This window comes from Nonomuraea sp. NPDC003709, assembly GCF_040610775.1.
Taxonomy (GTDB): Bacteria; Actinomycetota; Actinomycetes; order Streptosporangiales; family Streptosporangiaceae; genus Nonomuraea; species Nonomuraea angiospora_A.
Genome location: NZ_JBEXMW010000001.1, coordinates 53659 through 109858, shown reverse-complemented (window position 1 = coordinate 109858; position 56200 = coordinate 53659). Strand labels below are relative to the sequence as shown.

Sequence of the window (56200 nt, the reverse complement as noted above, 5' to 3'; positions counted from 1 at the left end):
TGCGGCGGCTGATGCCCTCGATCTCCCGCTCCAGCTCCGTGAACCTCCTCGGCCCGCGAGCGGTCACCACGACGATCTGGATGGCCCACTTCCCGGCGATCTTGTCCAGGATCTCGCGCGGCGGGATGGGGCAGAAGCCCTGCTCGATCATCGCCTGCGCGTCGTCCAACGTCCTGAGCTGCTCTGGTACAGCGGTGTTCCTCTGGGACATGAAAGTGCCTTCTTCCGGTTGACCTCGATGGTCACACATCATGGCCACTGTTACAAATCGTTCCCCTAGGAAGACTTGGTCATGAAGAACAAATGGGCCTCATTCTCACTACTGGCCACCACCCAGTTCGTACTGATCCTGGATTCTACGATCGTGGGCATCGCGATGCCGCACATGGGTCGTGAGCTGGGCATGAACGCCCAGGACCTGTCGTGGACGACGACGGCGTACTCGCTGGTGTTCGGCGGGTTGCTGCTGCTCGGCGGGCGGCTGTCCGACTACGTGGGCAGGCGCCGGATCTTTATCGCCGGGATGCTGCTGTTCGGCGCGGTGTCCCTGATCGGCGGCGTGGCCGCGTCCGGCGTGCTGCTGATCGCCGTACGGGCGGTGCAGGGGCTGGCCAGCGCGCTGGTGGCGCCCGCCGGGATGTCACTGGTGATGACGATCTTCAAGGGCGACCCGGCGCTCAACAAGGCGATGGGGCTGTGGGGCGCCGTCGGCGGCATGGGCGCCTCGGCCGGGCTGGTGCTCGGCGGACTGCTCACCGACTGGTTCGGCTGGCGTTCCGTGTTCCTGGTGAACGCGCCCATCGGGCTGGGCGTCGCCGCGCTGGCGCTCGTACTGCTGCCCGCCGCACGCTCCGCCGAACGGACCCGCGGCTTCGACGTGGCCGGTGCCGTCACCTCGACCGCCGGGCTGGGCCTGCTCATCTACGCCCTGGTGGACGCGGCGGAGGCGGGCTGGACCTCGGCCAGGACGCTCGGCGTCGGCGCCGTCGCGATCGCCCTCATCGTCGCCTTCCTCGCCATCGAGCACCGCTCGGCCAACCCGCTCGTCCCCCTGAACGTCTTCCGCAGGCGCACGCTCCGCGCGGGCAACGTGATCATGTTCCTGGTGGCCATGGCGATGCAGCCGGTCGCCTTCCTGCTCAGCCTCTACACCCAGCTCGTGCTCGGCTACAGCGCCACCCTGTCGGGCCTGTCGACGCTGGCGATCCCCGCGACGATCGCGCTGACCGCCTCGTTCCTCGGCGGACGCGTGCTGACCAGGTACGGCCTGCGCACGACGACGGCCGCCGGCATGGCCTTCATCCTGGTGGGCGCGGCGCTCTACCTGCGAGTGGGGGTGCAGGTCGACTACCTGCTGGTCCTGCTTCCCGCCGAGCTGCTGACCGGCTTCGGCTTCGGCCTCCTGGTCGGCGCGGTGACCGTCGCCGCCACCTCGGACGCCTCGCCGGAGGAGTCGGGGATGGTGTCGGGCCTGTTCAACGTGACGACGCAGGTGGGCATCTCGGTCGGCATCGCGGTGCTGGTGGCCATCGCTGCCGGGGTCACGGGCGGCTCCCCCGCGCCGGAGGCGCTGGTCTCGGGCTACCGGATGGCGTTCCTGGGCTCGACCTTGCTGGCCGCGGTCGGTCTGGCGGCGGCGCTCACGATGCTCCCCAAGCTCGCCAGGGACCGGGAGCCGGTGGCGGTGTCCGCCTGACCGCCCCGCCTCAGACAGGCCGGTTCCCACACGGAACCGGCCTGTCTGTTTCTCAGGCTGCCATCGGGGTGAATGCCTCGAAGGAGTCGACTTCGGCTTCGGCGAATGCCGGGAGTTCGAACCAGATGGCCTTGCCGCGGGGAGTGGGCGTACCGCCCCAGGAGCCGGAGAGCGTGTCGACCAGGAAGAGCCCGCGTCCGCGCTCGGCGTCGAGGTCGACGGTGCGCATGGTGGGCAGCTGGGGGTTCTCGTCTTCGACTTCGCAGCGCAGCAGGCCGTTCTCGGCGGAGAAGCCGAGGTGGACCTGTCCGTGGGCGTGGTCCAGCGCGTTGGCGACCAGTTCGCTGACGAGGAGCTCCGCGACTTCGATCTGGTCGTCGAAGCCCCAGTCGGTCAGCTTGTCGCGGGTCAGCCGGCGGGCGGTACGCACCGAGCCGAGGTCAGGCGTCAGCCACCACGAAGCCGTGCGGCGTGTTGCCGGGCTGTGGCTGGTGGCCGTCGTGTGGCTGCTGGTCCGCGTAACGCTGTTCATTGCCCTGCACCCCGTATAGCAGCTGAGGTGGCTGCCGTCCGGTTCCCTCCGGTCCTCTCTTCAGGTGAGCGTGAATTGCTCACACCACGAGAATGCCTCGGCGGGCCCCCTGGAGAAGAGGTGAAAAATCCCCATAAAGGCACCTATTCCGGACTACGTAGGTACCTACGTAGTCCGGACGTCAGGGGTTCCAGCGCACGGTGGGGCTCCGGGTGCCGGTGTGGCATGGCCCCATTTGCCATAGGGCCCAGGCTCCGCCGAGCGGGATGTCGCTGATATGTGACGGCGGGGCCGTGACAGCGCGCGGTCAGCCCGGGAGCAGCGGTGGTCGGCATCGTCTTCCTCATCGAGAAGCACCCCCGATGAGGAGCCCCCGCCATGATGACCTTCGCCGCCGTTCTGCAGTTGCTCGTCGCTCTCGGATTCGTGAGCATCCCCCTCGTACGCCACCGCTACGGCCGCGAGGCAGGGGTCGCCGCGGTGCGGGAGCTGGAGCGTCAGGGCGTCCCCGCCCGCATCCTGAAAGAGAACAACATCAGCTTCGACGCCAGTGGCCACGAGACCATCGTGCCCGGCACGGTCGCGCTGATCATGACGGCCCTGGCCGTGCTCAACCTGATGGGAAACCACTGGGGGCAGGTCCTGTCCTGGGTCTTCCAGCCGCTCGTGCTCGTCGGCAACGTCCTCATCCTCTACAGCCAGCTGACCGCCGCCACGTCCGTGCGGAAGGCCTTCGAGCGCAAGGGCGACCCGATGCTCCGGCGCGTCGACGTGCCGGCGCTGCTGAAGGCGGCCGAGAGCGGCTTCCCGAGCTGGGTGATGCCGGGTCTGCAGAACGTCCGGCACACGGTGGTGATGGGCGGTTCGATCCTCGTCCTGGTGGCGTTGATCAGCGCCTGAGCCGGGACACGCGAACGCGCCGCGCGGGCAGGATCCCGCGCGGCGCGTTCGCGTGTGCCGCTACCAGCCGCCGTTGTGGAGCTGGCCGCGCACCGCGCCGCCGGGGAACTCCGCGGTGTGCAGGTTGACGTACCAGCCCTTGGGGTTGTGCTTGATGCCGTCGGCGACCTTGGCCGAGGCGGTGCCGGTGCCGGCGATGCCGTTGACCCCGGCCGGCAGGCCGTTGGCGGCGGCGAAGAAGTCCACGACCACCGGGCCGTTCTTGCCCTTCACGCCGCGGTGGACGTGGCCGTTCGTGGGCGGGGCGACGCGTTTCCAGGCGGTGGCGAAGTGCACCTTGGTGCCCTTCACCCAGACGAGCCACGCGGCGCGCCCGTCCTGGTCGCCGACCTTGGTGCCGGGCGCGGGCACTTCCTGGCGGCCGTCGGCCGGCGCGGTGAGCGTGTGGTGGGACGAGCCGGCGGCCAGCACCGATTCGAGCGAAACGGGGCGTACCCGGTGCAGCTGGGCGCGGACGGCGCCGCCGGGGAACTCGCCCGTGTGCAGGTTGGCGTACCAGCCCTTGGGGTTGTTCGCGATCCTGGCGAGCAGGCCCGAGTCCTTGACCATGACGGTGCCCTTGACAGCGCTGAGCGAGGCGGGCAGGGCCGCGCCGAAGAACGGGATCTTGACGTCGCCGTTCTTGCCGGACTTGCCCTGGTGGATGTGGAACGCGGTCGGCGCGGCCACCTTCTGCCACCGGATCGCATAGTCGACCTGCTGTCCGTGGATGCGGAACACGGCGATCGCGCTGCCGTTCCGGTCACCCACCTTCGCGCCGGGGGCGGGTACTTCGTTCTTGCCCAGCAGCGTCGCCGCCAGATAGACGTCGGTGCTCGACTGCGTGTCCGCCTGTGCCATGGCCGGGCTGACGGAGGCGGCGATCAGCGCGGTGGCGAGCGCGAGGCCGGAGGCGGTGAGGATGCGCTTCGTCATGATTGACCCTTTCAGTTGCCTCAGGGGTGAGGCCCGTAGCGGTGTTCGACGCCCGGTTGTACGACCCGCACCTCGCGCCGGGTTCAATCCGCAAATGTGTATAAATACGCATTCGCGCTGGTGGGAGGCGGTCTGGTGGCCCCTCCCTGATGCATGCGGGTGAACCCTCCCGGAAGAACCCCCGTACCTGTCGAAGATCGGACTTTCCTTGCCCACGACGAAACCGGAGGGAGTGGTCGCATGTGGAGTCCATCGGGGGAAAGACGATTCAGGCCGTGGTTGGGGGCGGTTTGCCTGAGCGGAAGCGTCGCGCTCGTCCTGTCAGGCTCTCCGCCGTACGCGCAGACCGGGGCGGTGGATGTCTATCTGAGCACGGTCGCGACTGAGGGCATCGCCTGCCCGAACGTGGCGGACAAGCTGCCCGACGTCCCGGCCGCCGCCAAAGCCGAGGTCGACCGCAACCTCGCCCAACTCGACAAACAACTCCAAGAAGCCAACAACCGACTCGCCACCTCAGCAGGAGAAGGAGGCTCCAACTTCGTCCAGAACGCCATCCTCGGCCCACTCGCCGACAAACGCGCCGCCGCCATCGACCGCATCTCCATAGCCATCGGACGCGTCGCAGAACGCCCCACCGGCCTCAACGAGCTCGCCACCTGCTCGCTCGGCGACGCCGCCGCCCCATCCCAGATGGCCACTCCATCCCAGGAGGCCACCCCGACCGACCAGGCGACCTCATCCGACCAAGCCACCCCACCGGAACAAACCACCGCGCCCCCGGCGACCGGCTCCGCCACATCTGATCCCAGCGGCAGCCAGACCGCGGACCCGGCCGCGCAGACCATCGTCTGCCCGAACGTGGCGGACAAGCTGCCCGACGTCCCGGCCGCCGCCAAAGCCGAGGTTGACCGCAACCTCGCCCAACTCGACAAACAACTCCAAGAAGCCAACGACCGACTCGCCACCTCAGCAGGAGAAGGAGGCTCCAACTTCGTCCAGAACGCCATCCTCGGCCCACTCGCCGACAAACGCGCCGCCGCCATCGACCGCATCTCCATAGCCATCGGACGCGTCGCAGAACGCCCCACCGGCCTCGACGAACTCGCCACCTGCTCACTCGACGACGCCCAGAACTCGGCGGACGCCGGGCCCACGGCCGACGACTACGTCGACATCCGTGACGTCCCCAAGGCGGAGCAGCCAGAGGCCGGCGAGAACGCCTCAACGGGCACGTACGCCTCCCGATGCGGTACGAACCGCGACGGTCACTCCAACACCGACAACCTCATCCTCGCCCCGGGCATGTCGGACGGGGCCCAGCTCAGGCAGGACTACGTGGGCAACATGTCCACGGACGCGTTCTCGACCAACGAGAGCCTGGCCGCCGCGGACACCACCTGCCGCACCAGCGACGACCGGTCCGCCTACTTCTGGCCGACCCTGCGCGTACGCGGATCCGACGACGAATCCACGGCCGGGGACGACACGAACAACGTCGGCACCCCCGTACAGCCGACGTCTGTGAAGCTCGAGTACCGCGGGAACCTCACCTCGGAGGTGACGGCGGCGCCGCGGTTCCTCAGGATGATCTCCGGCGACGCCAGGGCGGCCAGCAACGGCGCTGAGAACGCCCGCCCGACGTTCACCTGCACGGGCTTCACCGACCGGCTGACCGACAAGTATCCGATCTGCCCCTCCGGCAGCGACCTGGTCCGCGTCTTCGACATGCCCAGCTGCTGGGACGGTCAGAACCTCGACAGCGCCGACCACCGCACGCACCTCGTCTTCCCTGACGAGACCGGCGCCTGCCCCGGCGGCACCGAGGCCGTGCCGCAGCTCCGGATGACGCTCACCTACGACGACGTGCCCACCTCAGGAGACGTCCCCTTCGCGGTGGACGGACCCGCGAGCGAGCAGAACAACCCGAGCACCGACCACGCCGGCGCCATCGGCGTGATGTCGCACAGGCTCATGAACACCATCGTCCGCTGCGTCAACAGCGGCAAGAACTGCTGACACCGACAGCATCGAGCCCGGCCTGTGGGGAAGCAGGTGGGCATGGCTCGGAGCAGCGCGTCGGCGGGTGACCGCCGATGGAGTTCGAGACGCTGGTGAAGGCCGCCCAGTGGGCCGGGGTGGAAGATCCCCGGCTGCTGGCGGCCCTCGCCACCACACCGCGCGACCGGTTCGTACCGCCGCGTTACGCCGACCGCGCCCCTTTCGACGAACCGATCCCGATCGGCCACGGCCAGCCCACCTCGCAGCCGTCCCTGATCGCGCAGATGATCGACGCCCTGCGGCTGTCGGGCACGGAGACGGTCCTGGAGATCGGCACCGGGTACGGCTACCAGACCGCCCTGCTCGCCCGCCTGGCCCGCCGGGTGTACTCGATGGAACGCCACGCCGACCTGGCCCGGCACGCGCGGGCCAACCTCGCCTGGGCCGGGGTGACCGGCGCCGAGGTACTGGTGGGCGACGGCACCGCCGGACTGCCCGAGCACGCGCCCTTCGACGCCGTCGTCGTGTCCGCCACGGCCCGGACGGTGCCCGCCCCGCTCGCCGAGCAGCTCGCCGAGGGCGGACGGCTGGTCATGCCGATCCACGCGGAGCTGGACGAGACCGTCGTGCTCTTCGGCAAGCGGCACGACCGCCTGGTCCAGGAGCGCCTGCTGACACCCGCCCGGTTCGTCCCCCTGATCGGCGAACACGCGGACGACACACCCGGCCGGTGAATACGTGATGACACGAATGACTCCGACTGACCACAGGACCGGTCAGGTAAATGTGCGAGTCAGTGAAAACGCCGCGCACTTGTGGCAGCTTCGGACGGCTTACAGCCACATATCGGCATCAAGGGGGTTCTGTCGCGGCTGTGCCGCCTCGACCGCTACGGTATGGGGCTGAGCGCCGCCGCCGAGGCGGCGGCCTCGGACGATCAGCGAAGATCAGGGGAACATTTCGAGGAAGTTGAAGTGACGACTGCGGCGTCGCCGCGTCCCTCTACTCTTGCCGAGATCCTGGCCCGCCCGCTTTGAGGGCTTTGTGCTGGATCGCCATTAGGGCGATCGGGATGGGGTCAATCCGCACCGCCCTCAAGCGGCCAATGATCTTGCAATTGCTCCCGTACTCCGTCAAACAGGCATGGATTCCGATTTATCATGACTTATCAGTCTTACCCGTTAGATCAGCCGCTTCCGGCTCAGCCGGCGACGCCGGACGCTCCCCCGGCCGAGGCCGTCAAGACGACGGCAGAGGGCGAAGAGGACAGCGGCGGCGTCCTCGACGTACTCGAGAAGATCGGCTCGGTGGTGGTCCCGGCCGGTGTCACGCTGTACGCGCTGCTGTACATGGGCTTCAAGGAGATGTACAGCGTCTTCGGCATCACGCCCGAGCAGGCCGGCATAGACCAGTCCGTGCTCTTCGGACGGCTCCTGGGCTCCCTGCTGCCGCTGACGCTGATCATCGCCTCCTGTATCGGCCTGCTCATCAGCCTGGGCTGGCTGCTCAACCTCATCACCCGCGGCTGGGCCGGCCGCCTGTTCCAGGCCGTCCGGAAACGCCCGTGGATCGTCGCCGTGATCGCCGCGGTCTGGGCCGGTCTGTCCTACCTGGGCTTCCTCTATTACGTGTACACCGCGGTGGAAGAGCACCTGGGGGGTGGTGAGGTCGTCCTCGCGATCCTGCTGGGCTTCCTGGCCTACGTGGTGCCCTTCCGCCTGCTGCGCCGCAAGTCGATCGGCCGCGCCGGGATGAAGGTCCTGATCGGGGCCTTCACGGGGGTCGGGCTGGGATACGCGCTCATCATCCAGATGGTCTTCGGCGCCGTGCAGGTGCAGGAGACCGGGCAGGCCAACGCACTGCTCGACAGCCTCGGCTTCCAGGACCAGTGGGCCAGGCTCCAGGACAGCAGCGGCAAGACGCTCTACGACGGGCGCTGGATGATGCTGCTGGGCGAGTTCGAGGGCGGATACGCCTTCTACGACTGCGACAAGCTGATGACCTTCCGCAAGTTCTCGGAGAGCACGATCCTGATCGACATCCAGCTCGATCCCGACCGGGAAAAGGGCTTCACCTGCGGCACGCTCGCCGACAAGGACAAGAAAGCCAACTGACCCCGCATGACCCTCGTCCTGTACGGCGAGCGCCGCCGTACAGGACCTCAGCATTTCCCCAAATCCAGTTACGACGTGGTCACGACCGGTTAAAGTCCAACCCACTCGCTGGCGCAGGGATGACGACGATGGGGGCCGAGGTGGCTCAGCACCTGAACGCGGCGCTGGCGGAGCTGGTGATCCTCCGCCGGTTCCGCCGAAGGAAGGTCCGTTTCGGCCGCCGGACCGGGCCTTTGGTCCTTCAGTGCGAGCCCTCGGACTACCACGCGGCCGACCTCGAGGCGATTCGATCGTGGCCCGCGGAGTACTACGAAGAGTATTCGAGCGTCCTGCCGATCAACGAGCCGTGCACAACCCCGCCGAACGCCGACCTGTCGCAGTTCGCGGCGGAATTGCGGGCCGTCGCGCACAGGTTCTCGCGTCCCGCCTACCGGCTCCCCCTCGTCTTCCCCCGCTTCGAGGCCGCGTACGCGCTGGCGAGCTGGAACCTCCGCGACCCGGAGCAGAAGCGCCTCGCCGAGCTGGGCGAACTGGACGCCGAGCTGGAGGAGAAGGTCAAGGAGGCGATCGACAAGGCGCGGCAGAAGAACCTGCGGGAGGTCCGCAAGGCGATCAAAAAGGTCGTCACCAACTCCTACCTCGGAAACCTGGCGAGCGGCATTGTCGGCCTGGTGATCGGTATATTCGGCGCTTTCCAGGTCCGTGCCCACTGGACCCTGCGCTGGTACCGGAAGCAAGCGTTCAGACGGCCGCTGGGGACCACCGAGGAGCTCGTCAGGGAACTGCGCCGGCTGCTGATCGAGCCGTCCAAGAACAACATCGACGAGAAAGAGCTCCTGCTCGTCAAGGCCCTGCTGGCGGATATCAACGCACACCACGGGCTTTTCCGCCGGCTCAACCGGGTGCGCCGTCCCGTCATTCTCCTGCCCGACGTCGACCTCGTCCCGGCGCGGCGGAAGATCAGAGACACGCTCCTCGCCGCGTACGATCACGGATCCCGCGGCCTGCGCGCCTATCCCGTCGTCGTGGCGACCTCGGCGCGGGGCGAGGCACCGGTCGCGAGAGGGGCCAATCCGCCCGTCTCTCCGGGCGAACTCGCCAAGGAGATTCCGGCGCTGTTCGCACGGCGGAAAGAGGCCATCGAGAACATCATCGCCGGCGGCGCCGAGCCGGTGCCCAGCCGGCTGCTGCCGGTCACCCTGGGATCGGGTCCGGCGCCGAAACCTCCCCGCAGGGGGCCGGGACCGCTGACCCTCGCCACCGAGATGTTCGCTCTCGCGGGCGTCCTGGGTTTCGTCACGTACGCGGTGATCCTCCCGCCGCCGGAGCCGGCGAGCTGCGGGGAAGGGCTCGTCGTGATGGGCCGCGACTGCATCGGCGTGTCGGACGGCACAGGCGTGCTCATGCCGGATCTCGACGGCATGCCGGAGGTCTTCGCGCGCATCGAGGCGGAGAACAATCGGATCGCGGCGAAACCGTACGCCACCGTGGCGTTGATGATCCCCATGCAGTCGGACATCCCGGCCGTGCGCAAGCAGATCCTGAGCGAGGTGCAGGGCGCCTATCTGGCCCAGCTGCAGGCCAACACCCCCGACGCCGCGAAGCCCCCGATCCGCCTCGTCCTCGCCAACCCCGGCCGCGACTACGGGTACTGGCAGAAGACCGTGGATTACCTCACCGAGAGGGAACCGCAGCTCCGCGTCGTCGCCGGGTTCAACCTCAGCCTGACCAACACGTGGAACGCGATGCACCACCTGACGAAGGACCTGGGGATCCCCGTCGTCGCAAGCCTGGTCACCTCATCCGATTTCGCCAACCCGGAGACCCAGGACCTGAGCCGGGATCCGTTCCCCGGCCTGGCCCGCGTGGTCTCGACCACCAAAGAGCAGGCCGAGGCGCTGCTCAAGTCCGACCCGAAGCTGGCGGGCGCCGAGAGCGCGCTCGTCGCGGACACCCGGCCCCTGGACAACTACGACAAGTCGCTGCGCGACGCCTTCACCGAGGCCAGAAAGGGCAAGAAGGGCACCGGGGTCCAGGACATGACGTACGAGTCACCCGGCCTTGAGGAGCCCGGCCGCACGCCGAACCGGTTCCAGGACTTCGCCTTGAACATCTGTCAGTCGAACGCCCGTTTCATCTATTTCGCCGGCCGGGCCTTCCATCTGAAGCTCTTCGTCAAGACGCTGGCGAACACCTACTGCGCCGGCAAGAAGTCCTACACCGTGATCACCGGCTCCGACGCGACGACGCTCGACAGCCGCCTGGACGCCGAGGATCTCGAACTCATCCGGGGCGACCCGGGCGGCGGCAGACCGTCCGTGTCCGTCGAGTACGCCGCCCCGGCCCACCCCGCCGCCTGGAACATCGAGGTGGCGAAGTGGTGGCGGGAGAACACCCGCAAAGACTCCAAGCCGAAGCGGGAAGACCTCCCGCGCTATCTCGCCGAGCCGCAGGAGTCCCTGGCCCGGCTCCAGCACCTCATCGCCACCGCCAAGATCGGCCCTGTGGCGCTCGAGGACGGGCGTACGATCATCACCCACGACGTGGTCCTGACCGCCCACCGGGCCCTGGCGAAGGCCGTCGCGATCAGCCCCACGGAGGTCCCTTCCCGACAGGACGTCAAGGACGTTCTCGCCGACCTGCACGCCGCCTACCGGATCCAGGGCGCGAGCGGCTTGATCTGCCTGACCGGCGCGGGCAACCCGTACGACAAGGCCCTGCCGGTCGTCCGGCTGGACCCGGCCTCGGGAAAGCTGACGTTCAAGGGCGTCGCCTGGCCGGAGGGGAAGCCCCCGAACAACAACTGCGTCGTGCCCCAGACCACCTCATAGGGCACCCTCGCCTCAAAAGCATCCCCAGTCCCTGCCGTGGGCTGCCTACGTACGTGGAATAGGTACCTATACGGGGAGTTCTCACCTCTTCCTGCGGCACCTCACTGAGGCATTCTCGATGGTGTGAGCAGACCCAGGCTCACTGAACGAGAGGCAAGGAAGAGGACCCCCTTGGGGGTAGGACATGAACAGGCTTCTGATGAGCAGCATCCTGACCGCGGTCACCGGCCGCCGCCAGATCACGTGCCGCACGGCCTCGTGGTGGCTCTCGCCTGACCTCGGCTCGGTGTGCGATGCCCGCCGTCTGACCCGTGACAAGCTCGCCGCCTGGGGCCTCGACGACCAGGTGGAGGCCGCGGAACTGCTCGTCAGCGAGCTGGTCGGCAACGCGCTGGAGCACGCGTACGGGCCGGTCCGCCTCAGCTTCTCCGCCGAGGACGGCCTGCTGCGCTGCGAGGTCGAGGACGAGAACCCCGTCCTGCCGCACATGCGGGTCGTCGACGCGGACGCGGAGAGCGGACGCGGGCTGTTCCTCGTCGACGTGCTGTCCTGCTGCTGGGGCGGCGAGCGTACGGCGCGCGGCAAGGCCATCTGGTTCGAGCTGCCGGTGTTCGCCCGCGCCGAGACCGACGCCCCCATCGGCGCCCTCGCCCCGGTCGCCGCCTGAGCCCGGAAACCACCCGAGCCCGGCCGCCCCTGAGCCCCGAAAAGCCCCGATCGCCCCCTGAGCCCCGGAAAACCTCCTGAGCCCCGAGCTCTCCCGCCCCGGCTAGCGGACTACTCCCACTCGATGGTGCCCGGAGGCTTGCTCGTCACGTCGAGCACCACCCGGTTGACCTCCCGAACCTCGTTGGTGATCCGGGTCGAGATGCGCGATAGCACGTCGTAAGGCACCCGCGCCCAGTCGGCCGTCATCGCGTCCTCGGACGTCACCGGTCGCAGCACCACCGGGTGCCCGTACGTGCGCCCGTCCCCCTGCACCCCCACCGACCGCACGTCGGCCAGCAGCACCACGGGGCACTGCCAGATCTGCCGGTCGAGGCCGGCCCGGGACAGCTCCTCGCGGGCGATCGCGTCGGCCTCGCGCAGCAGGTCCAGGCGCTCGCGGGTGACCTCGCCCACGATGCGGATCCCGAGGCCGGGTCCCGGGAAGGGCTGGCGCCAGACCATGGCGGACGGGAGCCCCAGCTCCTCGCCGGCCCGGCGCACCTCGTCCTTGAAGAGCGCGCGCAGCGGCTCGACCAGCTTGAACTGGAGGTCGTCGGGCAGGCCGCCGACATTGTGGTGGGACTTGATGTTGGCGGTGCCGGTGCCGCCGCCCGACTCCACCACGTCGGGGTAGAGCGTGCCCTGCACCAGGAACTCCACCGGACCGTCGGCCATGATGGCGCGCTGCTCGTCCTCGAAGACGCGGATGAACTCGCGGCCGATGATCTTCCGCTTCTCCTCCGGGTCGGAGACGCCCTCCAGCGCCTTCAGGAAGCGGTCGGCGGCGTCCACCACGCGCAGCTTCACGCCCGTGACGGCCACGAAGTCGCGCTCCACCTGCTCGGCCTCGCCCTTGCGCAGCAGGCCGTGGTCGACGAAGACGCAGGTCAACCGATCGCCGATGGCGCGCTGGACGATCGCGGCGGCCACCGCGGAGTCGACACCGCCGGACAGGGCGCAGATCGCGCGGCCGTCGCCGACCTGGCGGCGCACGGCGTCAATGGAGTCTTCGACGATGTTGAGCATGGTCCACGACGGGCGGCAGCCTGCGGCGTCGAGGAAGTGCTTGAGGACCACCTGGCCGTGCTCGGAGTGGAGCACCTCCGGGTGGAACTGCACGCCGTAGAGGCCGCGCTCAGGGTGCTCGAAGGCGGCGACCGGGGTCTCGCTCGTCGAGGCGGTCACCGTGAAGCCCTCGGGGGCTGCGGCGACGCTGTCACCGTGTGACATCCAGACCGTCTGGGCGTCCGGCAGCCCGGCGAAGATCACGCCCTCGTTGAGCACCTCCAGCGCGGTGCCGCCGTACTCGGCCACGCCCGTGCGGGCCACCTCGCCGCCCAGCGCCTGCGCCATGGCCTGGAAGCCGTAGCAGATGCCGAACGTGGGCACACCCGTCTCGAACAGCCCGTGCGGCACCGGCGGAGCGCCTTCGGCATAGACCGAGGAAGGGCCGCCGGACAGGATGATCGCCTTGGGGTTCTTGGCCATCATCTCCTCGACCGGCATGGTCGAAGGCACGATCTCGGAGTAGACGTGGCACTCGCGCACACGCCTGGCGATGAGCTGCGCGTACTGTGCGCCGAAGTCGACCACCAGCACTGTGTCGAATTCAGACACCGTGAGAACCCCCCAAAGGCGAAATGCGGTGACTACAGTCTATCGGCCTTGTGCATTACGCCTGGCCTGCCACCGGCACTCGTGCTAACACAGAACAATGGATCTTGTCTGGCCGGTGACCGCGTGGGCTCTGTGGGCCGCCACGCTGGCCGCCGCCTTCAAGGTGTCCAGCCGCGACCGCCCGCGACGGGCGCCGCGACACGAGACGCCACCGGCCGTGGTCGAGCTGTTACGCGGCATGCGGGCCCAGGAGGTGTTCCACTCGGCGCTGTTCGAGCTGGCCGGGCGCGGGTGGCTGACGATCGAGGACGATCGTCTCTCGCTGGCGCCCCTGAGGCAGGAGCCGCTTCTCCCGTACGAGCGATGGGTCCTGGAACGGGTGGTCGCCCACCTGGCGGGCCGGCCGTACGCGCCCGTGATGGCGGTCATGCCCGAAGGGGCCGAGCTGGACGGCGGCCTGGTCCCGCTGGCCCGGCAGACCGCGATCGACCTGGGCCTGGCGCGGCGGCGCTGGCCGACCATGATCGTTCCGGTGCTCCTGGCCGCCGGGCTGTTCATCCCCTGGTACGCCACCATCTCGGCGGCCGGGCTGTCGTGGCCGGGGATGATCGCGACGATGGTGTCGTTCGTGGCCGGGGTGGGGCTGCTCATGGCGGGCCGGGGGTTCCTGCTGACCCAGGCCGGGCGGGAGATCGCCGGGCCGGACGCCGAGCCGACGGATCCCGGGCAGGAGTGGATCTTCACGGGCAGCGGCTGGCACGGCGACGAGATCGAGCCGCCCGGATCAGCCGCGTCCGGCGCCAAACGGCAGGAGGTCTCCGGTTACGTCGTCAAGCACTGGGCCGTCGCCGACCCGGATCACGAGACGACGAGCGGCAGGTGCGCCTACTACGTGGCCGTGCACGACGGCAGCTCGGAGAAGGCCAGGTCGTTCCTGGTCACGCAGGGCCTCTACCAGGACGTGCTGCCCGGCGACCACGTCCGGCTGCTGGTCAGGCCGCACAGCGGCACGGTGGTGCGGGTGCTGGCGCACGAACGTCACTGGTAGGGCGGCAGGTTCCCGGTGAGCAGGGTCTCGGTCTGCAGGCGCAGCCGGGCGGCGTACCGGGGATCGGTCAGCACCAGGAACCGCTCCTCGCGGATGGCCGCCACGACCAGGCCGGCCACCTCGGCCGGCTCGATGCCGCGCTCGGCCGCCCGGCCGACCCATTCCTGCGCGTCCGCCTCGTCCTGGGTGGGGGTGGCGACCAAAGCGGCCGGGCGTACGCGCTCGGAGTCGGCGATGCGGGTCCTGACCGCGCCGGGGCAGAGCGCGGTCACCCGGAGTTTGGCGCCCGTGGCGGCCAGGTCTTCGGCGAGGGCCTGGGACGCGGCCATGGCGGCGTACTTGGTGACCGCGTACCCGCCCGATCCCGGCGTGGTGAACAGCCCGGCCACCGACACCGTGTTGACGATGTGCCCCTCGGTGTCCTGCTCGATCATGCGCGGGACGAACTCGTGGATGCCGTGGAGCACGCCCCACAGGTTCACGCCCAGCAGCCAGGCGAAGTCCTCCTCGCCGCGGGTCCACATGCGGCCGCCCTGGAAGACGCCGGCGTTGTTGCAGAGGACGTGCACGGCGCCGAACTCGCCGAAGCAGCGGTTGGCCAGGTGCCGTACGGCCGCCGCGTCGGAGACGTCGGTGACCTGTGTGCGCACCTTGCCGTCGCCTGCCTGGTAGGCCGTCTCGGCGAGGCCGCCGGGATCGACGTCGGCGAGCATCAGCGCCATGCCCTCGGCCGCGAACCTGAGCGCCAACGCCCGCCCGATGCCGCTGGCCGCGCCGGTCACCACGGCGACCTTGCCGGAGAGCTCCCGCACAGGATCATCCTCCCCTCGCTCGCGACCGACGCTACCTCCTCCCTTCTTGAGAAGGGAGGGGGCGATCTAGAGGATGCGGTCGATCAGGCCCAGGGGCGGCGAGCCGAGGTCGAACAGGGCCTTGTGGTAGCGCTGCAGGCTGAAGTCCGCGCCCCACTCGGCCCGCGCCCGCTCCCGCAGGTCGAGGATGAGCAGCTTGCCCCAGGTGTAACGCCCGTACGTCGGGTCGAAGGTCGCCCGCCTGGCCTCCGACAGCGCGGCCGGCCCGGCCAGGTGCGTGTCGGACTCGAAGCGCCTGGCGCCCTCCTCGACCGTCATCTGCCCGGTGTGCACGCCGATCGCGCAGGCCAGCCGGGTGACGCGGAGCAGCGCCTCCACCCAGACGCCGATCTCGAACCGCGGGTCGTCCGGCTCGAAGCCCTCCTCCACGCACAGTTCCTCGGCGTAGTGCGCCCACCCCTCGATGAACGCGAGGGACTGCAGGAGCCGGCGCACGTCCGACTTGGCCCGCCGCAGCGCGCGGGCGTGCGAGAAGTGCCCGGGCGCGACCTCGTGCACGTTGATCGCCGGCAGCGTCGCGTTGCTGAAGACCTCCAGCCACTCCTCCTGGTCCTGCTCCGGCCAGGACGGCTCCGGCGGCGTGATGTAGTACCAGGACGGGCCCTCGGGCTCGCCGGGCGAGTTCCACGCCATCATGGCCATCGCCCAGCGCCGCGACTCGGGCGCCAGCCCCACCAGGCACTCGCCGTCGTGGTAGGGCACGAGGTCCTTCTCGCGGGTGAACGCGATGGCCTTCTCGGTGCCGATCCGCGCCGCCTCGATGACCCCGTCGGGGTCGGGGTGGTCCTTGACCAGCTCCCGTACGACGTCCAGCGGCGCCCGGTCCCGCTCCCCCAGCTTGGCGCAGGACTCGGCGAGCAGGCCCATCAGCCGGTCCCGCTCGGCGTCGGCGCGCTCGGCGAGCCTGCCCAGGTCGACGGGCAGCCCTTCGGCCGTGCCCATGAGCCTGGCCAGCGCCTCGCCGCCGAGCGCCGCGTCGGGGTCGCCCTCCGCCGCGGCCCGCTCGACGTGGGCCACGAGCAGGCTGTGCGCCTTGAGCGCGGCCTCGTCGGTGACCCCGGCGGACAGTCCCCTGGTCGCGGCGAGCAGGGACTGCGCGACGGGGGCCGGGACCTGGTCGAGCGAGGCGAGCGCCTGGTCCACCGCCTCGGGCCAGAGCGCGAGGTGGGCCGCCTTGGCCGCCTCGCGCTCCTCCTCGGGGGCGTAGTCGCGGTCGTAGCAGGCGAGGTCGAGGTTCGAGAGGTGGACCAGCGGGTTCTTGCGATGCAGCTCCAGCTCGCCGAACTGAGTGCGCAGGCTCTCCTCGAACACCTGTAGGTGCTCGGCGTCATGCGCGTCCGCGGGCAGCGGCCCCTCGCCGAGTCGCGCCAGACCGGACCGCACGCCCGCGGGCGAGAGGTCCTGGATCCGGCCGTCGTACTCGTGCCTGCCACCGCCCTCGCGCGCCTCGGCCACGAACAGGTCGGTGATGGCTCGCAGCCTGGCGTCAAGTTCTGTCATGCGGCCGACGCTAGCGCACACCTTTCGCCCTGTTTTATACAAGCGCGTACCGGTCGGCCGTAATGTGAGAATGTTTCCCATGGCCCTCAAGATCACGACGCTCGCGGAGCGTCCCGAGTTCGCGTCGTCGCTGTTCGAGATGGACCATACGTGGCACGATTTCGTGCTCGAGGACCCGATGGCGGACCTGTTCTATCCGTTCGCCACCACGACCTACGCCGACTACGTGCTGGTGGCCGACTCCGACGAGGAGCCGGGACGGCTGGCGGCGCGGGCGTGCATGATCCCGTTCCTCTCCGGGGGCTCCGAACTGCCGGACGACGGCTGGGACGGCGTGATCAGGTACGGCTGGCTGGCCCGCGAGCGCGGCGAGCGGCCCGACAGCATCTCCGCCCTGGAGATCTCCGTCCGCCGCGACCTCCAGGGGACGGGGCTCTCCTACCTGATGCTCGCGGCCATGCGCGAGCGCGCCGCCGACCTCGGCTACCGCGAGCTGGTGGCGCCGGTCAGGCCCAACGGGAAGCACCTCGAACCGCGCACCCCCATGGCCGAGTACGCCTTCAGGACCCGCGCCGACGGCCTGCCCCATGACGCCTGGTTACGGGTGCACGTGCGGGTGGGCGGGAAGATCGTCAAGGTGGCGCCGCGCTCGATGGTCGTGTCGGGCACGCTGGCGGAGTGGCGGCGGTGGACGGACCTGCCGTTCGACCGGCCGGGCCCGGTGGAGGTGCCCGGCGCGCTCACCCCGGTGCACTGCGACGTGGAGCAGGACCACGCCGTGTACGTCGAGCCGAACGTCTGGGTCAGCCACCCCCTGGCCTGAGCGCGACCCGGCGCCGCAGCTCATCGGCGAACTGTCCGGCGTCCAGCCCCTTGGCGGCGGCCCAGGCGTCATCGTGACAGGTCGCCAGATGCCGGTCGGCAGCATCTCCGACCAGCGACACCACAGTGCCGGTCTCGCCCCTGGCCCGCATGCGCTCGACCAGCTCCAGCGCCGCCCAGAGCGCCGTGCCCGACGAGCCGCCCACCGCGAGCCCCGTGACCGCCCTGAGGTGCCGGGCCGCCGCCACGCTCGCGGCGTCGGGCACCGGGATGACGAGGTCGACGAGATCGGGCCGGAACCCCGGCTCGACGCGGGGTCGCCCGATGCCTTCGATCCGCGACGGCATCCCGGTCGCGTAGTCGGACACGTCGAGCGTCCATCCCGGGAAATATGCCGAATTATCGGGATCGGCCACCGCGACCGGCAGGGCAGGTCGTGCTCGCGTACCCACCGCCCGAGCGTGGCGGAGGTGGCACCCGTGCTCGCGCCCGTCACCACCCAGTCGGGCCGCACCTGGGCGAACAGCTCCTCCCCCAGGTCGTGCTCGGCCGCCCGGCCGAACTGGTCGAGGAAATGGCCCGGGATCCCGCGCGCCGCGTCGTAGATCGCCAGTGGCGGCGTCACGAACCTGCACTCCCCGCCCAGCGCCTCCACCGCCCTGGCCCGCGCCTGGCTGCGCTCGCCCGGCATGACCACGATGTACGGCAGCCCGAGCCGCCGGGCGAACCAGGCCTGCGCGACGGCCGCGTTGCCGCCCGTGGCCTCCACCACGGTCGTGCCCTCGCCGACCAGCCCGTCGAGGACGGCCCGCCGGAACAGCGCCCTGGCGTGCCGGTGCCGCAGGCTCCCGGTCGGCTGCGCGGACTCGTCCTTCAGCAGCAGCCTGATCCCGGGCGCCTGGACCGGGAAGTCGATCAGCGGGGTGGGCTCCCCCGCCGCCAGCACGTCGAGGGCCCGCGCGTTCCAGCTCACGGCTCCACCCTGCCAGGCCGGGGCGGGCCGGGCGGCGCCGTTCGCCACGAGCCGACCGATCGGGCGGGCGGGCGGCCGGCGGATCCGGGTGCCGTGATCAGGGGATCTCGGTGGTTTCGCCCGGAGCGAGCAGCCGGAGCCGTTCGCCGAACCCGGCGAACGCCTTCTCCACGGTGTCCCGCCCCTGCGTGAAATGCGCCCAGTGCTCGAAGTGCAGCGGCACCACGTGCCTGGCCCCCAGGATCTCGGCCGCCGTCACGGCGTCCTCGCTGGTCAGCGTCAAGTAGCCATCGACCAGCGGCGTGCGTGCCCCGCCCGCGAACAGCAGCGCCACGTCCACGGAGCCGAACCGCCCGGCGATCTCCCGTACGACGTCCAGCGAGGCGTTGTCGCCGCTCACGTAGACGGTCGGCAGCCCGTCACCGCTGAGCACGAACCCGGTCACCTCGCCCACCAGGTGCTCGGTCCCGTCGGGCCCGTGCTGGGCGGGGACGCCGGTCACCCGCAGCCCGTCGCCCACCGTGACGGACGTCCAGTTGGGCAGCGCCCGCACGGAGGATCCCAGCCGCCCGGCCGCCGACCCGGTGGAGAGCACCAGCGGAACGGACGCCAGGTAGTCCCGCCCGGCCCTGTCGAGGTTGTCCGGGTGCTGGTCGTGGGAGAGCAGCACCGCGTCCACGGCCCCGAGCTCGGCCGCGCCGGAGGCGGGCCCCGCGGTCTTCGTGAGCGCCCTGTTCCCGATCGGGTAGTCGCCGGGCGCGTCGAACGTGGGGTCGGTCAGCAGGCGCACCCCGCCGATCTCCAGGACCGCCGTCGGCCCTCCGAGGTAACGAATCTCCATGGACGTCAACGACACCGGCCCAGGACGGGTTATTCCACGACGAGCCCGTTGATGATCCGCACGGTCGACCGGTGGCAGAGCGCGCGAAAGTCGGCCTCGGCCATCCCGATCCGCCCGCTCAGGTACTGCTGGACCAGCCCCTGCGCGCTCGACGTGATCGTCATCGCCGTCTCCAGGGGATCGTCCTCGCGCAGCCGCCCCGTGCGCATGCCCTCCTCCACGAGCTCGGCGACGACGCTGAACGGCGGCCCCTGCCCGTCGCGGAAGTCCTCCGGGAAGCGCCGCGCCCCCGCCCAGGCGTCCAGGATCAGGAACCGGTACAAATGCGGGCTCCCGAGCGCGAAGTCGAGGAAGTCGTCCAGCGCGGCCATGCATCGCTCGTCCCACGTCCCCGAAGGAGAGCGCTGCCGCCATGACTCGGCCAGCTCGCGGGCGCTGCGGTCGGCGACCGCGCGCAGCAGGGCGTCCCGGTTGGGATAGTGGCGGTAGATGGCCATGGCGGTGATGCCCACGGCGTCGCCCACGCGCCGCATGCTGACCGCGTCGGCGCCGTCCTCCAGGAGGATCCGCCGCGCGACGGCCACGATGCGCCCGGCCGTGCCCTGATCGTTCACGTTTACAGCGTAGACGTCACTTCAAGCGCAGCCGCCGCATCGTCTTGAGCGTGGCGGCCAGGGTGGCGGCCCACTTCTCGTACGGCAGCCCGAACGGCGGCTCGAACCCCAGCCAGCCCGCCTGCGAGGCCACGGTCTTGGACTCGGTGTAGCGCAGCAGGCCCTCGGAACCGTGCCGGCGGCCCAGCCCGGACGCCTTCATACCGCCCATGGGGGCGTCGTAGGAGGCGTAGGCCGAGGCGTACCCCTCGTTGATGTTGACCGTGCCGGCCTTGACCCGGGCTGCGAGCGCGCGGCCGCGCGGGAGGCTGGAGGTCCAGATGGAGGCGTTCAGGCCGTAGATGGTGTCGTTGGCCAGCTCGACCACCTCGTCCTCGGAGGTGAACGGGTAGAGCGCGACCACCGGCCCGAAGGTCTCGTTGCGGCACAGCTCCATGTCCTCGGCGACGCCGGTGAGCACGGTCGGCTCGTAGAACAGCGGGCCCAGGTCGGGCCTGGCCCTGCCGCCGGTCAGCAGCCTCGCGCCCTTGGCCAGGGCGTCGTCCACGTGCGCGCTGACCGTGTCGAGCTGGCGCCGCGAGGTGAGCGAGCCCATCTGCACCGACCAGTCGTGGCCCGCGCCCAGCTTCATGCCCTGGACCTGCTCGACGAAGCGCGCGGCGAAGGCGTCGAACACGGACGCGTGCACGTACAGGCGCTCGATCGACAGGCAGAGCTGCCCGGCGTTCGTGAAGCAGGCCCGGATGGCCCCCTGGACGGCCACGTCGAGGTCGGCGTCGTCGAGCACCACCATCGGGTTCTTGCCGCCGAGCTCCAGCGAGCAGCCGATGAGCCGCTTGGCCGCCTCCTCGGCGATCTTCCTGCCGCCGCGCGTCGATCCCGTGAACGCCACGTAGTCGGCGTCGTCCAGCAGCGCGTCGCCGATCTCGGCCGGCTCGCCGAGCACGACCTGCCAGATCTCGCGCGGCATGCCCAGCTCGGCCAGCAGGTCGATGGTCCACAGCGTGGACTGGGCGGTCTGCGTGTCCGGCTTGTGCACGATCGCGTTGCCGGCCAGCAGCGCGGGCACCGCGTCGGTGACACCCAGCGCGAGCGGGTAGTTCCACGGGGAGATCAGCGCGACCACGCCCTTGGGCCGGCGCAGCTCCACGACGCGGGTGGCGCCGGGGAAGACGCCCTTGCGGGCGCGCGGCGCGAGCAGGCCGGGCGCCCGGCGGGCGTAGTGGAGAGCGCAGCCCGCGACGTCGAGCACCTCCTCGAAGGCGTGCTTGCGGGCCTTGCCCGTCTCGTCCTGGACGATGTCGAGGATCTCGGCGCGCCGGTCGAGGATCGCGTCGTGCAGCCGCAGGAACGGTCTCGCCCGCTCCGCCACGGGCCTGCGCGCCCACTCCTCCTGGGCGGCCCTGGCCTTCTCGTACGCCCTGCGGACGTCGTCGACGTCCGAGACGGGCAGCTCAGCGAGGGTTTCGCCGGTGAAGGGGGCGATGATGTGCCGTGTCCTACCGCTGGACGTCACGTGCATGCCAGAAGGATATTCCGCCCGGCTACCCACGGGTAGTTTTTGCGGATTCGCGCCGTAGCGACAGAATCCCTACATGGCAACCTTCGCTCCGCTACGCCCCGGAGATCCACAGCGGCTGGGGGGCCTGGATCTCCTCGGCCGGCTCGGTGAGGGCGGTCAGGGCGTCGTCTACCTCGCCCAAGGCCACAATGACTCCCGCGTGGCCGTCAAATGGCTGCGCCCCGACCTGTCGGGCGACCAGGTGAGCGCCGAGAGGTTCATGCGCGAGGTCCAGGTGGCCCAGCAGGTGGCGCCGTTCTGCACCGCCGCCGTCCTCGGCACCGGGATGGAAGAGGATCGGCCGTACATCGTCAGCGAGTTCATCGAGGGGCCCTCCCTGCACCGGGTCGTGCAGGAGGAGGGGCCGCGCACGGGCACCGTGCTGCACCGCCTGGCCATCGGCACCGCCACCGCGCTGGCCGCCATCCACCAGGCCGGCATCGTCCACCGTGACTTCAAGCCGGCCAACGTGATCATCGGCGCCGACGGGCCCCGGGTGATCGACTTCGGCATCGCCAGGGCGCTGAACGCCACCTCCACGATCAGCAGCATGGTCGTGGGCACGCCGGCGTACATGTCGCCCGAGCAGATCATGGGGCACACGGTCGGCCCGGCCGCCGACATGTTCTCGTGGGCGAGCGCGATGGTCTTCGCCGCCTCCGGGCAGGCGCCGTTCGGCAGCGACACGATGCCCGCGGTGATCAACCGCGTCCTCAACCAGCATCCCGACCTGGGCATGCTCGACGGGCAGCTGCGTGACGTGGTGGCCGCTTGCCTGTCCAAGGACCCGGCGCAGCGGCCGACGGCCGAGCAGGTCATCATGCAGCTGCTGCGGCACCCGGCGCCGGGTGCCGCGCCCGTCTCCGGGCCGCAGCCCGCGCCCGGCTCCGGCTTCCTCGCGCAGGCCGCCGCCGAGGCAGCCCCCGCACCGCCGTCGCCGTTCGCGTCGCCGTCAGGGCCGCCGGGCCCGCACTCCGGCCAGCACTCGGGCCCACACTCCGGGCCGCCGTCGGGGCCCATGTCCGGTCCCCTGCCAGGTCCGCCGTCAGGGCCCGCGTCGGGTCCGCACCCGGCCCCGCACCCGGTCCCGCACCCGGTCCCGCCGTCGGGCCCCGTCCCGTACGGGCCCGGCGGGCACTCCGGCCCGATCCCGCACACCGGCTCCGTCGCCCCGTCCCCCCAGCCGCCGTGGCAGCCTCCCGGAGGCTACGGCCAGCCCACGCACCCGAGCTGGGGCGAGCAGCGGCCGAGGAAGAGCAGGGCGCCGCTGGTCGCCGGCATCACGGTGGCGGTCGCGCTGCTGATCCTCGCCGGCGTGGTCGTCTACATCCAGGTCGACAAGTCGTCGACGCTGGCCGGCCCGGCCAAAACCCCGACGACGACCTCGACGAGGAGCAGGACGACCACCAGCCCGGCCCCCACCGAGCAGGCCGTGCCGAGGCCGGGCATCAAGAAGACGCTCCCCGGCGCGAACATCTCCCTCTACGAGGACCCGGGCGACGCGATCGTGCTGACCTCCTACGAGATCTACGACAAGAAGAAGGACGACTGGATCGACTACGCCAGGGGGTCGCTGCGCGGCTCGTTCACGAAGTACGCCGCCAACTGGGAATCGTTGGTCTCCCCCGACGGCCGCTACCTCGCCGAAAGGGGCAGGAGCTACAGCTCCGACGACTTCGACTTCATCGTCCTCACCGACCGGCGGACGGGCGACCGTTCGACGATCAAGACCGTCAAGGAGCCGCTGATCAGCAGCATCAGGGCGTGGTCGAGGGACGGCTCGAAGATCCTGCTCAACACCGAGCGCAAGGTCGGGAGCAAGTGGCTCTACCTGGGCTTCGTCATGGTGGACGTGGCCGCCAAGAAGGCCACCCAGGTCGACGTCAGCGACACCTCCGTGCGCCAGACGGCCTTCGGCTTCGACGGCACCGAGGACGGCGCGGTGAACGTCTATGGCGACGAGAAGAACCGCAGCCTGCGCTTCTTCAACGCCCTGGGCAAGGCCACGAACTCGACGAGCGAGATCGGCACGCTGTCCGCCGGCACGCAGGACCTCTTCTCGCCCTCGGGCAAGACGTTCGTCACGAACTGCCCCAACGGCGGAGACGGCGACCACTGCATCTGGGACACCAGGTCGGGCGAGCGCCTGCGTAAGTTCTCCTCCCAGTGCGACAAGGTCCTCGGCTTCTACGACGAGAGCCATCTCTACTGCTGGGAGCAGGACAACGGCGCCGACGACGAGGTCCAGGTGGTCGACTTCACCGGGAAACTCGTGCGCAAGCTGCTCGAGGTGCCGGACGACATCGACTTCAGCCCGGTCTTCACCGCCAACCCGAACAAGGGCTCCTGAACCATCCGCCCGGGGCAGCCGTCATGAGGGCATGAAGACGCTGATCCGCACGGCCGCGACCGTCGCGGCGCTGGCGACCGCCGCGGTCGCCTGCACCTCCACGACCGCGGGCGCGCCGCCGAAGCCCAGGGTGAGCTCGCTCGGCGCGATCCGCCTGGTGGCCTACACCGGCTGCGACGACCTGCTGTCCGGGCTGCGCGAGCACGCCGCCCAGCGCGTCACCCCGTACGGGTTCGACAACGTGCTGCCCTTCGCCGCCATGGAGGACTCCGCCCGCTCGGTCACCGCGAACGCCAAGACGAGCACCCCCGAGCACTCCACGACGAACGTGCACGAGACCGGCGTGGACGAGCCCGACGTGGTCAAGACGGACGGCAACCGGGTCATCACGGTCAAGGACGGCGTCCTGCGGATCATCGACACCGCCACCAGGAAGGTCACCGGCTCGCTCAAGCTGACAGAGGGCGAGAACGGGCCCGGCGTGCCCGCCGACCTGCTCGTCTCGGGCGACCGGGCGCTGGTGCTGATGCGCGGCGGCGACATCATGTACAAGCGGATGGCCGGCTTCGCCCCGCCGGGCGACACCAGGTACGTGCTGGTCGACCTGTCGGGCAAGCCCAAGGTGCTGAGCACGATCAAGCCGCAGGGCTCGTACGTGGACGCCAGGATGGTCGGCTCCACGGTCAGGCTGGTCACCCGCAGCCAGCCGGACATCGCCTTCCCCGAGTTCAAGGACGACGTCTCCGAGACCGAGCGCGTCAAGCGCAACCAGGCCGCGGTCCGGCAGGCCCCGGCGGACGCCTGGCTCCCCAAGATCGAGATCACCGACGCGTCCGGCACCGTCAAGAAGGACTCGGTGAAGTGCGAGCGGATCAGCCACCCGGCCGACTACACCGGCACCTCGCTGCTGACCGTGCACACCATCGACCTGGCGCAGGACGTGACCGCCGCGGGCACCGACCCGATCAGCCTGGCGGCCGACGGCGACATCGTGTACGGCACCGGCAGCAGCCTCTACGTGGCCAGCAACCCGCGCTGGTGGATGCCGGTGGTGATCAGCGAACCGGCGGTGGAGACCCCGACGACCGCACCGTCCTCCGGGGACGCCGCCCCGGCCGTGGAGCCCACGCCCACGAGCCCTCCGGTGCCGGACACCCCGACGCCCAGCCCGGAGCCGACGATCCCGCCTGAGGAGACCGAGGTCCACCGGTTCGACATCGGCTCGCCCGGCGCGCCCTCCTACGTGGCCTCGGGCAAGGTCCCGGGCCGGCTGCTGAACCAGTACTCGCTGTCGGAGTACGACGGTCACCTGCGCGTCGCCACCACGCTCACCTCCCCGGACGGCAAGACCAGCTCCAGCGCCGTGTACGTGCTCAAGGCCGACACCATGGCCAAGACCGGCGAGGTCGGCGGCCTCGGCGAGGGCGAGCGGATCTACTCGGTCAGGTTCATCGGCCCGGTCGGCTACTGCGTCACGTTCAAGCAGGTCGACCCGCTCTACACGCTCGACCTGCGCGACGCGGCGGCGCCCAAGGTGACGGGCGAGCTGAAGATCACCGGCTACTCCGCGTACCTGCACCCCGGCGCCGAGGGCCGGCTGATCGGCATCGGCCAGGAGGCCAGCGAGAAGGGCAGGACGCTGGGCACCCAGGTGTCGCTGTTCGACGTGAGCGATCCGGCCGGCCCGCGCAGGCTGTCGCAGCTGTTCCAGAAGGACTCGGGCTCGGCGGCCGAGTGGGATCCGCACGCGTTCCTGTACTGGCCCAAGACCGGCCTGGCGGTGATCCCGCTGACCCAGCAGAACGAGTCGGGCGGGCTCGTCCTGAAGATCGACGACTCGGGCGTGACGAAGCTCGGCATGATCAAGCACCCGGCCATGGACGAATACCAGGCCGGGATCGAGCGGGCGCTGGTCATCGGCGACTCGATCTGGACGCTCTCGTACGACGGCATGCAGGTCAACGACGCCGCCACGCTGGCGCAACAGGCCTGGATCCCGCTCCGCTGAGCACAAAAATCCCCCCAAGAAAAGGTGCTGATTTCGTATGAAATTGGCACCTTTTTCGATGGACAGGACCCGACAACTGATGAAAACTTTACTAACCATGTAATGTCGGACTCAGTGGATTTGTCATGACATGGGTCTCCTGGGTCCGCGACACAGGAAGGGCTCACGCCGATGCGAACACGCACCCCCCTGCTCGCATTGCTCGTCAGCGCCATGGCGTTAGCCATGGCGCCGCCGCCCGCCTCCGCCGCCACGCAGGACGCGCAGGCCGCGGACGGGACGTACATCGTCGAACTCAAGCCGACCATGCGGGCGGCGCCCCGCAGCGCGGCCCAGGACCAGGTGTCCCAGGCCGGCGGCCAGCTCGTCGGCGTCTACGAGCACGCGTTCAAGGGCTACACCGCCCGCCTGAGCGCGAGCGCGGCCGAGCAGCTCAAGCGGAACCCGAACGTCCTCAGCGTCGAGCCCGACGCCGAGGTGACCGCCTTCGCGCAGACCACGCCCACCGGCGTACGGCGCATCTTCGGCCCAAGCAACCCGAACCTCGACATCGACGGCACCGATGACGTGCGCATCGACACGGACGTCGCCGTCATCGACACCGGCGTCGACTACACCCACCCCGACCTGAACGTGGTCGCCCGCGCCAACTGCGTGTCCGGCGTCTGCACGAACAACGCCGGCGTGGACGACAACGGCCACGGCTCGCACGTCGCGGGCATCGTCGGCGCGATCGACAACTCCATCGGCTCGGTCGGCGTCGCCCCCGGCGCCCGCATCCACGCCGTGAAGGTGCTCAACTCCGCCGGCTCCGGCACCCTGGCCGGGATCGCCGCCGGCATCGACTGGGTGGTGGCCCGCGCCTCCACCATCGAGGTCATCAACCTGAGCCTGGGCTGCAACGGCTGCACGAGCAGCGCGATCACCAACGCGATCACCAGGGCCGTCAACGCCGGCATCGTGGTCGTGGTGGCCGCGGGCAACAACCACGCGAACACGTCCTCGTTCTTCCCCGCCAACCACCCCGACGTGGTCACCGTCTCGGCGCTGACCGACAACGACGGCCTGGCCGGCGGCGCGGGCGGCAGCACGCTCGCGTGCCGCAGCGAGACCGACCAGGACGACACCTCGGCGTTCTACTCCAACTTCGGCGCCACCGTCGAGATCACCGCACCCGGCACCTGCATCTACTCGACGTGGATGAACGGCGGCTACAACACGATCAGCGGCACCTCGATGGCCAGCCCCCACGTGGCGGGCGCGGCCGGCATCCTCACCGCGGGCGCCCGCAAGCCGACGACCAGGGCGGGCTCGCTGGCCGTACGGACCAAGCTGATCTCCACCGGTAACTCCAACTGGACCGACGACTCCGGCGACGGCGTCAAGGAGCCCCTGCTCGACGTGCACGACGCCACGCAGTACTGACAGACCATCCTGGAAAGGGGCGGTGCGCGGATCCCGCAGCGCCGCGTGCCGCCCCCTCCCCCTTACGACTCGGCCAGCTCGCGGGCGATGTCCAGGTGGCCGGCGTGCCGCATGTACTCCTCCAGGACGTGGAACATGATCCACGCCAGCGTCGGCGGCTCCTCGGGCGGCTGGAACCGGCCGATCCGCGAGGCCACGTCGGACAGGCCCGCCCCCGCCACCGCCCGCCTGGACCGCTCGCACTGCGCCAGGTAGAAGTCCTTGATCTCCTCGAACGACTCGGCCGCGACGAGCATGTCATCCTCGTCGCGGTCGCTCCACGGGTCCTCGACCTGCTCGCCCGCGAAGTCCCAGACGAACCAGCGCCGCTCCATGTACGCCAGGTGCTTGAGCATCGACACGGGCGTCCACCCCGACGGCACCCGGCTCACCTCGGGTTCGGGGAACCCGTCCAGCTTGCGCAGGATCTCCTCGCGATAGTGGTCGAGGTAGCCCTCCAGCAGCGCGCGGGGGTCGGAGAGCTGGTTGGACGGCTCGCTCATGCGCCCTCCTTCGTCGGTCGCACGAGCGAGTCGCTCGCGTGTCCAATTGTTCGCTCGCTACGCTCGCTCATGAGGGCTGCTCCGGGGCGACGACGGGGACGATCTCCGGCGCGCCGAGCCTGATCGCGTCGGCCTCCTGGTCGGAGACCTGCTCCTGCGAGCGGCGCTCCGCCTCGACACGCTTTGTGTAGTATTCCACCTCCCTTTTCACCTGCTCGCTGTCCCAGCCGAGCGGCCCCGCCATCAGCTCGGCGGCCTCCTGCGCCACGGCCAGGCCGCGGTGGAAGGTCTCGATCGAGATGCGCGTACGCCGGGTCAGCACGTCGTTGAGATGCCTGGCCCCCTCGTGGGTGGCGGCGTAGACGATCTCGGCGCGCAGATAGTCGTCGGCTCCCGACAGCGGCCTGCCCAGCGACGGCTCGTGCTCGATCAGCTCCAGCACCTCGTCGATCATCGAGCCGTAGCGCTGCAGCAGGTGCTCGATCCTGGCCACGTGCAGCCCGGAGGTGAGGGCGATGCGGTGCCTGGAGTTCCACAGCGCCTGGAAGCCCTCGGCGCCCGCGAGCGGGATGCGGTCGGTGCACGAGCGCGGCACCCGCTGGTCGAGCCCGTGCGCCACGGCGTCCACCGCGTCCTTGGCCATGACCCGGTAGGTCGTGTACTTCCCGCCCGCGATCATGACCAGGCCCGGCACCGGGTGCGCCACCACGTGCTCCCTGGACAGCTTGGAGGTCTCCTCCGACTCGCCCGACAGCAGCGGGCGCAGCCCCGCGTAGACGCCTTCGACGTCGTCGTGGTTCAGGGGCACGGACAGGACGGAGTTGACGTGGTCGAGCAGGTAGTCGATGTCCGCGCGGGAGGCGGCGGGGTGGCTCTTGTCGAGCGTCCACTCGGTGTCGGTGGTGCCGATGATCCAGTGGCGGCCCCAGGGGATCACGAAGAGCACGGACTTCTCCGTGCGCAGGATGATCCCGGTCAGCGAGTGGATCCGGTCCCGCGGGACCACGAGGTGGATGCCCTTGGACGCGCGTACGTGGATCTGGCCCCGGCCTCCGACCAGCTCCTGGATGTCGTCGGTCCAGACGCCGGTGGCGTTCACCACCTGCTGGGCGCGTACGTCCAGCTCGTCGCCCAGCTCCAGGTCGCGCACGCGTACGCCGGTGACCCGCTCGCCCTCCCGCAGGAACCCCAGCACCTGCGCCCGCGGCGCGATCTGCGCGCCGTAGGTGGCGGCGGTGCGCAGCAGGCTCACCACATAGCGGGCGTCGTCCATCTGCGCGTCCCAGTACTGGACGGCGCCCGTGAGGGCGGACTTCTTGAGCGCCGGGGCCAGCCGCAGCGCCCGCGACCTGGACAGATGCCGGTGGCCCGGCACGCCACGGGTGGTCCCGGCCGCGGCGCCGAGCGTGTCGTAGAGCGCCACGCCCGCGCCGACGTAGACCCGCTCCCACACGTAGTGGGTCAGCGGGAAGAGGAACGGCACCGGCTTGACCAGGTGCGGGGCGATCCGCTGCAGCAGCAGCGCCCGCTCCCGCAGGGCCTCGCGCACCAGCTCGAAGTTGAGCTGCTCCAGGTATCGCAGGCCCCCGTGGATGAGCTTCGAGGAGCGCGAGGAGGTGCCGGAGGCGAAGTCCCTGGCCTCCACCAGGGCCACGTCGAGCCCCCTGGTCGCGGCGTCGAGCGCGATCCCGGCGCCCACGATGCCGCCGCCGACCACGACCACGTCGAAGTTCTCCCCGGCCATGCGCTCCAAGGCCGCGGTCCGCTCCGCCGGCCCGAGCTGAGCCACGCACCTTCCCGGCGTCATATCTCCCCCTGATACGGCTTTGTCGCCTGCGCCTCGATACCTACCCTCAGGGCGGTCACGCTGTAACGCGGCGGACGACGACGCGGGGGTCAGGCGCGGATGACCTTCACGCCCGCCTCCGTCAGCTCCGCGGCCAGCGCGTCGGAGAGCTGGGCGTCGGTGACCAGCGTGTCGATCTGCCCGATCGGGCAGATCCGGGAGAAGGCCCGCTTCCCGATCTTGGAGGAGTCGGCCACCACGACCACGTGCGCGGCCCGGCTGATCAGCAGGTGGTTGACGCTCGCCTCCCCCTCGTGGTGGGCCGACGCGCCGAGCTCGACGTCGAGCGCGTCCACCCCGAGGAACGCCACGTCCAGCGTCACCTGCTCCAGCACCCCGGTGGCCAGCGGCCCGATGAGCTCGTACGACTGCTGCCTGGCCACCCCGCCGGTCACCACGATCTTGACGTGCTGGCGGACGGTCAGCTCGGCCGCGATGTTCAGCGCGTTCGTGACGATCGTGAACCCGCTCTCCAGCGTGGACAGCGTGGCGAGCGTGCGCGCCAGCTCCGAGGTGGTCGTGCCGCCGTTGAGCCCCACCACGGCGCCGGGCGTCACCAGCTCGGCCGCCGCGGTCGCGATGCGGTGCTTCTCGTCGGCGTGCCTGGCCGTCTTGTAGCGCAGCGGCAGGTCGTAGCTCACGCTCTGCGCGACCGCCCCGCCCCGCGTGCGCATGAGCATCTGCTGCTGGGCCAGCTGGTCGAAGTCCCGCCGGATCGTCGCCGTGGAGACGCCGAGCGCCTGGCTGGCCTCCTCCACCGACAGTCTGCCTTCCTGGGCCACCAGCTCGAGGATGGCGTTCCAGCGGTCGTACCGGGACACAAGGCCTCCTAGGCGATGGGGACAAGGGCAAGCGTGGCACAACCAGCCAGGGCAGGGCCAACAGTGTCCATTAATGCACTTTCCTGGTATAAAACCAGCAGAAACAATCAATCGCCGGGGAGGCAAGTGGTGACCACCCACACCGAGGCCGAGATCGCGTCCCAGCCGTCGTGCTGGCGCCGCGCCATCGCGAGCGTTCCCGCCGACGCGCTGCCGCGCCACGGCGAGCGGGTCGCCGTGGTCGGGTGCGGCACGTCGTGGTTCATCGCGATGGCGTACGCCGCCCTGCGCGAGCGGGCCGGGCACGGCGAGACCGACGCCTTCGCCGCCTCCGAGGCCCCGATCGGGCGCTCGTACGACCGCGTGCTCGCGCTGACCCGGTCCGGCACCACGACCGAGGTGCTGGAGCTGCTGGCCAGGACGACCACGAAGACCACGGCCATCACCGCCGACCCCGGCACGCCGATCATGACGGCCGCCGACGAGGTCGTCGTGCTCGACTACGCCGACGAGCAGTCGGTCGTGCAGACCAGGTTCGCGACCACGCAGCTGGCCCTGCTGCGCGCCAGCCTCGGCGAGGACCTCACCAAGGCCGTCGAGGACGCCGAGGCCGCCGTGGCCGCGCCGCTGCCCGACGAGCTGGTGCGGGCCGAGCAGTTCAGCTTCCTCGGCGCCGGCTGGTCGGTCGGCCTGGCGCAGGAGGCGGCGCTGAAGATGCGCGAGGCGTCCCGCTCGTGGACGGAGGCGTACCCGGCGATGGAGTACCGGCACGGCCCGATCAGCATCGCCGCTCCCGGACGCGTGACGTGGATGCTCGGCGCCGCCCCCGAGGGCCTGCGCGCGCAGGTCGAGGAGACCGGCGGGACGTTCTTCGAGACCGCGCTCGACCCCATGGCCGAGCTGATCCGCGCGCAGCGGGTGGCCGTCGCCCGGGCCTTCGCCCAAGGGCTGAACCCGGACGAGCCCATGCACCTCACGCGATCTGTGATTCTTTCTTCATGAGCCTTACTCTTGCCGACGCCAGGATCGTGACCCCCGAGGGGATCCACGAGGGGTGGCTGACCATCGAAGACGGCCGCATCACGCATGTTGGCCGCGGATCCGCCCCAGGTCAGGGTCTGAGCGTGGGTGGGCGGCACGTCATCCCCGGGTTCGTGGACATCCACAACCACGGGGGCGCGGGTGGCTCGTTCCCGACCGGCGAGCAGGACAAGGCGCGTGAGGCCGTCGAGCTGCACCGCCGCCACGGCACCACCACGACCATGGCCAGCCTGGTCACCGACTCGATCGACGGGCTGACCAGGGCCGTGGCGGCGCTGGCCGAGCTGTGCGAGGAAGGGCTGCTGACCGGCATCCACCTCGAAGGCCCCTACATCGCCAAGGCCCGCTGCGGCGCGCACGACCCGACGCTGCTGCGGGAGCCGTCCCGGCAGGAGCTCTCGGAGCTGCTGAAGGCCGGGCGCGGGCACGTCCGCATGGTGACCATCGCGGCCGAGCTGCCCGGCGCGCTCGACTTCATCCGCATGGCCGCCGCCGAAGGCGTGATCGCGGCCGTGGGGCACAGCGACGCCGACTACGAGACGACGATCGAGGGCATCGAGGCGGGCGCGAGCGTGGCGACCCACCTCTACAACGCGATGCCGCCGCTGGGCCACCGCGCGCCCGGCCCGGTGGCCGCGCTGCTCGACGACGAGCGGGTGACGGTCGAGCTGATCAACGACGGTGTGCACGTGCATCCGGCCATGCTGCGCCTGGCGTACGAGGTGGCGGGTCCCGGCCGGACGGCGCTGATCACCGACGCGATGTCGGCCACCGGGCTCGGCGACGGCGACTACGTGCTCGGCCCCATGCGGGTGCGGGTGGAGGACGGCGTGGCCAGGCTGGTCGAGGGCGGCTCGATCGCGGGATCCACGCTGACCATGGACGTCGCGTTCCGGCGCAGCGTCCAGGAGGTCGGGATGTCGCTGCCCGACGCGGTCCAGGTGGCCTCCCTGACGCCCGCGCGGGTGCTGGGCCTGGCCGACCGCATCGGCTCGATCGCCGTGGGCAAGGCGGCCGACCTGGTGGTGCTGTCCGACTCGCTGGAGGTGGCCGGGGTGATGAAGGACGGCGTCTGGATCACGGAGCCCTGATGATCCTCACCGTGACGCTCAACGCCGCCCTCGACGTGACCTACCAGGTCCCCGACGTCGACTGGGACGGGGTCAACCGGGTCAGCGCGGTGCACCGGCGCGCCGGCGGCAAGGGCGTCAACGTCGCCCGCGTCCTGGCCGCGCTGGGCCAGGACGTGCTGGTCACGGGGCTCGCGGGTGGCCCCACCGGGCGGGCGATCGAGGACGACCTGCGGGCGGCCGGCCTGCCCGCCGCCCTGCACCCCGTCGCCGCCGACTCCCGCACGACGCTGGTCGTCTCGGAGCAGGCGGGCACGCGTACGGCGCTGTTCAACGAGCCCGGCCCGGAGGTCACCCCCGCCGAGCTGGCGGGCTTCGTCCGGCGTTTCGAATCGCTCCTCGACGCCGCCGGCGCGGTCGTCATCTCGGGCAGCCTCCCGCGTGGCGTCCCCGCCGACACCTACGCCACGCTGGCGGCCGTCGCCGCCGGCAAGGGGGTCCCGGCCATCGTGGACGCCGACGGCGATCCCCTCCGCCACGCTCCCAAGGGCCGCCCCTCCGTGGTCAAGCCCAACCGGGAGGAGCTGGCCAGGGCCGTCCCCGGCGGCAGCCCGGCCGAGGGCGCGCAGGCGCTGCGCAGCCAGGGCGCCGGGGCCGTGGTGGTGTCCATGGGCGCCGACGGGCTGCTGGCGGTCACCGGGGAGGGCACCTTCACCGCGCGCATGCCGTACACCGTGCGGGGTAATCCGACGGGGGCGGGCGACTCGCTGGTCGCCGGGCTCGCGCTGGGTCTGGTGGAGTCGGCGTCGTGGCCCGACAGCCTCAGGCGGGCCGCGGCGCTCGGCGCGGCCGCCGTGGCCGCGCCCGTGGCCGGCGACTTCGACCCCGACGTCTACGCCGACATACACCCCCAGATCATCATCACGTAAGGAGCACGTCATGCCCCTTGTTGCCATCGGCGACATCGTCCGCCAGTCGCCCGCCGGGGTGGGCGCCTTCAACGTGATCCAGCTCGAGCACGCCACCGCCATCGTGGCCGGCGCCGAGGCCCTGGGCCTGCCGGTGGTGCTGCAGATCAGCGAAAACTGCGTGCGCTACCACGGCGCGCTGGAGCCCGTCGCGCTGGCCTCGCTGGCGGTGGCCAGGCGGGCCGAGGTGCCGGTCGCGGTCCACCTCGACCACGCCACCGACCGCGCGCTCGTGGAGGAGGCGGTGAAGCTGGGGCTGGGCTCGGTGATGTTCGACGCCTCGGCCCTGCCCGACGACGACAACGTCCGCACGACCGCCGAGGTGGTGGCGTGGTGCCACGAGCGCGGCGTGTGGGTGGAGGCCGAGCTGGGCGAGGTCGGGGGCAAGGACGGCGTGCACGCGCCCGGCGCGCGCACCAAGCCGCACGAGGCGGTCGACTACGTCGCCAAGACCGGGGTCGACGCCCTGGCCGTGGCCGTGGGCACCTCGCACGCCATGACGACCAAGGACGCGGTGCTGGACCTGGCGCTCATCGCCGAGCTGCGGGCCGCGGTTCCGGTGCCGCTGGTGCTGCACGGCTCGTCGGGGGTGCCGGACGACGTGCTGCGCGAGGCCGTGCGGACCGGCATGAAGAAGATCAACATCGCGACCCACCTGAACAAGGCGTTCACCGGTGCGGTGCGCGACTACCTGGCCCACGACGAGCGCGTGGTCGACTCCCGCAAATATCTCAAGGCCGGGCGGGACGCGGTGGCCAGGGAGGTCAGCCACCTCCTGGGCGTCCTCACGGGGTGAGCTGTTTGCGCATCATGACCGCGGAGCGGCCTTCGACGCCCATGCGGCCGGTCTCGACATAGCCGAGCGACTCGTACAGCGCGATGTTGGTGGTCATCTTGACGTTGGTGTAGAGGCGCAGCGCGGGCAGCCCCAGCCGGCGCGCCTCCTCCTCGGCGTACGCCATCAGCGCCCGCCCGAGGCCCCTGCCCTGGCGGCCGGGCCGCACGGCGACGTTCTCCACCAGCAGGACGCCGTCCTCGGGGACGAGCACGATGAGCGCGTCGAGGAGCCCGTCGAGCGCGTCGGTGACGTGCACCCGGCCGGCCGCGATGAGCGCGCCGTAGTCGGCCTCCATCGGCAGCGGCCGCATGCCGACGACCTCGATCCAGGGCGAGTACGCGTCGTGGACCAGCCGCTCCACGGCCGCCTTGTCGGTGTGATCCGCCAGTCTCATGCCGCCAATGTTGCCAGCACGCGTTCGACCTGTCGTTCGAAGGTGCCCGGCGGATTGCGCGGATGCTCGTGCGAGAGCAGGAACAGCCAGACGAGCGCGTGCAGCTTGCGGCAGTCGCGCATCCGCCGCTCCTCCGCCGGGCTCAGCTCGAACCGGTGCGCGATCTCCACCTCGCCGTCCACCCACATCGACACGTGCTCGGCCGCCTCGGCCAACTCGAACGCCACGTCGCTGCGCCCCGAGTCCTCGTAGTCGACGATGCGGACGCGGGTGCCGTCCCACAGGAAGTTCGCCAGGTTGCCGTCGCCCGCCCCGAACGCCGGCGTGACCCCCGACTCGCCCGGCGACCAGCTCCGCAGCCACCGCGTGCCCTCCTTGACCGCCCGGTCCGCCAGCGGGTCCCTGGGCTGCCAGCGCTCGCCGCGCCGCCCGGCCCAGTCGGCGAGCGCCTCCAGCTGCCACGGGCGCAGCGGGACGGCCCGGAGCACGTGCGGCGGCACCGCGGTGTGCAGCTCGGTCAGCGCCTCGACCAAGGCCGCCACGTGCACCGCCGTCGCGAGCAGCCCGCGCAGCGACACCCCGTCGATCCGGGACATCGTCACCACGCCGTCCTCGTAGCCGATCGGCTCGGGGGCCAGGCCGGGGGCGTGCTCGGCCAGCAGGTTCAGCGCGCGCCACTCGCGCTCGGCCGCGCCGGGCTTGCTGTCCATGTAGCGCTTGATGACGACGTCGCCGGCGAAGGCCAGCTCGTGCGTGTGGCGTAGGTCGGCCATGCCCGCATGCTAGGGCACCAACCGCTCAACGGCGCTGGTCACGAGCTTGTGGATCTCCTCCTCGCCGAACACGTCGGGCAGCGTGAGCCGCTCGACGACCAGCCAGTTCATGGCGAGGTAGAGCAGCACCACGCTCGTCGTGTCGCCGGGGAGGCCCGATTCGAGATGGTTGCGCACGTTCGCGTCCACGTCAGCGCGGATCCGCTCGGTCAGCACGGCCCGCAGCTCCGGCCGCCGGGTGGCCTCCAGGCGCAGCTCCAGCAGCGCCAGGTAGCCCGACCTGTACGCCGCCACGCGATCGACCACCTCGTGCATCAGCGCGACCACCCGGTCGCGGTCACGCGGCCCGCTCATGTGGGCGGCGGTCATGGCGGCCTCCGGCTGCAGGAGCTCGTAGATCCGGCCGCCCGCCTGGGTGAACAGCTCGTCGCGACTGGGGAAGTAGTTGGACGCGGTGCCCGGCGGCACCTCCGCCTGCTGGTCCACCGCCCTGAACGTCAGCCCGCGGGCCCCTTCCCTGGCCAGCACCTCGATCGCGGCATCGACCAGCGCCGTCCGCCTGGCGACGTTCTGCCTCACCACGTTGACACCACTCCATCTGTAGTACTACGGTCAAATCACTTCAACCATAGTACTTTATCTGGAGTCGTTTTGCGGAAGCTCGTGTACTACATCGCCACCTCCATCGACGGCTACATCGCGGGGCCGAACGGCGAGTTCGACTTCTACCCGTGGGCCGACGACATGATGGCCGACGTCAACGCCCGTTACCCCGAGACCGTCCCCACCCACCTCCGCGCCATGATCGGCCTCGACGCGCCCAACCAGCGCTTCGACACGGTGCTCATGGGCCGCGCCACGTACCAGATCGACAAGGCCGTGACCAGCCCGTACGCCCACCTGCGGCAGTACGTCGTGTCCAGCACCATGGAGATCGAGGACCCGGCCGTCGAGCTGGTCACCGGCGACCCGCTCGGCCTGGTGCGCCGGCTCAAGCAGGAGGAGGGCCTGGACATCTACCTCTGCGGGGGCGGCAAGCTGGCCGGCGCCCTGCTGCCGGAGATCGACGAGCTGATCATCAAGTGCTACCCGGTGGTGGCCGGGGCGGGCATCCCGGCGTTCGACGGCGAGTTCCGGCCGACCGTGTTCACGCTGACCGGCTCGAAGACCTACAGCAACGGGGCGGTGGTCATGACGTACGCCCGCCAGTGATCAACCGACTGCGCAGGAAGTCCCGCTCCACGTCGTTGCCCGCCCGCGCGGCCGCGGCCTCGTACGCCGCCGCGGCCTCCTCCTCGCGCCCGAGCCGCCGCAGCAGGTCGGCCCGCACCGCGTGGAACATGTAGTAGTCGTCGGGCCCCTTGAGCAGCCCCAACGCCACCTCGGGTCCCTCCACCTCGGCCACCGCCACCGCCCGATGCACCGCCACGACCGGGCCCGGGTCCAGCTGCGCCAGCAGGTCGTACAGCCGCACGATCTGCCCCCAGTCGGTGTCCTTCGCGCTCGCCGCGTCGCTGTGCACGGCGTTGATCGCGGCCTGGATCTGGTACGGGCCGGGCTCGTCACGCCGCAGGCACCGCCGTACGAGCTCCTGGCCCTCCGCGATGAGCTCGCGGTCCCACAGCCCGCGGTCCTGCTCCCCCAGCAGCACCAGCTCGCCCTCCTCGGAGGTACGGGCGGCGCGGCGCGACTCGATCAGCAGCATCAGCGCGAGCAGCCCCGTGGCCTCGGGCTCGTCCGGCATGAGCTCGACCAGCAACCGCCCGAGCCGGACGGCCTCGGCGCACAGGTCCGCGCGGACGGCCGTATACCCTTCGTTGAAGATCAGATAGACCACGGCCAGCACCGCGCGCAGGCGTTCGGGCAGATCGGCCTGCGCCGGGATCCGGTACGGGATCCCGGCGGTCCGGATCTTGCTCTTCGCCCGCACCAGCCGCTGCGCCAGCGTCGCCTCGGGCACCAGGAACGCGCGGGCGATCTCCGCCGTCGTCAGCCCGCCGAGCAGCCGCAGCGTGAGAGCCACCCGCGCGTGGACGGCCAGCGCGGGGTGGCAGCACGTGAAGATCAACCGCAGCCGGTCGTCCTGGACGGGCCCCACGTCCACGGGCTCGTCCTGGGCGTGCAGGAGCGCGGCCTGCGCGTACTTGCCAGGCCGCGCCGACTCCCTGCGCAACCGGTCGACGGCCCGGTTGCGGGCGGTCGTGATGATCCACCCGGCCGGGCTCGGCGGCACTCCGGCGGACGGCCACTGCCGCACCGCCACGCTGAACGCCTCCTGCACCGCCTCCTCGGCGATGCCGATGTCACCGAAGACCCGCACGAGCACGGCGACGGACCTGCCGTACTCCTCGCGGAACACCCGCTCGACCGCGGTCTCCGGCATGGGCGTCAGCGCTGGATCGGGGCCACCACGACCTCGACGCGCTGGAATTCCTTGATGTCCGAGTAGCCGGTGGAGGCCATCGTCCGCTTGAGCGCGCCCATCAGGTTCATCGAGCCGTCGGCCACGCTCGACGGCCCGTGCAGGATCTGCTCCAGCGTGCCGACCGTCCCGAACTCGACCCGCCGGCCGCGCGGCAGGTCGGGGTGGTGCGCCTCCGAACCCCAGTGGAACCCGTGACCCGGCGCCTCGGCGGCCCTGGCCAGCGGCGAGCCCACCATCACGGCGTCGGCCCCGCAGGCGATGGCCTTGGCGATGTCACCGGAGGTGCCCATGCCGCCGTCGGCGATCACGTGCACGTAGCGCCCGCCGGACTCGTCCATGTAGTCGCGCCGCGCCGCCGCCACGTCGGAGATCGCCGTGGCCATCGGCACGGCCACGCCCAGCACGTTGCGCGTCGTGTGCGAGGCGCCGCCGCCGAAGCCCACCAGCACGCCCGCCGCGCCGGTGCGCATCAGGTGCAGGGCCGCCGTGTACGTGGCGCAGCCGCCCACGATGACCGGCACGTCCAGCTCGTAGATGAACTGCTTGAGGTTGAGCGGCTCGGCCCGGCCCGAGACGTGCTCGGCCGACACGGTGGTGCCGCGGATGACGAAGATGTCGACACCCGCGTCGATCACGGCCTTGTGGTACTGGACCGTGCGCTGCGGCGACAGCCGCACGGCGGTGGTCACGCCGGAGGCCCGGATCTCCTCGATCCGCCGGCCGATCAGGTCCTCCTGGATCGGCGCCGCGTAGATCTCCTGGAGCCGCTTGGTGGCCGCCTCCGCGTCGAGCGCGGCGCACTCCTCCAGCAGCGACGACGGGTCCTCGTAACGCGTCCAGAGCCCTTCGAGGTCCAGCGGCGCGAGGCCGCCGAGGCGGCCGATCTCGATCGCGGTCGCCGGGGACACCACGCTGTCCATGGGCGCGACCACTACCGGCAGCTCGAACCGGTAGGCGTCGATCTGCCAGGCGATCGAGACCTCCTCCGGGTCCCGGGTGCGCCGCGAGGGAACAAGGCCGATCTCGTCAAGCGAGTACGCCCGCCGTCCGGCCTTGCCCCGGCCGATCTCCACCTGCTGAGTCATGAACTTACCTTCTGTGATAGTTCGGAGCTTCCACGGTCATCTGGATGTCGTGGGGGTGGCTCTCCTTGAGGCCCGCCGCCGTGATCGGCATGAGCTCGCAGTCGGTGTGCATCTGCAAGATCGTGCGGCAGCCGGCGTACCACATGCCCTGGCGCAGGCCACCGATGAGCTGGTGCGCGACGGCCGCGACCGGGCCGCGGTAGGGCACCTGACCCTCGATGCCCTCGGGGATGTACTTGTCGTCGCCGCCGACGTCGGCCTGGGCGTAGCGGTCCTTGCTGAAGGAGGTGCCGCCGCGCTCACGGTTGCGCACCGCGCCGAGCGAGCCCATGCCCCGGTACGACTTGAACTGCTTGCCGTTGATGAAGATCAGCTCACCGGGCGACTCCTCGCAGCCGGCGAGCAGCGAACCCAGCATGACCGTGTCGGCGCCAGCCGCGATGGCCTTGACGATGTCGCCGGAGTACTGCAGGCCGCCGTCGCCGATGACCGGCACGCCCGCGGGCGCGCACGCCTTGGACGCCTCGTAGATGGCCGTGACCTGCGGCGCGCCGACCCCGGCCACCACCCGCGTGGTGCAGATCGAGCCGGGCCCGACGCCCACCTTGACCGCGTCCGCGCCCGCGTCGACCAGCATCTGCGCCCCGGCCCTGGTCGCGATGTTGCCCGCGACGACCTGCACCTTGCTGTTGGCCTTGATCTTGCCGACCATGTCGGCCAGGCCCTTGGAGTGACCGTGGGCCACGTCGACGACCACCACGTCGACGCCGGCCTCGATCAGCGCCTTGGCCCGCAGCTCGGCGTCGCCACCGACGCCGACGGCGGCCCCCACGACCAGCCGGCCGTCGGCGTCCTTGGTGGACAGCGGATACTGCTCGCTCTTGGTGAAGTCCTTGACCGTGACCAGGCCGCGCAGCCTGCCGTCGGAGTCGACCAGCGGCAGCTTCTCGATCTTGTTCCGCCTGAGCAGGGCGAACGCCTCGTCACGCGACACCCCGACCGGGGCGGTGACCAGCGGCATCTTGGTCATGACCTCGCGCACGGCACGCGACTGGTCGGTCTCGAAGCGCATGTCGCGGTTGGTCACGATGCCGAGCAGCGTGCCGTCCACGTCCGTCACGGGCACACCCGAGATCCGGTACGTCGCGCAGAGCTTCTCCACGTCGGCCAGCGTGTTGTCGGGGCTGCAGGTGACCGGGTTGGTGACCATGCCGGCCTCGGACCGCTTGACCAGGTCGACCTGCTGGGCCTGCTCCTCGACCGACAGGTTGCGGTGCAGGATGCCGATGCCGCCCTGGCGGGCCATGGCGACCGCCATGCGGGCCTCGGTGACGGTGTCCATGGCCGCGGAGACCAGCGGGATGGACAGCGTGATGCCCCGGGACAGCCGGGCCCTGGTATCGGCCTCGCCTGGTTGCAGGTCTGAATAGCCGGGCACCAGCAGCACGTCATCGAAGGTCAAACCTGTCTCGGTGAACTTGGACATGCTGCGGCCCCCTCTTGCCGTTGCTCTGATTGAGCCAAGTCTAGGCCCTGCCTCCAAACTGCGCCGCAGCACCCACACCCGCCACGCCCACCGCCTTCTCCACCCCCAGGACCCCCTTCAACCGATCACCCCCACCGGCCCCCAACTCCCCGCTCCCCACCGCCGCCAGCGCTGCCCAGTCGCCATCCGGCATACCCCGCACGACGGCCGCCGCCACCCGAGCCGCGGCGACAACGGCGATGCCGGGAGCACGATGACCCCCACGGCCCGTCGTACTCCCGGCATCGAAAAGTGCCGAGACACGGGACGGTCGGTGATCCGTCCCGTGTCTCGGCCACCGGCATCCGGGTCGAGGCGACGCTTGGCGCCACCGAACCCCCCTCCGCGTCCTGATGGCCCGCTGTCGCTTCAGCCCTCACAGGATGCCGACGCTAGGTAAAGCCTGCGTTACGGAACGGAACATCGCAATGTGAAAACGTGCAATTGCACGAAGTTGCACACCGCGCTCCGACCAGTCACCGCAACGGGGGGACACGAGCGTAATGCGGGGTTATCCTCACGGCACGCCCGTGTCCCCCCAACGGAGCCGCCCATAATGCGCAACGAGCCCCGTACGATGCCTGATCCTTTCGAGACGCTGGGCCTCGACCCGACGCAGACCGCGCTGTACACCGCGGTGTTGCGCCTGCACCGCGCGACCCGCATCGATCTCGCGCAGGCCATGGACGGTCCCGTCGAGAAGGTCGGCCGCCAGCTCGACGACCTCGTCAAGCTGGGCGTGATCGACGAGCAGTCGGGGGAATACCTGGCCAGGCACCCGGCCGCGGCCCTCGGCAGGGTGATCGCCGATCGGCTCGACCGGCTGGCGGAGGAGAGCCGCAGGATCGACTCGGCGCTCGGCTCGATCCGGTCGCTGATCCGCGACTACGACGCCGGCCGCGACTACCAGAGCGGCACCTTCACGGTGGAGATGGTGAACGGGGCCGACGTGCTGTACGAGAGCGTGGTCGGTATAGCCGTGCAGTCTCCGCCGATGGAATTATTGACCGCGGTTCCCGACGAACGCACAATGATCGATTTCGCGCGCAAATTTGCGGAACTATGGATTGACGCGCAAGAACGAAAACTTCTCACGGTTCACGTGATCATTCCGGTTTCGACTCTGGCTCTGCCGGGCGTACGCGACCAGCTCACCCGGGTGCTGGAGACGGGCGGCAAGGTACGCACGCTGGACCGGGTGCCGAGCTGGTTCATGACCGCGGGGCCCGAGGTCGCGGGCCTGCCCCCGTACTGGGGCGGCAACCTGCCGGACCACGCGTACAACTTCTATCTGATCCGCACGCCGATCGTCGTGGGCATGCTCCGCACGCTGTTCAGGGAGCTGTGGGCCAGGGCCGTGCCCCTGCCGTGGGGCCGCCGGGGCGACGGCATGGTCCAGGTCCTCCGCCTGGCCGCCCAGGGCATGTGTGACGACTCCATAGCCCGCCAACTGGGCGTATCGGTGCGAACAGTCCGGGCGAGGTTCGCGGACGCCATGTCCGAACTGGGCGCTCAGTCGCGTTTCCACGCAGGCGTGGAGGCGGCCAGGCGCGGATGGCTGAGGTAATGTCCACCGCTCGGGCCGCTTCGGTCATATGGTGGGAAGGTGCTGGAAGACGTCCCCCGCGACCCGTTCGCGGACGACCCGAACGACCCTTCCTCGGCGATGGGCGCCCTCGACGACGCCGAGCCACTCACCGCAGCCGAACGCGACGAGGCCATCACGGACCTCGCTGACGTCGAGGTCTTCCGCTCCCTGCTCGAACCGCAGGGGGTCCTGGGCCTCGTACTCGACTGCCCTGAATGCGGCGAGCAGCACTTCTTCGACTGGGAGCTGCTGCGCGGCAACCTACGACAAATGATCGAGAAAGGCCAGCCGCAGGTCCACGAGCCGGCCTTTCACCCGGACCCCGCCGACTACGTCAGCTGGGAGTACGCCAGAGGCTACGTCGACGGCGTCATCGACACGGAGGAACGCCGCTGACCGACATCATCGAGCAGCACGGCCAGCAACCGCACGGCTGGATCGCCTGAGTCAGGGCTCTCTCCACGACCGAGCGCGTCGAGCAGCGCGTCGGTCTCCTCCTCTGACGTCAAGCCGACTCCAGCTCGGCCATCTGCCGCAACCTGGCAAGCGCCCGATGCTGGGCGACACGAACCGCACCCGGTGACATACCGAGTACATTACCGGTCTCCTCAGCCGACAACCCTGATACCACCCGCAACAGCAGCAACTCGCGCTGATTCTCGGGCAATCTGGCCAGGAGTCTGCGCGCGTGCTCGACCTCGATGTAGCGGACCACGGTCTCCTCGGGCCCCGGCCCGTCGTCCGGCCCATCGGGCAGATCCTGAGTCGGTACGGCCGAGCGCACCGAACTCCGTAGCGCGTCGGCCACTTTGTGCGAGGCGATCCCGAACACGAAGGAGGCGAACGGCCGCCCCATGTCGCGGTATCGCGGCAGCGCGGACAGGACCGCGATGCACACCTCCTGGGCTACGTCATCGGCAATGTGATATTGCCCTGAAACCCTGCCCAGCCGGGCGCGGCAATACCGCACCACCATCGGACGCAACTCACCGAGCAGGGATTCGATCGCACTGCGATCTCCCTGTACGGCGAGGCTCGTCAGTTCCCTTAGGTCGGAGTCATCCGTCCGTGCCGGAAGTCTCGACGCGAGCCTTACCCCAATTTTGGCGTCGGCGACGCTTCCCTCGCTCACGATAGGCATGATGCCCGCACGGATCCGGCCTGTCGTCATGGCGAACGGCTACGGATTGGTCACATTGAAGCGACGATAACGGGCAGTAATCAAATGACCACACTAAGGCTTAACTAGTGACATAATGTTTCATCCCATAACCTGGAATGCACGACAATTGTCAGATCCCGGACGCTTATCACCCACTGCCGGTTTACTCCAATAATCCACCTTTTCCGCCCACTTCTCCCCAACCGCCCGCGCCCAAGGGGTCCCGGGGCAAACGGCATGCTCCTCACACCGGCGACGCGCTTCGCGCGATGGAGAGCTCAGGCAGCGCCCTGAGGGTGACCGCCAGGCTGGAGCCGCCGCGCAAGGCAGCCGCGGGGGTGCCACAGCCCACGCAGGCTCTACCGGTCACCTCTGAGGCCGGACAGGGGAGCGCCGGTGGAGGAAGGCCGGGCACGGGAGCAGCGCCCGTACCGCCGCATCCACGACCGCGGCCGCTTCAGGAGGCAGTGGATCAGGGAACCGACCGATGAGACGATCATGGCCGCGAACGCGTAAATGGAGGCATTGATGCGTACATTTCGGACGTTCACCGCGGCAGCCGGAGCACTCATGGCCGTCGCCCTCAGCGCATCACCCGCAGCGGCCGCGCAGGCCCCCACGTACGTCTTCCACAAGCAGACCCTGTGGAGGTCGATCCCCGCCGGCGGATCCCAGGGGGCCACCTGCTACCGGCTGCCGGCGGTCGTGAAGACCAGGAACGACGTGCTGCTCGCCTTCGCCGAGCGGCGCAACAAGAACAACTGCGCCGACCACGGCGCGTTCGACGTCGTCATGCGGCGCTCGACCGACGACGGCGTCACCTGGGAGGCGAGCAGGGTCGTCCTGCCCAGTACGGCCGGAGCGGCCCTGCAGGGGAACGCGACCGTGGTCGCCGACTCCGGCGGGCCGGTGTTCCTGTTCACGACCTCGGAGCCGACCGCGTCCCAGACGACGCCGCGTACGCCGAAGGTCCAGGTCAGCACGGACGACGGCGTCACCTGGTCGAGCCCGAAGGACCTGTCGGGGGTCGTCAAGGCGCCCGCGGGCGCCGGGGACTGGTTCGCCACGGGGCCGGGGCACGGCATCCAGCTGACCCAACCGGCCCACAACGGCCGCCTGGTGGTGCCCGTCTACTTCAGTGTGGGCGACACGCAGAGCGTACGGCTGATCTACAGCGACGACCACGGCGCGACGTGGCAGACCGGCGCGACCGCGACCTACGACAAATCGGTCCTGAAGCTGGGCGAGCAGACCCTGGTCGAGCGGACCGACGGCGGCATCCTCGTGATCGCCCGCAACGGCGCCGTACCCGACGACCAGACCTCCGTCCACGGCCTGGCACGGGGCGTGAGCACGGACGGAGGCGAGTCGTTCGACGGCGATTTCCGGGCCGACGGCGCCATCACCGCTCCGCCCACCCACCCGGCCCTGCTGCGCCAGCGGGACAAGGCCCCCTACACCCGGATCCTGCTCTCGGCGCCCGCCACGCCGAAGACCGACAACAACCCGGTGGGCATGAACGTGCGCTCGTCCTTCGACGAGGGCGCGACCTGGCGGAACTATGACAACTCCACCAACAACGCGGGGGTGAGGATCGACGGCGACCACGCCGGATATTCCGACCTGGCGCTCCTCGGCAACGGCGCGATCGGCGTCCTGTACGAGGCGGGCGTGAACCGCTTCCGGGACGAGATCCGCTGGAACTGGTTCTGGGAGAGCGCGATCGGCCTGCGCTGAACCGTCCCCGGAACGCCGAACGGCCCGCAACCCTTTCGGGTGTGCGGGCCGTGGCGAGAGAAGAGCCGGGTCAGTGGCCGTGGCCGTGACCGTGGCCCGCGCCGGCGGCGGGGGCCTCCTCCTCGGGCTTGTCCACCACGAGCGCCTCGGTCGTGAGGAGCATGCCCGCGATCGACGCGGCGTTCTGGACGGCCGAACGCGTGACCTTGACCGGGTCGATGACGCCCTGCGCGATCAGGTCGCCGTATTCACCGGTCGCGGCGTTGAGGCCGTGGCCGGCCTCCAGCTCGGCGACCTTGTGCGTCACCACGTAGCCCTCGAGACCGGCGTTCTCGGCGATCCAGCGGGCCGGCTCGACCAGGGCGCGGCGCACGACGCCGACACCCGTGGCCTCGTCGCCCGTCAGGCCGAGGTCGTCGAGAGTTTTGGAGACGTGGATCAGCGCGGAGCCACCGCCGGAGACGATGCCCTCCTCGATCGCGGCGCGCGTCGCGGAGATCGCGTCCTCGAGGCGGTGCTTCTTCTCCTTCAGCTCCACCTCGGTGGCGGCGCCGACGCGCAGCACGCACACACCGCCGGCGAGCTTGGCCAGGCGCTCCTGCAGCTTCTCGCGGTCCCAGTCGGAGTCGGACTGCTCGATGGCGAGCTTGATCTCCTTGACGCGGTCCTCGATGGCCTGCGGGTCACCGGCGCCGTCGACGATGGTGGTGTTGTCCTTCGTGACGACGACGCGGCGGGCCGTGCCGAGCACCTCGAGACCGACGTGCTCCAGCTTGAGACCGACCTCCTCGCTGACGACCTGGCCACCGGTGAGGGTGGCGATGTCCTGCAGCATGGCCTTGCGGCGGTCGCCGAAGCCCGGGGCCTTGACGGCCACGGAGGTGAAGGTGCCGCGGATCTTGTTGGTGACCAGGACGGCCAGGGCCTCGCCCTCGACGTCCTCGGCGATCACGAGCAGCGGCTTCTTCGTCTGGGCGATCTGCTCCAGCAGCGGCAGGAAGTCCGCGATGGAGGCGATCTTACCCTGGTTGATCAGGATGTAGGCGTCCTCGAGGACGGACTCCATCCGCTCAGGGTCGGTCACCATGTACTGCGACACGTAGCCCTTGTCGAACTGCATGCCCTCGGTGAACTCGAGCTCCATGCCCATGGCGTTGGACTCTTCGACGGTGAGGACACCGTCCTTGCCCACCTTGTCGAACGCCTCGGCGATCAGGTCGCCGATCTGCGCGTCCTGGGCGGAGATCGTCGCGACGTTGGCGATCTCCTTCTTGTCGGCGACCTCGCGGGCGCTGTCGAGCAGCTTGTCGCTGATCGCCTTGGCGGCCTTGTCGATGCCGCGCTTGAGCGACAGCGGCGAGGCGCCGGCGGCCACGTTGCGCAGGCCCTCGCGGACCATGGCCTGGGCCAGCACGGTGGCGGTGGTGGTGCCGTCACCCGCGATGTCGTTGGTCTTGGTGGCAACTTCCTTGGCGAGCTGGGCGCCGAGGTTTTCGTAGCGCTCTTCCAGCTCAATCTCACGAGCGATGGTCACACCGTCGTTCGTGATCGTCGGCGCACCGAACTTCTTGTCGATGACGACGTTGCGGCCGCGCGGGCCGAGGGTTACCTTCACGGCGTCGGCGAGGGCGTTCACACCGCGCTCGAGCGCGCGGCGGGCATCCTCGTCGAACTCCAGGATCTTCGCCATTGTTTGAAAGTCCTCTCCTAGCGTCGAAAGCCCCGGCCGCCCTCAAGAGCGCCCGGGGCTCGACACATCCGGCTTACTTCTCGATGATCGCGAGAACGTCGCGGGCGGAGAGCACGAGGTACTCCTCGCCGCCGTACTTGACCTCGGTGCCGCCGTACTTGCTGTAGAGGACGATGTCGCCCTCAGAGACGTCGAGCGGAATCCGCTTGTCGCCGTCCTCATCCCAGTTGCCGGGGCCCACCGCGAGGACCTTGCCCTCTTGCGGCTTCTCCTTGGCGGTGTCCGGGATGACCAGGCCGGAAGCGGTGGTCTGCTCGGCCTCAAGCGGCTGAACCACAATGCGGTCGCCGAGCGGCTTAACGGGAACCTTGGTGGCGGTCGTCACGATCGGACCTCCCCTTCAGATTTGAATGATCTAGAAGAGGCGACCAGCTGGGCCTGCCGTCGCGGGTGTCAGACCTGCCTCGTCGCACGTTGGCACTCTCAAGGGGAGAGTGCCAACAGGAAACATATGCAAGAGGGGCTTGACAGTCAACACGAACGCGTCTGCTGAGAGCGATCAGACCGAATCCGCCCCCTCTGGATACGGTACGCCCATGGTCCGACCGGGTCGGACGTGGCACTAACGTCGGGTGATGTGGACCTTGACGCCTTCGACGAGCTGCTGACACCGCGCGGGCAGCGCGCGCTCGCGGAGGCCGTGGAGCTGGTGGGCACGGATCCGGTGGCCGCCGCCACGAGGCTGCGCAAGACGTACGACGCCGCGCTGACCTCCGCGGCGCTCACCCAGGCGGGGCTGCGGGAGCGTGCCAGGGCCAAGTTCGGCGAGGACGCCGGGCGGATGTACTTCACGCCGCACGGCCTGGAGCAGTCCACGCGGACGGAGGTCGCCGAGCACCGCGCCCGCCGCCTGCCCGCCGAGACACAAGCGGACGCGCCCCCGCACGGACCGGACGCGCCCCCGCACGGGCTCGGCGTCGCGGACGCGCCCCTGCACGGACCGGACGCGCCCCCGCACGGGCTCAGGCGTGGGCTGAGGGTCGTGGACGCCTGCTGCGGCGTCGGCGGCGACTTCCTCGCGCTGGCCCGCGCCGGCTGCACCGTGGCCGCCGTGGACACCGACCCGCTGACCGTCGCCGTGGCCAGGGCCAACGCCGACGCGCTCGGGCTGGCCGACAGGGTGACGGTGTCGGTGGGGGACGCGGCCGAGGTCCGGCCCGAGGAGTACGACGTGCTCTTCGCCGACCCGGCCAGGCGGACGGGCCGGGGCAGGACGTTCGACCCCATGGCCTACTCCCCGCCCTGGCCGGTGGTGCTCGACCTGGTCTCCAGAGCCTCCCGGGCGTGCGTCAAGGTCGCCCCGGGCATCCCGTACGAGTTCATCCCCGGAGGCGCCGAGGCCGAGTGGGTCTCGTACAAGGGCGAGGTCAAGGAGGCCGCTCTCTGGACCGGCCAGGAGGGAGCAGCGGGGCGCCGCGCCACCCTGCTGCCCGGCGGCCACACGCTGACCGCCACGGGCGCCGAGGCCGCCGTCGGCCCGGTCGGCAGGTACGTCTACGAGCCGGACGGCGCGGCCATCCGGGCACACCTCGTGGGCGAGGTGTCGGAAATCGTGAACGGACGCCTGCTCGACCCGATGATCGCCTACATCACCGGTGACGACCCGATCGACACCCCATGGGCGGCCAGATATGAAGTAGAGGACGTTCTCCCCTTTTCAGGGAAAAAGCTGCGCGCCGCCCTCCGTGAGCGACAAGTCGGAAATGTCACCATCAAGAAGCGCGCCTCCGCCGTCGACATCGAGCGCCTCCGCTCAGATCTCCGCCTAAATGGCGAAAAATCGGCAACTATCATCCTTACCCGAATCATCGATAAGCCATCGGTCATCATCTGCGACACCTCTCCACCTGCCTGAACCGGTCATTCTGCCGTTAACCTCGATCTTTCTCTTCGCCCCTGACGGACCTTGATCGAGAGGCTAAGGTGGGCGGACGGGAGTTCTCCCCTGATGCGGTTTTCCGCGTTCCCGCTCGTTCATCTGAAAATCGACCTATATCCCACCGCTGCGCGGCAGACCGTCGGCGAGCCAAAGGAGCTTTCGGTGGACCATTCCAACCACACCACCCTTCTCCAGGCAGGAGGCCAGTCCGGCATCTCCGAGAGGATGCGGGACCTGCTGGCGCGCGCCTCGCAGGATCATGTGTACGAGCAGCGCACGCAGGGGGCCGTGCTGGACGAGATCCGCCAGCGGCTCGAAGGCATGGAGTGGCTGCTGCGCGAGGTCCGCGAGCGCGAGCTCGGCGGCCTCAGCGGCACGCTGCAGGCGGTCAGCGGGCGGCTCGACGACATCACCGCCAAGCCGCCGATGTGGGCGGAGGGGCTGGCTCAGCACGTCGAGGCGGTACGCGACCACGTGGACGCCGTCGGGGAGCGGATCGGAGACGTGGACGCCCGCGTCGCCCCGGTGGCCGACCTGCCCGGCCTGCGGGCCGACCTGGGCACCATGGGCGAGGGCGTGGACGAGGCGCTCACCCGCCTGCAGACGGTGCTCGACAGCACGGACGGCCTCACGAAGGGGATGTCCGATTTCGCCGCCACGCTGGCCACGCTCAACAGCAGCATGGAGGCCGCCGCGAGCCGCTTCACCAGGCTCGACAAGTCGATGGCCGACCTGACCACCCGCACCGACCGGGTCGAGGTCGCGGTCGGCGACCTGTCGGAGCACCTCACCGCCCGGCTGAGCGCCCAGGACAAGCAGCTCGCCGTCCGGATGGACGAGACGGACCAGCGGCTGACCACGCGGCTCGTCGAGGCCGACCAGCGCCTCACGACCCGCCTCGACGACACCGACCAACGGCTCTCCGACCGCCTCGACGAGACCGACCAGCGACTGACGACCCGGCTCGACGAGACCGACCAGCGGCTGACGGTCCGCCTCGGCGAGAGCGACCAACGACTGTCCGACCGCCTCGACCAGACCGAAGAGCGGCTCTCCGACCGGCTCGACGAGACCGACCAGCGGCTGTCCGACCGGATCGACCAGACCGGCCTGCGGCTGAGCGCCCGGATGGACGAGACCGACCAGCGCCTGGCCACCAGCCTCGTCGAGGCGGACGAGCGGCTGGCCAGCCGCCTCAAGGAGTCCGACGAGCAGCTCGGCAGCCGCCTGTCCGACGTCGAGCTGCGCCTCGCCACCAGGCTCGACGAGGCCGACCAGCACCTCGCCATCCAGCTCGGCGAGAGCGAGCAGCGCCTGAGCGCCCGGCTCAGCGGCGTGGACGCCCGGCTCGACCGGGTCGAGGGCAGGCTCACGGGGCTCGACTCGCGGCTCACCGGGTTCGACAGCCGCCTGGAGTCGGCCGACGAGTGCCTGGCCGACATCGACACCAGGCTCGACGGCCTCGACGGCAGGATGGCCGGCGTCGACAAGCGGCTCCTGTCCGTGGACAACCAGCTCGGCGGCGTGGACAAGCGGCTGGGCACCGTGGACGGCCACCTCGGGCGCCACGACGACAGGTTCGACGCGCTCGACGTACGCATCGACGCCCGCTTCGGCGCCCTCGACGAGCGCATGGCCACCTCCGACCAGCGCCTCGGCGAGCTGTCCACGCGCAACGAGGGCCGCTTCAACAAGCTCGACACCCAGATCGACTCCGTCGACGAGCGCCTGGTCGAGGCCGAGGAGCATCTGAGCAGCCGGTTCGACGGCATCGACACCCGCTTCAACGGGCTCGACACCCACCTCAACGGCCTGGCCACCCGCGCCGAGCAGGCCAGCGCGCACCTGGAGTCCGTCGACGACCGCATCGAGACCGTCAGCGAGCGCGTGGGCCGCCTCCCGGAGGCCCTGGCGGGCCAGAGCGAGCTGCTCCAGGCGCACGCCGGTGACCAGGCCGAGCGCCTGACCGCCGCAGCGAGCGCGCTCACCGAGCTCGTCACGGCGCGTCCCGACCGCGACCAGCTCACGGAGACGGTCACCGGCATCGTCCAGCCCGCGACCGACGACCTCACCAAGCGCCTGGGCGCCCTGGAGGAGACCATGCTGGCCCTGGCCGAGGCCCTCCTGCGCCCCACCAGGGCCAAGGACTAGGACTGACCTCGGGAGGGTCGTGCCGTCATCGACGGCACGGCCCTCACACGTGAACGGTCGTGATCGGCAGCGAGGAGTCGGCGGGGATCTCCAGCGTCGACGGCGTGATCCCGGCCGCGACCAGGTTGGAGCCCAGGGCGGCGACCATCGCGCCGTTGTCGGTGCACAGCCCGGGGCGGGGCACGCGCAGCCGTACGCCGGCCGCGTCGCAGCGCTCCTGGGCCAGCGCGCGCAGCCGCGAGTTGGCCGCCACGCCGCCCCCGATCAGCAGGTCGTGCACGTCGTACTTCCGGCACGCCTGCAGCGCCTTGCGGGTCAGCACGTCGACCACGGCCTCCTGGAACGAGGCGGCCACGTCGGGCACGTGGATCGACTGCCCGGACGCCTCGCGGGCCTCGACCCAGCGCGCCACGGCCGTCTTGAGCCCGGAGAAGGAGAAGTCGAGCGTCCCGTCGTCGATCTTGCCGCGCGGGAACGTGATCGCCGCGCCCGAGCCGTCGCGCGCGGCCCGGTCGATGTGCGGCCCGCCGGGGAACGGCAGCCCCAGCACGCGCGCGACCTTGTCGAACGCCTCGCCGGCCGCGTCGTCGACCGTCGAGCCGAGCGAGATCACGTCTGAAGCCACGTCGGGCACGAGCAGCAGCGAGGAGTGGCCGCCCGACACGAGCAGGGCGATGCACGGCTTGGGCAGCGGCCCGTGTTCGAGCTGGTCGACGGCCACGTGGGCGGCCAGGTGGTTGACGCCGTAGAGGGGCACGCCGAGGCCCAGCGCGTACGACTTGGCGGCGGCCACGCCCACCAGCAGCGCCCCCGCCAGCCCCGGGCCCGCGGTGACGGCGATGGCGTCGATGTCGGAGAACTTCAGGCCCGCCTCGGCCAGCGCGGCCTCCACCGTCGGCGTCATGGCCTCCAGGTGGGCGCGCGAGGCCACCTCGGGCACCACGCCGCCGTAGCGGGCGTGCTCCTCCATGCTGGAGGCGATCGTGTTGGCCAGCAGGGTGTGGCCCCTGACGATGCCGATGCCGGTCTCGTCGCAGGAGGTCTCGATGCCCAGGACCAGTGGTTCGTCAGTCATCAAGATTCCTTCTCATCATGATCGCGTCGGTGCCGTCGTCGTAGTAGCGGCGGCGGGTGCCGATCTCCTCGAACCCGTAATGCCGGTAGACGGCCTGCGCGCGCGGGTTGTCGGCGCGTACTTCCAGGAAGATCTCCCGCGCTCCCCTGCGGCCCGCCTCGGCCAGCAGCTCGGTCAGCAGGGCGCCGCCGATGCCGGTGCCCTGGTGCTTCTCCAGCACCGCGATGGTCTGCACGTCGGCCTGGTCGGCCGCGGCGGCGAGCCCGGCGTAGCCGATGATCTCGCCGTCCACGAGGGCCACCACGTAGTGGCGCGAGCGCGGCATGTCGGCCAGCTCGCCGCGCATCATGCCCTCGCTCCACGCGTCGAGCGGGAACGTGGCCCGTTCGATCGACATGACCGCCGGCAGATCGATCGCGGTCATCGGCCGGAGGTTCACGCCGTCACCCGCTTGGGCGCCCCGGGCACGACGGCGTCGGGTCTGCGCAGGTAGATCGGGCGGGGCGGGTCGAGCGGCGTGCCCTGGGCGAGCCGCTCGGCCGCGAGCGCGGCCAGGGCGCCGGCGTAGGGGTAGGGGGGCGCGTCGCTCTCGCCGAGGATCTCGGCGTAGAGCCCGGCGCCGGCGCCCACGACTGGCAGCCCGTCCACGGGCACGTCGGCGGGGCGGTCGACGAAGGGCCCGTCGAGCCGGGTGCGCATGTCGGCGTAGCGCGCCCAGAACACCTCTTTGCGCCGCGCGTCGGTGGCCACCAGGAACGGCTCGGCGAGCCCGCTGCCGTAGGCGACGGCGTCGAGCGTGCAGATGCCGTACGCGGGGATGCCCAGCGTGGTGGCGAGCCCCTGCGCGGTCATCAGCCCGACGCGCAGCCCGGTGTAGGGGCCGGGGCCGCTGCCCGCCACGATGGCGGTCACGTCGCGCGGCGCCGCGCCCGCGTCGTCCAGCACGTGTTCGATGGTGGGGATGAGCAGCTCGCCGTGACGCCGGGCGTCGATCGTCGTGTGCTCGGAGAACACCCGTCCACCGTCGTGGAGCGCGGCGGTGACGGCGGGTGTCGCGGTATCAAAGGCCAGGACCAGCACGGCTGTCTAGCCTACCCGCCGTACGGCCCGCCGCCTCCAAAAGTCAAGACCAGCCCGTACGACGCTTGAGCCAGTCGAGCGCGACCACCCCCTGCGCCCGCTGGAACGCCCTGACCGTGGGCAGTCCCGGCGGGTCCGGAAGACGGGAGTGACGGATGAAATAGCCGGTGAGCCCGGCGACCACCGCGGTCACCGCGGGGTCGGGATCGGTGAACAGCTCGTGCGGCATCGGCCCGCCCTGCATGCCGATCGACGGCAGCATGGCCACGAGATCGACCCAGGGCGCGCCCACGCAGGCCCACGGCCAGTCCACGACGTAGACGCGCTCGCCGCTGAGCAGGATGTTGTCGGCCCGCAGGTCCCGGTGGACCAGGGTGTCGCCGGCCGCCGCCGCGGCCCAGCCGGACTCGAGCTCGGCCAGCTCGCCGAGGTGGCGCAGCGCCCACGGGTCGAGCCCGCCGGTGTCCTCCTCCAGCAGGTCGCGCCAGCCGTGGAAGGACGAGCCGATGGACTCGGCGATGGGCGGCGCGGCGATCGGGGCGGGGGTGAGCTCGGCCGACATCCGCCTGACGGCGTCGAGCACCCGGTCGAGCTGGTCCCGCCGCCAGGGCAGCTCGGGAGGCGCGCCCTCGACGTCCTCGAAGACCAGCGCGACCCAGCCCTCCAGCTCGAAGCCGGTCAGCAGCCTGGGCGCGGGCACGGAGTCCGGCAGCGCGGCGGCGATCTCCAGCTCGGCGCGGTAGATGCGGACGCTGTCGGCGTTCGGCTCGGGGCCGACGGCCTTGACGAAGGCGCGCCTGCCGTTCTCCGCGCGCAGGCGGACCGCTGCCGCCGGCGAGAAGCCGCCGGGCTGGGTGACCGCCTCGGCCACGCGCGCCCCGAGGAAGTCCTCGACCGCCGCGCGCACCTGCGGGTGCACGCACCTCCAGGGCAGGCGCACACCGGACGCGGGCGGGCTGGTGTTCACACTCACGCGTCCATGATCCCGGACGAGGGGAAAGGGAGCGCAAACCGTTTTTCAGGCGCGGGAGGCGTACACGATGATGTTGTCCAGGTATTCACCCTTGGCGTAGTCGAACTTGCCGCCGCAGGTGACCAGCTTGAGGCCGTCCTCCAGGTACACGCGCCTGGTGGGGAAGCTGTCCTTGTGCACCTGCTCGATGTGGTCGACCTTGAAGCTCACGACCTTGCCGTCACTGCGCTCGACCTTGACGGTCTCGCCCTTGCGTAACTGCCTGAGCTTGTAGAACACGGCGGGGGCCGTCTTGGTGTCGACGTGGCCGATGATCACCGAGGCTCCCTTCTCGCCGGGCACGGCACTGCCGGAGTACCAGCCGGCCACCTTCGGCTTCTCGTACGGGGGCAGCTCGACCTCGCCGTCCTTCGATAAACCGAGCTTCATCAGAGGTGCGTCGACGTCGATCGAGGGGATGTCGATGCTCTCGGGCACGATCGACGCGGTGGGCGTGGTGCCGGTCTGCATGCTCTTGCCGAACGCGACCAGCAGCAGGCCCGTGGCGGCGCCGGCGAGCACCACCCGTCCAGGTCGGGCCATCGCTACGCCTTGCGGCGTTTGACCGCGAAGCCGATGCCCGCGACCAGGGCGAGGCCGACCAGCACGCCCGCGGGGCCGATCGGGATCGAGGAGTCGTCGCTCGCGTCCATCCCGTACGTGCCGCCGCCGCCCGCCTTGGGCGCCTTGCTCGGCACGGTGGACGGCACGGCCTCGGCCGCGGCGACCCTGAGGGTGGCCCGGCCCAGATCGTTGGTGCCGTCGCACTTGACGTCGACCCGGTAGGAGCCGCGCCGGACCGTTCCCGAGACCTGCGCCTCGCCGCGCACCCAGGGCGAGCCGTTGGCGGACGTGGCGGTCGCGGTGGGGGTCGCCGAAGCCCCGGCGACCGGGTTGAGCACGACGCCGTTGACGAACGCGCGCGAGGTCCCGGTGCCGGTGTGCGCCGGGCCGCCGGTCGGCACGGGGCAGTTGGCCAGGATCCACACCTTGGAGGTCTCGCCCGCGGTGACGCGGTCGGGGTTGAGCTGGACCGAGATGGTCTGCCTGGTGGTCGTGGGCCGCGGGCTGCCCGTGGCGGTCGGGGCGGCGGTGCCGCTGGCTGTGGGGCTGGGCGTGGCTGTGCCTGTTGGATTTGTCTCGGCGGAGGCCGTGCAGCCGGTCAGACCGACCATCACGATGGCTCCCGCATACGCGACTCGCCTGACCCTGAGCACCGGCCGCACCCCACTCCGCCGTCGTACCACCCAGCATCCATCAGAAATATGGATGTCGCCCCTCCTGATACCCAGAAAATCTGGGCCAATCCCTGACCAACGATCATGATTTATGTCATTGGCCTGGTACGTCAAGGGTGCCAGTATTGCCGAAAATTGACGGCGGTTTTAGTCTTCCAGCGGCTCAGACGGCGTGTCGGCCCATCGCGGACCCACGCCGCGCAGGGTGACAATGCGGGCCTCCTCGCCCGCCTCGCGGTCGATGTGGATCTCCAGCCGGTCTTCGGCCAGCCCCTCGACCAGCCCTTCGCCCCACTCCACGACGGTGACGGACTCTTCCAGCGAGGCGTCCAGGTCGAGGTCGTCGACCTCCAGGTCGCCGCCGAGCCGGTAGGCGTCCGCGTGCACGAGCGGCGGCCCCTGGCGCAGCGAAGGATGCACCCGGGCGATCACGAACGTGGGCGAGGTGATCGGGCCGCGTACCTTGAGCCCTTCGGCGATGCCCTGCACGAGCGTGGTCTTGCCCGCGCCGAGCGCGCCCGACAGGACGAGCAGGTCGCCGGCGCGCAGCTGCCCGGCCAGGCGCGCGCCGTACGCGCGCATGTCCTCGGCGGTCGCCAGCCTCACTGCATCTCCACCCTCTTGATCAGGTCGCGCAGCGCGTCGTTGACGGCGCCCGGCCGCTCCAGCTGGATGAGGTGGGACGTGTCGGGCACCTCGGTGAGCTGCGCCTTGGGCAGCGCCGCGGCGATGGCCTTGCTGTGGTCGGGCGGGGTGAGCCAGTCGCGCTCGCCCACCATGATCGCGGTGGGCACCTGGTCGAGAACGTCGAGCGC

52 protein-coding genes and 1 pseudogene (2 of these 53 running past the window's edge) are annotated in these 56200 nt (G+C 70.4%); 22 read left to right on the top strand and 31 right to left on the bottom strand.

Going from position 1 to position 56200, the window contains the following annotated elements; all coding sequences use genetic code 11:
• Window positions 1-211, bottom strand: the beginning of a protein-coding gene (locus ABZX61_RS00615; protein WP_350731111.1) for a helix-turn-helix domain-containing protein. Its footprint begins 260 nt before the window's first position; the window shows 211 of its 471 coding nt (coding positions 1-211); the start codon lies at window positions 209-211; its stop codon lies beyond the left edge, outside the window.
• 81 nt (window positions 212-292) lie between these two features.
• Between ABZX61_RS00615 and ABZX61_RS00610 the strand changes: the two genes are divergently transcribed.
• Window positions 293-1696, top strand: a complete 1404-nt coding sequence (locus tag ABZX61_RS00610) for an MFS transporter (protein WP_355190346.1) — start codon at window positions 293-295, stop codon at window positions 1694-1696.
• Window positions 1697-1748: 52 nt separating this feature from the next.
• Here the strand turns inward: ABZX61_RS00610 and ABZX61_RS00605 are convergent, their stop codons facing one another.
• Complete coding sequence (locus tag ABZX61_RS00605) at window positions 1749-2228, bottom strand: ATP-binding protein (protein ID WP_355190344.1); 480 nt, start codon at window positions 2226-2228, stop codon at window positions 1749-1751.
• A gap of 378 nt (window positions 2229-2606) precedes the next feature.
• Between ABZX61_RS00605 and ABZX61_RS00600 the strand changes: the two genes are divergently transcribed.
• On the top strand, window positions 2607-3128 hold the full coding sequence (locus tag ABZX61_RS00600; RefSeq protein ID WP_355190342.1) for a hypothetical protein: 522 nt from the start codon (window positions 2607-2609) through the stop codon (window positions 3126-3128).
• A gap of 60 nt (window positions 3129-3188) precedes the next feature.
• Here the strand turns inward: ABZX61_RS00600 and ABZX61_RS00595 are convergent, their stop codons facing one another.
• A complete protein-coding gene (locus ABZX61_RS00595; RefSeq protein WP_355190340.1) occupies window positions 3189-4103 on the bottom strand; it encodes a CHRD domain-containing protein in 915 nt (304 codons plus the stop codon).
• Window positions 4104-4457: 354 nt separating this feature from the next.
• Here ABZX61_RS00595 and ABZX61_RS00590 point away from each other — a divergent pair, with 354 nt between their 5' ends.
• The 5 genes from ABZX61_RS00590 (at window position 4458) to ABZX61_RS00570 (ending at window position 11713) form a co-directional block, all read left to right on the top strand.
• On the top strand, window positions 4458-6119 hold the full coding sequence (locus ABZX61_RS00590) for a DUF1996 domain-containing protein (RefSeq protein WP_355190338.1): 1662 nt from the start codon (window positions 4458-4460) through the stop codon (window positions 6117-6119).
• 77 nt (window positions 6120-6196) lie between these two features.
• A complete protein-coding gene (locus ABZX61_RS00585) occupies window positions 6197-6835 on the top strand; it encodes a protein-L-isoaspartate(D-aspartate) O-methyltransferase (protein WP_350731100.1) in 639 nt (212 codons plus the stop codon).
• A gap of 426 nt (window positions 6836-7261) precedes the next feature.
• Window positions 7262-8215 (top strand): hypothetical protein, encoded by a 954-nt coding sequence (locus tag ABZX61_RS00580; RefSeq protein WP_355190336.1) that lies wholly within the window; start codon window positions 7262-7264, stop codon window positions 8213-8215.
• Between the two features lie 128 nt (window positions 8216-8343).
• Window positions 8344-11046: a hypothetical protein gene (locus tag ABZX61_RS00575; RefSeq protein WP_355190334.1), complete on the top strand. Its 2703-nt coding sequence runs from the start codon at window positions 8344-8346 to the stop codon at window positions 11044-11046.
• Between the two features lie 184 nt (window positions 11047-11230).
• Window positions 11231-11713 carry an ATP-binding protein gene (locus tag ABZX61_RS00570; protein WP_355190332.1) on the top strand — a complete coding sequence of 161 codons (483 nt, stop codon included), beginning with the start codon at window positions 11231-11233 and terminating at the stop codon, window positions 11711-11713.
• Between the two features lie 110 nt (window positions 11714-11823).
• Here the strand turns inward: ABZX61_RS00570 and guaA are convergent, their stop codons facing one another.
• Entirely contained in the window at window positions 11824-13371 is a 1548-nt protein-coding gene (gene guaA, locus ABZX61_RS00565; protein WP_355190330.1) for a glutamine-hydrolyzing GMP synthase, read from the bottom strand.
• A 97-nt stretch (window positions 13372-13468) separates the two neighbouring features.
• On the opposite strand from guaA, the gene ABZX61_RS00560 reads away from it, so the two are divergent.
• Window positions 13469-14419 carry a hypothetical protein gene (locus ABZX61_RS00560; RefSeq protein ID WP_355190328.1) on the top strand — a complete coding sequence of 317 codons (951 nt, stop codon included), beginning with the start codon at window positions 13469-13471 and terminating at the stop codon, window positions 14417-14419.
• On the opposite strand, the gene ABZX61_RS00555 is transcribed toward ABZX61_RS00560, so the two are convergent.
• The gene (locus tag ABZX61_RS00555) at window positions 14410-15231 is read right to left on the bottom strand and encodes an SDR family NAD(P)-dependent oxidoreductase (RefSeq protein ID WP_355190326.1); all 822 of its coding nucleotides are present in this window, start codon (window positions 15229-15231) and stop codon (window positions 14410-14412) included. The two genes, ABZX61_RS00560 and ABZX61_RS00555, sit on opposite strands and share 10 nt — an antisense overlap.
• Window positions 15232-15297: 66 nt before the next feature.
• A complete protein-coding gene (locus ABZX61_RS00550) occupies window positions 15298-16791 on the bottom strand; it encodes a DUF885 family protein (protein WP_355190324.1) in 1494 nt (497 codons plus the stop codon).
• 79 nt (window positions 16792-16870) lie between these two features.
• Between ABZX61_RS00550 and ABZX61_RS00545 the strand changes: the two genes are divergently transcribed.
• Entirely contained in the window at window positions 16871-17614 is a 744-nt protein-coding gene (locus tag ABZX61_RS00545; RefSeq protein ID WP_355190322.1) for an N-acetyltransferase, read from the top strand.
• On the opposite strand, the gene ABZX61_RS00540 is transcribed toward ABZX61_RS00545, so the two are convergent.
• From ABZX61_RS00540 to ABZX61_RS00520, 5 genes and pseudogenes are all read right to left on the bottom strand, one after another.
• The gene (locus ABZX61_RS00540) at window positions 17595-18065 is read right to left on the bottom strand and encodes a hypothetical protein (RefSeq protein ID WP_355191471.1); all 471 of its coding nucleotides are present in this window, start codon (window positions 18063-18065) and stop codon (window positions 17595-17597) included. The two genes, ABZX61_RS00545 and ABZX61_RS00540, sit on opposite strands and share 20 nt — an antisense overlap.
• 23 nt (window positions 18066-18088) lie before the next feature.
• Window positions 18089-18559 (bottom strand): annotated as a pseudogene (locus ABZX61_RS00535) (pyridoxal-phosphate dependent enzyme); the annotation flags it as partial.
• Between the two features lie 124 nt (window positions 18560-18683).
• The gene (locus ABZX61_RS00530) at window positions 18684-19427 is read right to left on the bottom strand and encodes an MBL fold metallo-hydrolase (protein WP_355190320.1); all 744 of its coding nucleotides are present in this window, start codon (window positions 19425-19427) and stop codon (window positions 18684-18686) included.
• Window positions 19428-19456: 29 nt separating this feature from the next.
• A complete protein-coding gene (locus ABZX61_RS00525) occupies window positions 19457-20041 on the bottom strand; it encodes a TetR/AcrR family transcriptional regulator (protein WP_355190318.1) in 585 nt (194 codons plus the stop codon).
• A 16-nt stretch (window positions 20042-20057) separates the two neighbouring features.
• Window positions 20058-21563 carry a succinic semialdehyde dehydrogenase gene (locus ABZX61_RS00520; protein ID WP_355190316.1) on the bottom strand — a complete coding sequence of 502 codons (1506 nt, stop codon included), beginning with the start codon at window positions 21561-21563 and terminating at the stop codon, window positions 20058-20060.
• Window positions 21564-21636: 73 nt separating this feature from the next.
• Here ABZX61_RS00520 and ABZX61_RS00515 point away from each other — a divergent pair, with 73 nt between their 5' ends.
• The 3 genes from ABZX61_RS00515 (at window position 21637) to ABZX61_RS00505 (ending at window position 27385) form a co-directional block, all read left to right on the top strand.
• A complete protein-coding gene (locus ABZX61_RS00515; protein ID WP_355190314.1) occupies window positions 21637-23952 on the top strand; it encodes a WD40 repeat domain-containing serine/threonine protein kinase in 2316 nt (771 codons plus the stop codon).
• Between the two features lie 31 nt (window positions 23953-23983).
• On the top strand, window positions 23984-25960 hold the full coding sequence (locus tag ABZX61_RS00510; protein WP_355190312.1) for a beta-propeller domain-containing protein: 1977 nt from the start codon (window positions 23984-23986) through the stop codon (window positions 25958-25960).
• 171 nt (window positions 25961-26131) lie between these two features.
• On the top strand, window positions 26132-27385 hold the full coding sequence (locus ABZX61_RS00505; RefSeq protein ID WP_355190310.1) for a S8 family serine peptidase: 1254 nt from the start codon (window positions 26132-26134) through the stop codon (window positions 27383-27385).
• Between the two features lie 62 nt (window positions 27386-27447).
• Here ABZX61_RS00505 and ABZX61_RS00500 read toward each other — a convergent pair whose 3' ends face one another.
• From ABZX61_RS00500 to ABZX61_RS00490, 3 genes are all read right to left on the bottom strand, one after another.
• Window positions 27448-27927 (bottom strand): DinB family protein, encoded by a 480-nt coding sequence (locus ABZX61_RS00500; RefSeq protein ID WP_355190308.1) that lies wholly within the window; start codon window positions 27925-27927, stop codon window positions 27448-27450.
• 67 nt (window positions 27928-27994) lie between these two features.
• Window positions 27995-29671 (bottom strand): glycerol-3-phosphate dehydrogenase/oxidase, encoded by a 1677-nt coding sequence (locus ABZX61_RS00495; protein ID WP_355191439.1) that lies wholly within the window; start codon window positions 29669-29671, stop codon window positions 27995-27997.
• Between the two features lie 152 nt (window positions 29672-29823).
• Window positions 29824-30594, bottom strand: a complete 771-nt coding sequence (locus ABZX61_RS00490) for a DeoR/GlpR family DNA-binding transcription regulator (protein ID WP_350731073.1) — start codon at window positions 30592-30594, stop codon at window positions 29824-29826.
• A 129-nt stretch (window positions 30595-30723) separates the two neighbouring features.
• On the opposite strand from ABZX61_RS00490, the gene ABZX61_RS00485 reads away from it, so the two are divergent.
• From ABZX61_RS00485 to ABZX61_RS00470, 4 genes are read left to right on the top strand one after another with little or no spacing between them, the layout of a single operon-like run.
• On the top strand, window positions 30724-31596 hold the full coding sequence (locus ABZX61_RS00485) for a sugar isomerase (RefSeq protein ID WP_355190306.1): 873 nt from the start codon (window positions 30724-30726) through the stop codon (window positions 31594-31596).
• Window positions 31593-32726, top strand: coding sequence for an N-acetylglucosamine-6-phosphate deacetylase (gene nagA, locus ABZX61_RS00480; RefSeq protein WP_350731069.1), 1134 nt, complete (start codon window positions 31593-31595; stop codon window positions 32724-32726). The genes ABZX61_RS00485 and nagA overlap by 4 nt, the downstream gene beginning before the upstream one ends.
• A complete protein-coding gene (locus tag ABZX61_RS00475) occupies window positions 32726-33634 on the top strand; it encodes a 1-phosphofructokinase family hexose kinase (protein WP_350731067.1) in 909 nt (302 codons plus the stop codon). The genes nagA and ABZX61_RS00475 overlap by 1 nt, the downstream gene beginning before the upstream one ends.
• A gap of 10 nt (window positions 33635-33644) precedes the next feature.
• Entirely contained in the window at window positions 33645-34469 is an 825-nt protein-coding gene (locus ABZX61_RS00470) for a class II fructose-bisphosphate aldolase (RefSeq protein ID WP_355190304.1), read from the top strand.
• Here ABZX61_RS00470 and ABZX61_RS00465 read toward each other — a convergent pair.
• Genes ABZX61_RS00465 through ABZX61_RS00455 form a run of 3 tightly spaced genes read right to left on the bottom strand, consistent with a single transcriptional unit; the run spans window position 34459 to window position 36257 of the window.
• Window positions 34459-34905, bottom strand: a complete 447-nt coding sequence (locus ABZX61_RS00465; protein ID WP_355190302.1) for a GNAT family N-acetyltransferase — start codon at window positions 34903-34905, stop codon at window positions 34459-34461. The genes ABZX61_RS00470 and ABZX61_RS00465 overlap by 11 nt on opposite strands.
• Complete coding sequence (locus ABZX61_RS00460; RefSeq protein ID WP_355190300.1) at window positions 34902-35678, bottom strand: phosphotransferase; 777 nt, start codon at window positions 35676-35678, stop codon at window positions 34902-34904. The genes ABZX61_RS00465 and ABZX61_RS00460 overlap by 4 nt, the downstream gene beginning before the upstream one ends.
• 9 nt (window positions 35679-35687) lie before the next feature.
• Window positions 35688-36257, bottom strand: a complete 570-nt coding sequence (locus ABZX61_RS00455; protein WP_355191437.1) for a TetR family transcriptional regulator — start codon at window positions 36255-36257, stop codon at window positions 35688-35690.
• Window positions 36258-36329: 72 nt separating this feature from the next.
• On the opposite strand from ABZX61_RS00455, the gene ABZX61_RS00450 reads away from it, so the two are divergent.
• Window positions 36330-36890: a dihydrofolate reductase family protein gene (locus ABZX61_RS00450; RefSeq protein WP_355190298.1), complete on the top strand. Its 561-nt coding sequence runs from the start codon at window positions 36330-36332 to the stop codon at window positions 36888-36890.
• Here ABZX61_RS00450 and ABZX61_RS00445 read toward each other — a convergent pair.
• The 3 genes from ABZX61_RS00445 to guaB are packed head-to-tail and all read right to left on the bottom strand — an operon-like array spanning window position 36868 to window position 40674.
• Complete coding sequence (locus ABZX61_RS00445; protein ID WP_355190296.1) at window positions 36868-38061, bottom strand: sigma-70 family RNA polymerase sigma factor; 1194 nt, start codon at window positions 38059-38061, stop codon at window positions 36868-36870. The two genes, ABZX61_RS00450 and ABZX61_RS00445, sit on opposite strands and share 23 nt — an antisense overlap.
• Window positions 38062-38066: 5 nt before the next feature.
• Entirely contained in the window at window positions 38067-39188 is a 1122-nt protein-coding gene (locus ABZX61_RS00440) for a GuaB3 family IMP dehydrogenase-related protein (protein WP_355190294.1), read from the bottom strand.
• A 4-nt stretch (window positions 39189-39192) separates the two neighbouring features.
• Entirely contained in the window at window positions 39193-40674 is a 1482-nt protein-coding gene (gene guaB / locus ABZX61_RS00435) for an IMP dehydrogenase (RefSeq protein WP_355190292.1), read from the bottom strand.
• A gap of 616 nt (window positions 40675-41290) precedes the next feature.
• Here guaB and ABZX61_RS00430 point away from each other — a divergent pair.
• Complete coding sequence (locus ABZX61_RS00430) at window positions 41291-42280, top strand: helix-turn-helix transcriptional regulator (RefSeq protein ID WP_355190290.1); 990 nt, start codon at window positions 41291-41293, stop codon at window positions 42278-42280.
• A gap of 39 nt (window positions 42281-42319) precedes the next feature.
• Window positions 42320-42697 carry a DUF5319 domain-containing protein gene (locus ABZX61_RS00425; RefSeq protein WP_090930411.1) on the top strand — a complete coding sequence of 126 codons (378 nt, stop codon included), beginning with the start codon at window positions 42320-42322 and terminating at the stop codon, window positions 42695-42697.
• A gap of 109 nt (window positions 42698-42806) precedes the next feature.
• Here ABZX61_RS00425 and ABZX61_RS00420 read toward each other — a convergent pair whose 3' ends face one another.
• A complete protein-coding gene (locus ABZX61_RS00420; RefSeq protein WP_132334441.1) occupies window positions 42807-43442 on the bottom strand; it encodes a sigma-70 family RNA polymerase sigma factor in 636 nt (211 codons plus the stop codon).
• Between the two features lie 549 nt (window positions 43443-43991).
• On the opposite strand from ABZX61_RS00420, the gene ABZX61_RS00415 reads away from it, so the two are divergent.
• A complete protein-coding gene (locus ABZX61_RS00415; protein ID WP_355190288.1) occupies window positions 43992-45200 on the top strand; it encodes a sialidase family protein in 1209 nt (402 codons plus the stop codon).
• Window positions 45201-45270: 70 nt separating this feature from the next.
• Here ABZX61_RS00415 and groL read toward each other — a convergent pair whose 3' ends face one another.
• Window positions 45271-46890 carry a chaperonin GroEL gene (gene groL / locus ABZX61_RS00410; protein WP_355190286.1) on the bottom strand — a complete coding sequence of 540 codons (1620 nt, stop codon included), beginning with the start codon at window positions 46888-46890 and terminating at the stop codon, window positions 45271-45273.
• Window positions 46891-46963: 73 nt separating this feature from the next.
• On the bottom strand, window positions 46964-47278 hold the full coding sequence (groES, locus tag ABZX61_RS00405; RefSeq protein WP_197093639.1) for a co-chaperone GroES: 315 nt from the start codon (window positions 47276-47278) through the stop codon (window positions 46964-46966).
• Between the two features lie 249 nt (window positions 47279-47527).
• Here groES and ABZX61_RS00400 point away from each other — a divergent pair, with 249 nt between their 5' ends.
• Both ABZX61_RS00400 and ABZX61_RS00395 read left to right on the top strand, forming a co-directional pair.
• Complete coding sequence (locus ABZX61_RS00400) at window positions 47528-48805, top strand: methyltransferase domain-containing protein (protein WP_355190284.1); 1278 nt, start codon at window positions 47528-47530, stop codon at window positions 48803-48805.
• Window positions 48806-48991: 186 nt separating this feature from the next.
• Window positions 48992-50980 carry a hypothetical protein gene (locus ABZX61_RS00395; RefSeq protein ID WP_355190282.1) on the top strand — a complete coding sequence of 663 codons (1989 nt, stop codon included), beginning with the start codon at window positions 48992-48994 and terminating at the stop codon, window positions 50978-50980.
• 43 nt (window positions 50981-51023) lie between these two features.
• Here ABZX61_RS00395 and tsaD read toward each other — a convergent pair whose 3' ends face one another.
• The 8 genes from tsaD to ABZX61_RS00355 form a co-directional block, all read right to left on the bottom strand.
• On the bottom strand, window positions 51024-52055 hold the full coding sequence (tsaD, locus tag ABZX61_RS00390) for a tRNA (adenosine(37)-N6)-threonylcarbamoyltransferase complex transferase subunit TsaD (RefSeq protein ID WP_350731043.1): 1032 nt from the start codon (window positions 52053-52055) through the stop codon (window positions 51024-51026).
• Window positions 52048-52479: a ribosomal protein S18-alanine N-acetyltransferase gene (gene rimI / locus ABZX61_RS00385; protein WP_355190280.1), complete on the bottom strand. Its 432-nt coding sequence runs from the start codon at window positions 52477-52479 to the stop codon at window positions 52048-52050. The genes tsaD and rimI overlap by 8 nt, the downstream gene beginning before the upstream one ends.
• Window positions 52480-52490: 11 nt before the next feature.
• Window positions 52491-53135, bottom strand: a complete 645-nt coding sequence (gene tsaB, locus ABZX61_RS00380) for a tRNA (adenosine(37)-N6)-threonylcarbamoyltransferase complex dimerization subunit type 1 TsaB (protein WP_355190278.1) — start codon at window positions 53133-53135, stop codon at window positions 52491-52493.
• A 43-nt stretch (window positions 53136-53178) separates the two neighbouring features.
• Window positions 53179-54108 carry an aminoglycoside phosphotransferase family protein gene (locus ABZX61_RS00375; protein WP_355190276.1) on the bottom strand — a complete coding sequence of 310 codons (930 nt, stop codon included), beginning with the start codon at window positions 54106-54108 and terminating at the stop codon, window positions 53179-53181.
• 45 nt (window positions 54109-54153) lie between these two features.
• The gene (locus tag ABZX61_RS00370) at window positions 54154-54690 is read right to left on the bottom strand and encodes a class F sortase (RefSeq protein ID WP_350731036.1); all 537 of its coding nucleotides are present in this window, start codon (window positions 54688-54690) and stop codon (window positions 54154-54156) included.
• A 2-nt stretch (window positions 54691-54692) separates the two neighbouring features.
• Complete coding sequence (locus tag ABZX61_RS00365) at window positions 54693-55325, bottom strand: hypothetical protein (protein ID WP_355190274.1); 633 nt, start codon at window positions 55323-55325, stop codon at window positions 54693-54695.
• A gap of 207 nt (window positions 55326-55532) precedes the next feature.
• Entirely contained in the window at window positions 55533-55991 is a 459-nt protein-coding gene (tsaE, locus tag ABZX61_RS00360; RefSeq protein WP_355190272.1) for a tRNA (adenosine(37)-N6)-threonylcarbamoyltransferase complex ATPase subunit type 1 TsaE, read from the bottom strand.
• Window positions 55988-56200: the 3' portion of an alpha/beta hydrolase gene (locus ABZX61_RS00355; RefSeq protein ID WP_355190270.1), read on the bottom strand. Its footprint extends 840 nt past the window's final position; only the last 213 of its 1053 coding nucleotides appear in the window; its start codon lies beyond the right edge, outside the window; the stop codon is at window positions 55988-55990. Before ABZX61_RS00355 ends, tsaE begins: the two co-directional genes overlap by 4 nt.

Bases quoted from the DNA above. Each gene is read 5' to 3' on its own strand.
- ABZX61_RS00610 (WP_355190346.1), top strand. From the start codon at position 293: ATGAAGAACAAATGGGCCTCATTCTCACTACTGGCCACCACCCAGTTC.
- ABZX61_RS00605 (WP_355190344.1), bottom strand. From the start codon at position 2,228: ATGAACAGCGTTACGCGGACCAGCAGCCACACGACGGCCACCAGCCAC.
- ABZX61_RS00600 (WP_355190342.1), top strand. From the start codon at position 2,607: ATGATGACCTTCGCCGCCGTTCTGCAGTTGCTCGTCGCTCTCGGATTC.
- ABZX61_RS00595 (WP_355190340.1), bottom strand. From the start codon at position 4,103: ATGACGAAGCGCATCCTCACCGCCTCCGGCCTCGCGCTCGCCACCGCG.
- ABZX61_RS00585 (WP_350731100.1), top strand. From the start codon at position 6,197: ATGGAGTTCGAGACGCTGGTGAAGGCCGCCCAGTGGGCCGGGGTGGAA.
- ABZX61_RS00580 (WP_355190336.1), top strand. From the start codon at position 7,262: ATGACTTATCAGTCTTACCCGTTAGATCAGCCGCTTCCGGCTCAGCCG.
- ABZX61_RS00575 (WP_355190334.1), top strand. From the start codon at position 8,344: ATGGGGGCCGAGGTGGCTCAGCACCTGAACGCGGCGCTGGCGGAGCTG.
- ABZX61_RS00570 (WP_355190332.1), top strand. From the start codon at position 11,231: ATGAACAGGCTTCTGATGAGCAGCATCCTGACCGCGGTCACCGGCCGC.
- ABZX61_RS00560 (WP_355190328.1), top strand. From the start codon at position 13,469: ATGGATCTTGTCTGGCCGGTGACCGCGTGGGCTCTGTGGGCCGCCACG.
- ABZX61_RS00550 (WP_355190324.1), bottom strand. From the start codon at position 16,791: ATGACAGAACTTGACGCCAGGCTGCGAGCCATCACCGACCTGTTCGTG.
- ABZX61_RS00545 (WP_355190322.1), top strand. From the start codon at position 16,871: ATGGCCCTCAAGATCACGACGCTCGCGGAGCGTCCCGAGTTCGCGTCG.
- ABZX61_RS00530 (WP_355190320.1), bottom strand. From the start codon at position 19,427: ATGGAGATTCGTTACCTCGGAGGGCCGACGGCGGTCCTGGAGATCGGC.
- ABZX61_RS00520 (WP_355190316.1), bottom strand. From the start codon at position 21,563: ATGCACGTGACGTCCAGCGGTAGGACACGGCACATCATCGCCCCCTTC.
- ABZX61_RS00515 (WP_355190314.1), top strand. From the start codon at position 21,637: ATGGCAACCTTCGCTCCGCTACGCCCCGGAGATCCACAGCGGCTGGGG.
- ABZX61_RS00510 (WP_355190312.1), top strand. From the start codon at position 23,984: ATGAAGACGCTGATCCGCACGGCCGCGACCGTCGCGGCGCTGGCGACC.
- ABZX61_RS00505 (WP_355190310.1), top strand. From the start codon at position 26,132: ATGCGAACACGCACCCCCCTGCTCGCATTGCTCGTCAGCGCCATGGCG.
- ABZX61_RS00500 (WP_355190308.1), bottom strand. From the start codon at position 27,927: ATGAGCGAGCCGTCCAACCAGCTCTCCGACCCCCGCGCGCTGCTGGAG.
- ABZX61_RS00495 (WP_355191439.1), bottom strand. From the start codon at position 29,671: ATGGCCGGGGAGAACTTCGACGTGGTCGTGGTCGGCGGCGGCATCGTG.
- nagA (WP_350731069.1), top strand. From the start codon at position 31,593: ATGAGCCTTACTCTTGCCGACGCCAGGATCGTGACCCCCGAGGGGATC.
- ABZX61_RS00475 (WP_350731067.1), top strand. From the start codon at position 32,726: ATGATCCTCACCGTGACGCTCAACGCCGCCCTCGACGTGACCTACCAG.
- ABZX61_RS00470 (WP_355190304.1), top strand. From the start codon at position 33,645: ATGCCCCTTGTTGCCATCGGCGACATCGTCCGCCAGTCGCCCGCCGGG.
- ABZX61_RS00465 (WP_355190302.1), bottom strand. From the start codon at position 34,905: ATGAGACTGGCGGATCACACCGACAAGGCGGCCGTGGAGCGGCTGGTC.
- ABZX61_RS00460 (WP_355190300.1), bottom strand. From the start codon at position 35,678: ATGGCCGACCTACGCCACACGCACGAGCTGGCCTTCGCCGGCGACGTC.
- ABZX61_RS00445 (WP_355190296.1), bottom strand. From the start codon at position 38,061: ATGCCGGAGACCGCGGTCGAGCGGGTGTTCCGCGAGGAGTACGGCAGG.
- ABZX61_RS00440 (WP_355190294.1), bottom strand. From the start codon at position 39,188: ATGACTCAGCAGGTGGAGATCGGCCGGGGCAAGGCCGGACGGCGGGCG.
- guaB (WP_355190292.1), bottom strand. From the start codon at position 40,674: ATGTCCAAGTTCACCGAGACAGGTTTGACCTTCGATGACGTGCTGCTG.
- ABZX61_RS00430 (WP_355190290.1), top strand. From the start codon at position 41,291: ATGCCTGATCCTTTCGAGACGCTGGGCCTCGACCCGACGCAGACCGCG.
- ABZX61_RS00420 (WP_132334441.1), bottom strand. From the start codon at position 43,442: ATGCCTATCGTGAGCGAGGGAAGCGTCGCCGACGCCAAAATTGGGGTA.
- ABZX61_RS00415 (WP_355190288.1), top strand. From the start codon at position 43,992: ATGCGTACATTTCGGACGTTCACCGCGGCAGCCGGAGCACTCATGGCC.
- groL (WP_355190286.1), bottom strand. From the start codon at position 46,890: ATGGCGAAGATCCTGGAGTTCGACGAGGATGCCCGCCGCGCGCTCGAG.
- tsaD (WP_350731043.1), bottom strand. From the start codon at position 52,055: ATGACTGACGAACCACTGGTCCTGGGCATCGAGACCTCCTGCGACGAG.
- rimI (WP_355190280.1), bottom strand. From the start codon at position 52,479: ATGACCGCGATCGATCTGCCGGCGGTCATGTCGATCGAACGGGCCACG.
- ABZX61_RS00370 (WP_350731036.1), bottom strand. From the start codon at position 54,690: ATGGCCCGACCTGGACGGGTGGTGCTCGCCGGCGCCGCCACGGGCCTG.